The following is a 57,278-nucleotide window of genomic DNA, read 5'->3' as shown; positions in this document are numbered from 1 at the left end:
GGGCGAGGCATAGCATTATAAATATTGGGCGAAAGGTTGATTTTGAAGAACAAACCCAGCTAGGCTTCCTCCCTAAGCTCAAGCGCATCGTGCATCTTGGATATAAGTGGGAGAGCCAACAGCAAAGGTATTATGTTTGGCAACATTTTATCAAGCTACTTTATAGGCATTTGGTAGATGTGTATGAGGTTGATAGCTTTTATTTTGAGCTGCTTAATTCTGGTGCGAGTAAGCTCACCCTTCAAAATCCCAAACGCGTGGTGCTAGAGATGTATGCGACTTTGCTTCAACACGAGGGTAGGGCATTTGCAGTTTTAGAAAACCAAATGCAATGCTTTGTGTGTCAGCAAGGCTTAAAAGAGCGTGTAGCACTTGGCAGAGCATTTTTATTTGCCCACAGAGAATGTATAGGTGGTAGGATATTTGAGTTAGATAGAATTATTGCATTTTTGCAAACTCAAAGCACGATTTTGCTTGAAGATGATGAAGTGGATCATTTGTGGGAAATTTTGGGACTAGGGCTATAAAATTTAGCTTTAATTAAACTTAATTAAGAATATACAAGAATAATTGACTTATAATTGCAGAGCGTTTAACGCATATACTAATCTATAAGGAGTTACTTATGTCATACGCAAGTAATGTTCTCAACAAATTAAAAGAGCAATATCCTTCACAGACACTTTTTCATCAAGCTGTGGAGGAAGTTTTTGAGTCCCTTGAACCGGCACTTCAAAAGGATAAGAGGTATGAATCTTATGCCATACTTGAGCGTCTTACGATTCCTGATAGAGAGATTCATTTTCGTGTAAGTTGGGTTGATGATAAGGGCAAGATTCAAACAAATCGTGCCTACCGCATTGAGTTTAACTCCGCTATTGGACCATACAAAGGTGGGCTAAGATTCCATCCAAGCGTGAATGATGGTGTGATTAAGTTTTTGGGCTTTGAGCAGATTCTAAAAAACTCCCTTACAACACTTGCTATGGGCGGTGGTAAGGGTGGAAGCGACTTTGATCCAAAGGGTAAAAGCGAAGGCGAAATTATGCGGTTTTGTCAAAGCTTTATGAATGAGCTGTATCGCCATATCGGTGCGACTACTGATGTCCCAGCAGGTGATATTGGCGTAGGTGGGCGAGAGATAGGCTATCTCTTTGGGCAATATAGAAAACTCACAAACTGCTTTGAGGGTGTGCTTACAGGCAAGGCGATTCCGTGGGGTGGAAGTCTTGTAAGGACGGAGGCGACAGGCTATGGCTGTGTGTATTTTGCACAAGAAATGCTAAAAGCACGAGGCGAAAGCTTGGAGGGTAAAATTTGTAGCGTATCTGGTGCTGGAAATGTAGCCATTTACACGATTGAAAAGCTTTATCAACTTGGGGCAAAGCCTGTAACGGCAAGCGATTCTCAAGGTATGATTTATGATAAAGATGGCATTGATTTGGTGTTGTTAAAAGAGATTAAGGAAGTAAGAAGAACTTCTTTAAGCGAGTATGCCAAAGAGCGACCACAAGCGGTTTATACGCCAATTAGCCAGTATCCAAAAGATAGTAATCCGGTGTGGGCTGTGCCTTGCTTTGCGGCATTCCCAAGTGCGACGCAAAATGAGCTTAATGGCAATGACGCTAAGATTCTCCTTGCTAATGGCTGTAAATGTGTGAGTGAAGGGGCGAATATGCCTTCAACTATTGAGGCTGTGCATCAGTTTATCAACGCGAAAATCTGCTACGGACCGGGCAAGGCTGCAAATGCTGGTGGTGTGGCAGTGAGTGGGCTAGAAATGGCACAAAATGCAAGTATGAATCCGTGGAGCTTTGAAGTGGTGGATTCTCATTTGCATAAAATTATGGAAAGCATTTTTGCAAACTCAAGCGAGACAGCAAAAGAGTTTGGCGATCCTACAAACCTTGTGCTTGGTGCAAATATCGCAGGATTTAGAAAGGTTGCTGGAGCGATGATTGATCAAGGCGTGATTTAACCCCTGCTTGTAGATTCTAAGTAGATTCCAAATCGTTAGGTTTGGAATCTATCTCCGCTTTTTTAAGATTTTTAAGATAAGGAGTATTAAATGGCTTTTATTGAGACAATCAATCCTATCCATACTTTGTTCCTTATGCTTTGCTCACTTCTAGTGCTACTTATGACGCCATCTCTTGCGATGTTTTATGCTGGAATGGTGAAGTCCAAAAACACGCTTAATACTATTATGAATTGCTTCATTGGCTTTGGAGCGATTTCTCTGCAATGGATTGTTGTGGGGTATAGCTTGAGTTTTGGGACGGATAGCTGGTTTGGGATTGTGGGGAGCTTGGAACATTTGTTTGTCGCAAACACTACTAGTGTCAATGAAAATGGAATCCCAAATATTTTGTTTGTCATCTTTCAAATGATGTTTGCTCTCATCGCTACGGCAATTATCACAGGCTCACTTGTAGGGCGTATCAAGCTTGGTGTGCTTGTGGTGTTTTTGCTTCTGTGGAGCACTTTTGTGTATGATGTTTTGGCACATATGATTTGGAGTGAAAATGGCTTTTTACTTGCACGAGGTGGCTTAGACTTCGCTGGTGGCGGTGTGGTGCATATTAGCTCTGGTGTGGCTGGGCTTGTGGGAGTGCTGATTGTAGGTGCGAGAAAAGAGAATATCCCCTATACGCAAGGTGCGCATTCTGTGCCGTATGCGTTTTTGGGTGCGATACTGCTTTTCATCGGTTGGCTTGGGTTTAACTCTGGGAGTGCTGGAAAAGTAGATTCTATTGCTGTCAATGCTTTTGTTGTTAGCATTATCTCTGCTGCAAGTGGCTATTTTATGTGGGTGCTATTAGAGTGGGTCATACACAGACGCCCCACGATTCTAGGCTCACTTAGTGGGCTTGTAGCTGGGCTTGTGAGTATAACGCCCTGTTGCGGTTTTGTGAGTGTTGGCTCAAGTGTGCTTATCGGTGCTTTGGGTGCTTGTATCTGCTACTTTGGGCTAAGTTTTATCAAAGATAAGCTTAAGCTTGATGATTCGCTTGATGCCTTTAGTTTGCACGGCATTGGTGGGATTTGGGGCGGAATCGCCACAGGTCTTTTTGCAAATGGTGCGGTGAATCCAGCAGTAGTAGCACAAGGGGGGTTAGGTGAGGGCTTGTTTATAAGCGGGGAGTTTGAGCTGCTTATTGAGCAGCTTTATGCAATCGGGATTTGTATCGCTCTATCGGCTGTGGTAAGCTATGTGATTTTCAAAGCCATATCGTTTTTTACAGATTTGCGTGTAGATGAGGAAGTGGAGAAACACGGGCTGGATTCTAGGCTGCACGGCGAGAATGCGTATAATTCATAGGCGATAAACGCAAGGCAAATGCCCCGGTGGTGTGGCAGTAAGACGAGCTAGAAATGGCGCAAAATGCAAGTATGAATCCGTGGAGCTTTGAAGTGGTGGATTCTCATTATGCCACGCACATTTTAATTTTTAAGGCAAATCATATACAATCCATTTTTTTTGTATTCTTGCCCTTTTAAACTCAAAACAAAAGGGGCAAAAATGAATTGTATTAAACATAATGATGTGGTAGCTGTTGGTTCTTGTGGCAAATGCAATGTAGGGCTTTGCACGGAGTGCATAAATGATGCTATGCGAGATGATGACAATAAGCCGTGTCAAAAATGCACACTAGATGTGGTGATAGACCCGCACATTGCGTATTTGCAAACAGCATTAGGTCAAATCGCTCAAAAACGCATTATTTGGTCTGTCATACTTGTAATTGGATTGGCTTTAGGTATGCTTGGGTATTTTTCTGATTCTGTTATGTATATTATCATTGGTATCTTGGTGTGGAGTTGTGCTGGGTTTAGCGATAGAATGTTAACAAGAGCTAATCAATCCGCAGAAGACGCTCATTATAACGCATTGGCTCGTCATAGAATGGAGACTGATGGTAGCTACTTGTTAGGTTCTATGATAGGTAAAGTTATTGGCTGGTTGCTTAGAGGCATATTTTTCCCAATAGTGTATTTGATATTTATGCTAACAGGTGTCAAAAAGCTAGAAAAGGAGCTTACAGATATGCAGGAAGCTAGAGATATGCTCGTAAGCAAAATGTAAGAAAGCAATTAATCGCTTTTGTAGATTCTTATTCTACTTAGAATCTACACAAACTCCAATGCCTTTTTGCAGAGTGATGAAAGTGGTCTAGATTCTAGCTCTTTTTGTGAAAAGAAATATAGTTTTGTGTGTGGCAGGGATTGCGTTAATAGATTTAAGTGTTTAGAATCTAGTTTATATACATTTGCGGTGATAGCGTATTTTGTGTAGTGGTGCTTGAAACTGCCGCATTTATAGAATCTTTGCTTATTAGCAAGTGCTTCTAGCTTAAGTTGTGGGAGATTGTATAAGCCTTGATACAAGCCACCTTTATCCCCTTTTTCATACACAAAGGCAATCCTGCCTTTAGAATCTTTATATAACAAAAGATGCAGTGTAAGTGGGGTTGAAGAAGAAGTTTTTGGAGTTGGATAGAGCGTAGGATTTACCTTGCCATTGCAGAGATTTTGCATAGGGCAGATAAGGCAATTAGGCGATTTTGGCGTGCAAATCATCGCACCCAAATCAAGCAAGGCTTGATTATAATCAAAGCTGTGTTTTGTGTCTAAAAGCAAAAATGCAAGCCCATCTAAAAGCTTTTGGTTAGGTTCGCGTAATGCAAAGATTCTACACAAAACCCGTCTAATATTCCCATCTACAAAACTCACACTTTGATGAAAACCAAAGCATAAAATCGCCCCTGAAGTATATGCCCCAATTCCTGGCAGTTTAAGCAAATCTTTGCGTGTATTAGGCAAAGTAGCATTATATTTTTCACAGCAAAGAATCGCCGCTTTTTGCATATTTCTCGCACGAGTGTAATAGCCTAAGCCCTCCCATTGCTTGAGTATAGAATCTAGGCTTGCTTTTGCTAAGGATTCTAGTGTGGGAAAGGCGTTTAAAAATGGGGTGAAATAGTGTTCTTGCACCCTTTTTACTTGCGTTTGTTGTAACATTATCTCACTTACATACACGCCATAAGGGGCATTTTCACCTTTTAGGGTTCGCCAAGGAAGAGAAGTTCTGCCCTGTATCGCATACCATTCTAAGAGTTGAATCTGGTATTGTTTAGCAATGCCTTTTGCTTTGTGTGTGGAGCTTGTATTCATAGTCTTTGCTTTTTATTTGTGATTTTACACAATATGTGTAATAAAAGTCATTTTGGCTATTTGTTATCAGATTTTATTTTGTTTTCCTTGACAAGCATTTTTTTTTTTTTTTGTAGAATGCAGGTCTTTGCATATAAAATAGAAACAAGGAGAAACAATGGCAAAATGCGTTCAATGTGGATTTGACAATCCAAAAAAGGCTATATTTTGTGTGGGTTGTGGGAGTGTGGTAGATAGCTCTCAATTTAGCGATAAGGAGTTGGTACAAGAGAGTGAGACAAAAATTAAAGGTTTTTTAGAATCTATACAAGATAAAGCCAAAAAAGGTGCTGTGGAAACCAAGATACCACAGCTTCAACATCTATTTGATAATATCGCTCAAACAAAAGCATTTTTACAAATCTTTGCTGAGTATGACAAGCAAACAAATAAGCAAGAAAATGTGCGTATAGATGAGTTTATCTCGCAATGCGATAGTTTTTTATCGCGTGATGATAGCTTTCAAATTGCATTTTCTGGCACAATCAACGCAGGAAAAAGCACACTTATTAACGCTATGCTAAAAGATGAGTATGCTTCCACTTCTGTTACACCTGAAACAGCGGTTTTGACAAAATTTCGCTATGGACAAAAAGATGAGGTTACCATCTCTTTTTATAATCAAAATGAATGGAATGAATTTTGGAGCAGTGCAAGTAAGGTCGGGGTATTTCAAGAAGAATATGATAGAAGCAGCGCAGAATCTCATAAATCAAAATGGATAGGACATAGCCCCATTACAGAGGAGCTAAGCCCTGATACATTACGGCGATATACAAGTGCAAAGAGTGAAAGCCACTATTTTGCTAAGGAAGTTTGCATTACGCTTAAAGATTTTCCTTTTAAGAAAAATATCGTGTTTGTAGATACGCCCGGGCTTGATGATCCGGTAGATTATCGCTCAAAGGTTACACGAGATTATATCAATAGGGCAAATGCTGTGATTTTATGCGTAGAGGCTAGTGCGCTTACAGGCAATGAAATGCAGACGATTCAAAGGATTTTTGATAATACACGAGGCAGACCAGAAAAAGTTTATATCCTTGGCACAAAGTATGAGAATCTCAATAGTCCAGTAGAAGATTGGAAAAAACAAAAGGAAGAATGGGCTAAATACCTTACTTCTAGCAGGGGGACAGACATTACACGATTTACTCAAGCTCAAGCAAAGAGCAATATTATAGAAACATCAGGCTATATAAGCTTTTTGCTTGACTTGTATGAAAAAGATAAGATTAATGATGAGAGTAAAAACCAGCTACAACAATATTCACTTAAGTTCTTTAGAGATACAGATTTTACAAAGCATATCAAAGGGCTAAGAGAAGTGAGTAATGTGGATAAGGTTTTTATGCGGATTCAAGATGATATTTTGGATAAAGCAGAGCGGGAAGTTATAGAGGACGCAAAGGCGAATTATAAATTTCTCCATAGCCAGATAGAAACTTATTTTAAAGATTCTATACAAGGACTCCAAGAGAGCTTTGATGCTTCACAAGAGGGGATAGAAACCATTAACGCCAAGATTGCTAAGGAAGAGAAAAATCTAGCAGTGATTGAAAATGAGACAGCAGAGCTAGAAGATATGATGAAAAAGTTTGAAAATCAGGCGAATGAGTTTGTGAATAATCTTAGCGAAGAGATTGATAAGATTATTAAAAAGTTGGCATAAGGAGGGGGATATGGGATTTTTGGACGATTTATGGGACGCTGTAAAATCAGGTGCAGATAAGATGTGGGAGATGCGGGATGTGATCAAGGAAGTGGTCAGTGCCATTGACAGTCTTTTTAGCTTCAGTGATAAAGTCTCTAAAGAAGTCAGTAAGCACGAGCGATATGTTAGAGAGCTTGCATCAGCAGCACAAACTGCTAAGATTAATAACGCTCTAGCAGATTTTAAAAATGAATCTAGAGACCAAGCAAATAATTTAGAGATACAACTCAGTAAAGTGGCAGAAAAGATGTTTGAATCACTGCTAGATTCTGTGGAAAAAATCAATAATAAAAAGTTTGGTGGTATGCCATTGCATTTGCCTGTGCGTGAGATTAAAAGCACAAATAGAAAAAGTATGCGAAGCATAAGAGGCACACTCATAAGGGAGCTTACGCCAAAAATCAGCATTGATAATAAGGAGTGTTTGGAGATTTTAGAGCAAGATTCTGGTGAGGAAAAGAAAAAGGCGATGAAGCGTTTTATTGACACAAACTTAAAGCAATCCATTGCAACTCTGCAGGATAATATAAAGGAGAATGCCAAAGACTGCGTAGAAAATATTAAAGACAAGCTAGAATCTAGGCTGCAAGATATACAAAGAATCATAGCTAGAGAATTGGAGTATTTAGCAGATTTAAAAGCCACCGAGGGTAAGGACGTCACCAAAAAAGAACAAAAACAGCTTGTTATTTTACAAGAGCTGTGGTTTATGGAATACGCCAAAGCTCAAGCCAAGCAAAATAGAATCTAAGGAGAGAATATGATAACACCCCTTATCAAAATGGAACGGGTATTGAAAAAAATCAAAGAGTATGCACCCGTGGTTATAACTTTGATCAAGGACTTAAAATCACTTTTTTCTAGCGATAAAAAAATCTAGAATCTGCTACGCAAGAAGCCTACAACGAAGATGCACAGAATCCTAGCGAAAATGCCGAGGTACTCAATGCACTGAATGAGCTAAAAAATAACACAAAAGATAAGGCTCACTACCTAGAGGATACGCTCATTGCAATGCTAGATGAGTATGTTGATCCACTTATTGATATGCTGGAGCAAGAGCAAATCTCAACACGCAATATTGATCGTGCTATGAATGTGAGCCAAAAGGCAATAAGGCAGATTTTCACACGAAACATTACGCAAAATCTTAGTATTGACAATGCCAAATGTTTGAAGATTCTAAAACTTCCCGGGCAAGAGGCGAGAAAAGAGTCGTTAGGACACTTATGTAATGAAACGCTAAGTAAAGCCTTAAAAGAAATCACAAGTGAGCTTGAAAAGTCATTTGCTACGATGCGAGAGAACTTGAGTGAGATTTTGCAAGAGAAGATTGAGCTAAAACAAGCCTTTTTACAACGAGATATTGCTTTGCTTGAAGAGCTAAAAAATGCCACGACACAAGAGAAGCAAAAGACACAAATATTTATAGCAGAGCAGATAGCTTGTCAAAATATCTTGTCTCAAATGCTTTCAAAACTTGCTTAAAAAGGTGATATATGGGCTTTTGGAGTGAGATTATGCGACGAATAGAATCTGATCAAAATGCACCTAAATGGCTTAAGCAAATGCACTATTCCCTTAAAAACCTAGAGCAGAAAAAGCACTCAAAACGCCCGACCTATAAACTTGCTATTAAGCTTGTAGGCAAACATCAGCCTATCCCGCAAGAATATATCCACATTCATCAAGTAAGCCATATACCTTGGGAGAGATTAGATATGCTATATGCGTCGCATCTTGAGATAGGTGGGGTATTTTGCGTGAATCTAAGAGGGCTGATAAGGAGCTTTCTTATCGCCTTAGCACCACATTTGCGTGAGAATGAAAGGCTGATGGCAATCTATGATTCTTTTATGCACCTACCTGAACCTTATATTCACAAAGACAAAGATAGAGCAGAATTTATATGTAAAAAACACATAATGCTAAAATCCTATATGCTAGAGAATCTTAACGCACTCCAAAACTCACTATCCCAGATACTCTTAGAATACAAACACACATTAGAACAAGCACGGATTCAACAAGGTGTGAAAGAGTATTTTAAGCATTACTATAATGCACAATTGCAAATGTGAGCTTACAGCATAGCTAAAAGCATAAAATGAGTAAAAACGCAAAAAATAAATTATTATTTTACTTTTTGCTGTTGAAAGTGGGGGGATTTTAGGACAAAAGCGATAGCATTGCAGTTCTAGTTTGTGTTTTTAGCTTTAGATTCTAGGATTTAGCGGATTGCAGATTCTAAAACAACTTCAAGCGGAGGTGAAAAAATGGCAGAACATAAGGCTTCTGTAAAAGCTCCAAAGATTCTTATTCTTGGCGGTGGGTATGGGGGTTTGCGTGCGGCTATCACATTGCAAGAGCAACTTAAAAAAGAGGCTGATATTACACTTATTAGCAAACACGACTATCACTACCAAACTACGCTTTTGCATAAAGTCGCCATTGGCACATTAAGTGCGAGAAAAGCAAGAATCTATTTCCGCAAGATTCTAAATCTAAAAAAAGTGCATTTTGCCAAAGATAAGATTCTCTCTTTTGACCCAGAAAATCAACGCGTTTTTGGTAATGGTGGGGCGTATGAGTATGATTATTTGGTTATTGCACTTGGCTTTAAGCCTGATGATTTTGGTATTAAAGGTGTGGCGGAATACACTCACAAGCTATCATCACTCAATGCTGCTTTAAAACTTGATAAACTCATAGAATATAGATTCAAGGAATATTGCCATACGAAAAATGATGAAGATTTGAGCGTGATTGTATGTGGCACGGGCTTTACGGGCATTGAGTTTGCTGCTGAGCTTGGCTCTAGGCTTGATGAGCTGTGCTTGATTGGTGGGATTCCACGAGAAGTGCCAAAGGTTACTTGCATTGGGCGGAGTGATAGAATCCTGCCGATGTTTAGCAAAAAAGCAAGTGCGTTAGCAAAGAAAAAGCTTGAAGCTTTCGGTGTTGATGTCATTTGTAATGGTGAGGTTGTGGAATGCAGAGAAGATGGTGTTGTGATTAAGCAAAATGGGAAAGAGCAACATATAAAAGGCAATACGATTTTGTGGAGTGCAGGAGTGAAAGGCAATGATAGCCTTGAGCATTCAAGCTTTGAGACGACAAAGGGGCGGATTAGGGTTGATGAATTTTTGCGATGTCCGCAGTATAGGAATGTCTATGTGGTGGGGGATTGCGCCTTGTATGCTTTTAGAGATGCTATCCACGCACCAACCGCACAGCTTGCCGCACAAATGGGGGACTATGTGGGGAAAAGCTTAATTAAGATTCTAAATGGCACAACGCAAAAGAAGCCTTTTAAATTTAAGCATAGAGGCACGGTGTGTTCTATAGGACATACTGATGGCGTGGGGATTATTTATAAAAGGAGCATTGGCGGGGAGTTTGCGGCGTTTTTGAAAAACTTTATTGAAAATAAATGGCTTTATGGCATTGGTGGAGCAAAGCTTGTCTTTAAAAATGGGCAGTTCCGCTACCGCACGAGCAATTAGCAGAAGAGATTTTGGACTTTAAAAAAAGCAGAATCTGCTAGTTTGAAATCTAGAGATTCTAAGATTGTAAGTGAAAAATGTGGGGATTTGGAAAAATCACAAGGGGCTTAGGCTTAACGCAAATCAATGCATGGCTTAGCCCTAAGCCAAAATACTAAAAAAGACAATACCCAAAGAGCATTATCTTACCGCCGCACATTGAATGGAGGAGCCTTCTTGGGCGGTGCAGGAAAAGCTTTGCCCATTGCAAGTGGCGATATAATGTTGCCCTCCCATAAAATCAAGATTGCTATTTTTGATAGTTATATTTTGTGGTTGGCAGCCTATAACGCTTGCGGTGCGTTTTTTAAGTGTGCTGTGTGTCATACAGCCACATAAAAGCAATTGCTATTGTGATAATGGAAAGCCTCATTGTTTGCCTCCTTAAATTTATGTATAGCTCACATTGTATCAAAAAAAAAATGAAATTTTCAAGTAGCACCCAAAATGCACGAGCGGATAAAATATTATTTTGAATATGTTAGAATCCGCCACTTTACAAGCTAGGCAAAATGAATTTGGCAAAAGGAAATATAATGATAAGCTATAAAGATTCTGGCGTTGATATTGATGAGGGCAATGCACTTGTAGATGGGCTAAAGCCTTTGGTGAAATCAACCTTTGATAGCAATGTGATTGGTGGGATTGGCTCATTTGCTGGGGCTTATGCCCTGCCGAGTGGCTATAAGAATCCTGTGATTTTAGGCGCAACTGATGGGGTTGGCACAAAGCTTCGTCTTGCTATTGATGCCAAAAGGCTGCAAGGTGTGGGGATTGACCTTGTGGCGATGTGTGTGAATGATTTGATTTGCAACTTTGCTACGCCTATGTTTTTTTTGGACTACTACGCCACAGGCAAACTTAATAAGACAAATGCCCTAGAAGTGATTGGTGGTATTGCTAAGGGCTGCAAAATCGCACAATGTGCTTTAATCGGTGGGGAGAGTGCGGAAATGCCCGGAATGTATAGCAAAGATGACTTTGATTTAGCTGGATTTGCTGTGGGGATAGCCGAGCGTGAAGAAGTGGAATCTCAAAAGGTGCAAAAGGGCGATGTGCTGATTGCTTTGCCAAGTAGCGGGATTCATAGTAATGGCTATTCTCTAGTAAGGAAAGTGTTGTTTGATAAATTAGGTATGTCTTTTGATGAAGAGTTTGAAGGTAGAGCGTTAATTGACACACTTTTAGAGCCTACAAGGATTTATGTTCCGCTTTTTAAAGAGATATATGCTTCCTCTCTGCGTCCTTCTTTGCACGGCTTGGCTCATATTACAGGAGGTGGGATTGTGGAAAATCTCCCTAGAATCTTCCCGCAGAATCTAGGAGCAAAAATCTCTCTCAATGCCATTAAGAGCCATCCCGTGTTTGATTTGCTTAGTCGGTATGTGGAGAAAGAAGAGATGTATCGCACTTTCAATATGGGAGTTGGAATGATTCTTGCTGTAGAGCAAAGCAAAGCAGATGAAATCCTGCGTTTCGCTCAAGCTTTTGAGGCTTACATCATTGGTGAAGTTTGCGAGGGTAGCGGGGTTAAGCTTATTTAAAAATATACATTAAAGGTTTATATTGAATACACGGACTTTTTTTAAACTTTACTCACTTCCTTTTTTGATTATTGTGCTTGGTGTGGGTCTATATGTGGCTGTGGTTATGCTTATGGATAAGAAGAATTTGATTATCAGCAAACGCCCCCAAACTCATACTTCCCACATTGCTGGAGCAGATTCTCAACTCACATCACAAGGTGTAATACAAGTAGCCCAAAGCACTGAATCTGGCAAAGAAAATAGCAATGAGGGCAAAAGCGATGAAGGCAAACAAGTAGAGGCAGATTCTCTACTGCATAAGACTTCACCACAAGAGACGCAGGACATAGCTGCAACAACTCCTTTAGGTGTAGAATCTCTTTCACAAGCCACAAGCCCAAACTCCGCAGCTAACCAGGATTCTAACAATACCCAAGATTCAAGCACTCAAGATTCAGGCAATGGCATAGATATTGCCCAAAATGCAACTATTCCATCTACGCCATCAAACTTAGTAGATACAAAGCCTAGCACAGCTCCTGCAGTGTCAATTCAAGATTCAAAACAAAAATATGGCTATGCAAAATATCGCATTAATATCCGTCAAGCCCCAAATTCTGAATCTACCATCATCTCTCGTGTAGCGGTGGGTGAGGCGTTGGAGATTCTAAGTGATGAGCAAGATGGTTGGAGCAAGGTAAAAAGTCGCTTTGGTGTTGAGGGCTATGTCGCCTCTAGGCTTTTAACTCAGAATCTAGATTCGCAAAATGGTGAGCCTTATGTTGTTGTGGCTAATGCTCTTAATGTGCGTTCAAAAGCAGATTCTCAAGGGGCGGTTATAGGCAGACTAAGCCATAATATGCGAATTTATGTGCTTGAGACACAAGGGGAGTGGGCAAAGATTCAGCTCCCAAATAAGCAGTATGGCTACATCTCGCTTAATCACATCAGCAAAAGTGTGCGGTAATGTTGCGTTTTTTTGCTGTTTATGGCAATCCTATCGCACATTCTAAATCCCCACTTTTGCATAATCACACTTTTTCACGCTGTGCTATAAATGCTTTTTATGGGCGTTTGCTTTTAGAAAATGGCAAAGATTTGCGTGAAAGTTTTAGGGCATATAATTTAAGTGGAGCAAATATCACGATTCCTTTCAAAGAAGAGGCGTATAGGCAATGTGATGAGGTATGTGGTATAGCTAAAGAGATTGGGGCGTGTAATACTTGGGTGCGTGAAAATGGAAAAATCATTGGCTACAATACAGATGCACAGGGTTTTTATGAATCTGTGAAAGATTTTAAGATGTCAAATGCGTTAATTTTAGGTGCTGGTGGCTCAGCTAAGGCAGTAGCGATGATTCTAAAAACGCATAATATTCCTACGACAATCATCAATCGCTCACAAGAAAAGCTAGAATTTTTTGCTAACAAGGGCTTTGAATGCTTTGTGAGTGATGAATTTAGGGCGGATGGGGCATATGATATTGTGATTAACACCACAAGTGCTGGGCTAAATGATGAATCTTTGCCCCTTGTAAAGCAGAAGCTACAAGAGATTTTTACACACTCTTGTTATGCCTTTGATTTGATTTATGGGAAGCAAACGCCATTTTTGGCTCTAGCCTCTCAATGTGGCTTAGAGTGCAAAGATGGCAGGGAAATGCTTATTTATCAAGCGGCACTGGCATTTGCCCTTTTTGTTAAGGAATACTCTCTTGTTCCAAGTGAGATTGCAAAGATAATGAGCGAGGTTTTATAACGACTATATTTATGCTATAATCGCCGAATTTTTTGATAAAGGATTGAAAATGACTATTGATGATACACTTCTAAATAAATTAGAGCGATTGAGTATGCTAAAGCTAGATGAGAATAAGCGTGAATCTACCAAGGAGCAGTTGAGTGAGATTCTAGGATTTGTTGAAAATATTGCTTCTGTTGAAGTGGCAGATGACTGCTTTGTAGAAGAGCTTAAAACTCCACTAAGAGCTGATGAAGTGCGTGATAGTGGCATTGCCAAAGATGTGCTAAATCACGCACCAAAAACACAAGATAACTTTTTTATCGTCCCAAAAATTATTGAATGAGTATAGAGCTGGATAAAGTAAAGATTCCACAGGATTGGAAAAATCTCCTTAAAGATGAGCTTTTAAGCCCATATTTTGCCGAGATTAAAAGGCAATATATGGAGGCTTTGGGACATAATGAGCTTATCTATCCCTTGCCAAAAGATATTTTTGCCGCCTTTTGTCTCACACCCCTTGATAGCCTAAAGGTTATTATACTTGGGCAAGACCCCTATCACGGCTATGCTATGGTGAATGGAGCGTGTATTCCACAAGCTATGGGCTTAAGCTTTAGTGTGCCCCATGGAGTGCCTATCCCACCTTCGCTTAAAAATATTTATAAAGAACTCGCACAGACTTTGCATATCACGCCACCCTTGCACGGGGATTTAAGTGCTTGGGCAAAGCAAGGTGTTTTATTGCTTAATAGCATTTTGAGTGTCAAGGCACATTCTCCGGCTTCACATAAGCATTTTGGTTGGGAAGATTTTACCGATGGTGTGATTAGGGTATTATCGCAAAACAAACAAAATCTCGTTTTTATGCTGTGGGGGAATTATGCTAGGAAAAAAGCAGCATTGATTGATAGCATAAAGCATAAGATTATTACCGCTCCGCATCCAAGCCCACTAGCACGAGGCTTTGTAGGGAGCAATGTATTTGTAAATGCTAATGCGTATTTGCAAGAGGTTGGCAAAAGCCCCATTGATTGGGGCAAGTTTGATTAGATATGTTTGATAAGCTTGATTAAAGAGCTAGGCTTGTGCCATAACACTACACAAGTAGATGAGTTTTACTCTGGCTTGTATTGCATATCTTCTTCTACTGCTTGTAGGGCTAAATCACTTAGAATCTTAGCCACTTCCCTGCGTTCCTGCACCACAGCATACGCCCCTTGCGATTGAATTTGCAGGGCAAAAGCGGAATTTTTGGTTTTAAGAATAATCTTACACAAAGGTGAGAGAGAGTGAATATCTTGGTATGCCCTCTGTGCAGTTTCAATAGAATCTATGGCAATAATCACCGCCGCACACTGGCTAATCCCAAGCTCCTCTAAAATCTTTCTATGTGTAATGTCCCCATAGATAACAGGCTCATCTTTTTTCATTCCTTCTTCTACTTTTTTGTAGTTTTTATCCACAGCGACATAACGCACATTGCAGCCCTTGAAATATTCCAAAATCGCCTTGCCAAGCTCCCCATAGCCACATACAACAATATGCCCCTCAATATCTGCTTTCCTCCCTTCCCCTTCTTCTTGTGAATCTTGCTGACTTTCTATGATTTTTTTCTGTAAAAAGCTAAAAGGTCGCATATATCGTAAGAAAAAGTCCGTAACCTTATCAAGTCTATCAAGGATAAAAGGTGTGGCAATCATTGAGAAAATCACCATAAGTGTTAGGAATTGATAAATTTCTTGTGGAGTAATACCTGCAAAAAACTCCTCGCCAAAGATAGCACCCAAGATTCCACCATTAAGCGTGAGATTGAGAATCTTGTGCTGACTTGCAAGGAGAAAAATCGCAAAGCTAAATTCCCCAATTTGTGCTAATGAAAGGGCTACACGCATACCCACACGCTCACCCCTAAAAAACCATAAAAAGAGATACATTAATAGCGTTTTTGCTCCCATCATCAGTGCGACTAAAATAATAATTACAATAAAATATTCAAACAAAAAGAATAAATCTACCTGCATTCCCACCGTGATAAAAAACACGCCCAAAAGTATATCGCGAAAATGCACCAAAACCGAAGAGACTTGATATTTATAAGGCGTATTTGAGATAATCATACCAGCTAGGAATGCTCCAAGTGTGAGCGAGAATCCAAATGCCTTGCTGATATATGCCGCTCCTAGTACGATTAAAAATACCGCTCCTACAAAGATTTCATCGGTTTTCATCGTTGCTGAAAAGCGTAAAAATACTTTAGCTAAGATTCTACCGGGCAAAACAAGCACGATAAGCACGATAATGGCTGAAAAAAGTGTCGTTAAAAGCAAGGCAACAACCTCTGAATCTTTATCGCTTAGAAGTTTAATCATTAGCAAAATAGGAATAACTGCAATATCTTGAAAGATAAGAATCCCCACAGAAGACATTCCATAAGGTGTTTTTGTTTGTGAGCTTTCATTGAGAAACTTCAGCACAATCGCCGTTGAACTCAGGCTCACCGCACTTGCTACGATAATGGAAGTGGAAAAATTAAAACTTAGAAAATAAAAGCACACGACAAAAAAGAAGGCAATGGAGATTCCAATCTGCAAACCACCAAACACAAGCACTTCTTGCTTCATTGCTGTAATGCTTTTAAAGCTAAAATCAAGCCCAATCATAAACATCAAAAAGACAATACCAAATTCAGCAATGCTATTAAGACTTTCAGAATCTTCAAGCCTAAAGCCAAAAATATATGCCGTTAGCACACCTGTAATGATATAGCCGATGATTGTTGGAATTTTGAGCCAGCTTAGCACAATGCCCGAAATAACCGCCATTGCCAAAACACAAAGTGTAACAAAATAGGGATCTATAATACACCTCACTTGATGAAAATCAAATAACTATTTTTAATTATATATAATGAAAGTAGTTTAAGTATAACATTGATGTTAATTAGTTGTAATATATAATAATTTTTTGTATTTTGCGTTGCGTATAGTGATAGATTCTATATTAGTCATAGATTGAGTGTGGGGATAGAATGATTTTAGTTTTTGTGGGTGTTGTGTTTGTTGTTCTCAATGCGATGAAAGTGTATGTGTATATGCGATTTTTTCGCCATAGTGTGCTTTTGCCAAAATGGGCGGGGATTGGGATTTTAGTGGCTTTGGCTTTGGGCGAGATAGCCTTGCTTGTGCTAAAAGATGTGCGTTTTAGCCATTGGCAATATCTTATGATTAGCTCGTGCTTGGTTTTGACACTCACACTTTTTATGGCGTGTGTGGCGGTGGATATGATAAGGCTAGGGGTGAATCTATATGGAAAGATTCAAAGTGTAGATTCTAAAAAAACTAGCCCTGTAAGCTTAGAGCAAAATGACATAAACACAAATAGACGCACATTTTTGAGTAAATGCAAAGACTATGGCGTGGCAGGATTATTTTTACTCTTTAGTTTCACAGGCTTTTATGCTGCACTTGCTTTACCACCTATTAGGGAAGTTCGCGTGAAGATTCCACATCTAAAAACTAAAAAAAGCATTGCAATGATAAGTGATGTGCATATCGGCAAGAATCTAGGCAGGGCATTTTTAGAAGGGATTGTGGAAAAGATAAATGCGTTGGAAGCGGATATTGTGGTGATTGTGGGGGATTTGGCTGATGATAAGATTGAATATATTAAAGATGATTTAGAGCCTTTGAAATGGCTAAAGAGCAAGGATGGCGTGTATTATGTCGCTGGGAATCACGAGTATTACCACGGGCTAGATTCTATTGTAGAGCATTTGCACACACTTAATCTCAACATTTTGCATAATGCCAATATTGAGCTTGAAGAGCTTAATATTGCTGGAGTGAGTGATTTGGCAGGGGTTAGATTTAAGCACTTAGAGCCAGATTTAGAATCTGCCAAAAAAGGCTTAAATCCAAATAAGCCAAGCATTTTACTCTCCCATCAGCCAAAGTTTGTATATGAAAATGATGTGAGTGATTTTGATTTGGTTTTGTGTGGGCATACACACGCTGGGCAGGTATTCCCACTCTCTTTGCTTGTGTGGCTAGATCAACATTATGTCTATGGGCTATATGATATTACACATAAAGATATAGAATCTAAGAAAGTTATTAAGGATTCTATGCGTTTCAAGCCTCGCCAAACGCAACTCTATGTCAGTAGCGGTGTGGGTTTTTGGGGACCGGCTATCCGTTTTTTAGCTCCTAGTGAAATTGTGCTATTTAGGCTGGAGTAAGGCTTTATATGCAAATTTTAAATAAGGATTCATAAATGGAAGTGGAATTAAGTGTGTGGTTTTTGGTGATTTTAGGCATTGTGAGTGGGGCGGCGGCTGGGTTTTTTGGCATAGGGGGCGGGGTGATTATCGTGCCTGTGCTTTTGCTTTGTGGTGTGGATATGGAATCTGCCATTGGCATATCCATTATGCAAATGATATTCTCTTCAAGTGTAGGTTCAATGATTAATATCTATCACAAAAAGCTAGATGTGCGAGATGGCGTATTTGTGGGCTTAGGTGGGCTTATGGGTGCGGCATTTAGCGGGATAATCGTGGCTTCCCTCTCTTCTTTTGCCTTGCTTTTGGCTTTTTTACTGCTTTCTTTAATGAGTTTTTACAAATATGTCTTTGATGTGAAAACAAATGCCAATCCCACGCCACCTATCACAGATCCTACAAAACAAAAGGCTGTGATGATTCTAGCTGGGCTTGTTACGGGGATTTTCGCGGTGAGCTTGGGCGTGGGCGGTGGGCTGATACTCGCACCGATTTTGGCATATTATTTGGGGTTTAACTCAAAAAAAGTCGTGCCTATCTCACTTTTTTTCATTATCTTTGCTTCAATTTCAGGGAGCATCTCGCTTGGCTCACCCGGGCTGATTGACTTTCACTCTGGGCTTATCGTGGGGCTAAGCTCAAGTGTTGGTGTGGGATTTGGAATCTACCTTATAAGCAAGGTTACTTTGAGTAATCATCGCTACGCACTCATTGGAATCTATGCTTTTTCTATTTTGCTGACACTATGGAAAGTTTTTGAAAATCTAGGGCTTGTGTAGGGCATTTTGGCAAATACTTTAAAAATGTTTCAATGTGTTTGTTGAGTGTGGGGCGGTAAGATTCTAGAATCTATATTGAATCTACTAAAATAATAATGGTTATTAATTTGTATTTAAGCTTTTGTATATTAAAATGAGACTTGTTTTTAAAATTGCTAACAAAATCATAGTTTGGTTTTAGAATCTTAACGATGTGTCTTAGGCATAAAGTGTTTGCAAGGGATTTAAAAAAATACCGATAAGAACACTGCGGAAGTATTTTTAGGTGATTTTAGTGGCTTTCAAGCGAAAGGCGAATGGAGTTTGCTAAACGCAAATGACCGAGTCTTGAGCGAAGATGCAGTTGCAAAGCAACAAATCCACACTTGCAAATCCGCTAAAAGCACCAAAGAGACAACGCAGATTCAGAATCTAGCGTGATTTGGTAGGGCTGGGTGGGTTAGCAAAGCATCTTTTCCTTCCTTATTTGTTGTTTGATTGCATAAATAGGCTATCTTATCTCCTTAAGGTAGCCTCTATGCAACCCTCTTTAGTTTATTATCAAAGGAGTTTTTATGAGTTTTGAAAGTATTTTAGCCCATATGAATGAGCATCATCAAAGCGAACTTATTGCGTTGTGTAAAAAATATGGCAATCCACAAGCTGAAGTGCAAAATGCCAAGCTTGTAGGCGTGGATTTTGTGGGGTTAGATATTGTGTATAACGAGAATCTGTCCTTGCGTGTGGAGTTTCCACAAAAGGCAGATGAAAAGAGCATTAAAGATTCTATTATTTCCTTGTGTCAGGCGGCTAAAGCCCCCGATGTCAGCGGTATAGCCGATGAGATAGAATCTTTTAAAAAGGAGTTTGGCTCAATCATCATCGCAAGTATTGATAAGCAGGGCAATGCCATATCTTCATATTCTCCGCTTATGCAGGTTGATGGGCAGCTTTATATTTATATTAGCGAAGTGGCAGAGCATTTTGAAAGCATATCGGCAAATCCAAGCAAGATAGAGGTAATGTTTTTAGAAGATGAGAGCAAGGCAAAGTCTGTGATTTTGCGTAAGCGGCTTAAATATCGTGTCAATGCGGTGTTTATTGAGCGAGATTCTAGCGAGTTTGAAAAGGCACTGGATAGTTTAGAATCTGCTATGGGCGGAGCTGGTGGCATAAAGACCATACGCAAAATGAGTGATTTTCATCTCATCAGGCTAGAGCTTGGGCTTGGGCGATTTGTCAAGGGCTTTGGTGCGGCGTATGATATTTTGCCAAATGGTGAGATTAAGCATATTGGCGGGTGTGGGAATCCACATCAGGTAAATCCGCATAATCCGCACGGGCAGGGCAACCCACACGCTATGAATCCCCATAGCCCACACAATCCCCACAAAGCTTAGACTTTAAGCTAAGATTCTGTTTTTGCAGGGTGGCTTCACACCTTGTTTATGTGCTACTATCTCCTAGATTACTTTATGTAACATTTTAGTAAATCTGGGTTACTTTTCTCACCGTATTAATATTTTAAAAAAATTTTTACATTACCTTATTTCTTTCCCTATTTCTATACTTACAAAGGTGTTCAAATGGAATTTTTCTTAGCATTTGTTGGATTTGGTTCGCTCATTCTCATTGTGTATTTACTGCTAACAGAAAAGACAAATCCTGCCGTGGCGTTCATAATCGTATCAGGTTGTAGTGCTATTGGACTTACCTTGCTGGATATAAACTTGCAGCTGGGCATTGGAGGCTTGTTAAAGGATAAATTTGAAATTGCTTATTTCGCAAAAATAGAAAATCCCATTTTTGACTTTAAGGCGTTGAGTTTTTTCATCAAACAAGGGATTAGCAGCGTTAGCTCCACGGCAGTGTTATTTATCTTTGCTATCTTATTTTTTGGATTGTTGAATGAAGCAGGGGTATTTAACAAAATCATCAATCATCTATTAAAATTTAGCAAAAACAATGTGTATGGTATCTGCTTTTTAACCGTGCTTATCTCGATTATTGCACATTTAGACGGTTCTGGGGCTTCTAGCTTCTTAATAGTAATTCCGGCAATGTTGCCTATTTATGAAAAATTGGGAATGCGTAAAACAACCTTAATGACGATTATGGCGATTTCTTTGGGTGTTATGAATCTTCTTCCTTGGGGTGGTCCTACACTCAGGGCTGCTACGATTATTGGTGCAGAGGCAAATGACATTTGGTATAACCTTATCCCCATTCAAGCAATCGGGCTGCTTTGTGCATTTGGAGTTGCCTTTATCTTGGCACGAAGGGAAATAGCACTAGGAGCTGGGAAGATTGAGATAAGCATAAGCCATCACGAGCTAGAAAAAGGGGAATATACAAGAGATAAGTCCTTCTTCTTAAATCTCATTGTGCTTTTGGGGATTTTGGTGCTACTCATTGTAAATGTCCTGCCTAGCTATTTTTTATTTATGTTAGGGTTCTGTCTTATCTTGTTTATTAATTATCCCAAGTTGGAGATAGCTCAAAAACTTATAGACAAATACTCTAAAAGTGCTATTATGATGGCCACTACACTTTTTGCCGCTGGAATCTTGATTGGGGTATTTGACAAATCTGGGATTATGAAAGTTATGGCAAGTGTAATTTTGGAGATTCTACCCCATTGGGCATTGGTTTTAATCCCTTTAATCGTTGGCCTGAGTGCTGTGCCTATGGCATTAATTTTTTGCACGGATTCTTACTTCTTTGGCATTATGCCCATCGTGGTTGGAATTACCCAAAGTTTAGGCATAGATCCTATGAGTATTGCAATCATTATGGTTGTCGCACGAAATTGTGCCACTTTTATTTCTCCTGTTGTCCCAGCAACACTGCTAGGGTGCGGACTTAGCGGTGTTAGTATTAAAGAACACATCAGCAAAAGTTTCTTTTGGGTTTGGGGAGTTTCATTGATATGTTTAAGCTGTGGTGCTTCTTTGGGGATTATTCACTTCTTTTGATTATTTGTTAGTTTCAAAGCAAGAAAACAAGCGAAGTTTTTAGCAAAACTCTCGCTTCTTGAGCCAAAAATTGTTTGCAATGTTAGCTGTATGCTGGAGCCTTAGAGATTAATTTAATCAGCGTTTTTTTTGTAAGATCCTTTGAGTCTTAGGTTGGGCATTAGCCTATTAGACTATAAATAGGGAGTTTTGGTATTAGCTGAGATTGCTCAGCTTTAGGAAGCACTCGTTTTCATAAGTGAGTGCAATTTGTGTGTTTGTTTCAATAAAGTCTTAAGCTTTAGAGGAGCAAGTAGAAAATCTCACAAAAGAGATTCAAAATCAAAATAAGGAGTGAAAAATGGATATGCAAGAGCTTGTCAAACAATATGTCAAAATCGTGAGCGATACACACTTTGAAAGCGGTGTTAATAGCATTAAGGAGCGACTAAATATCAGTGTGGAAGAGGCAGAGGCACTCTCACAAAGCGATGAGTTTAAGGAGATTGGAGCTTTGAAAAGAAAGTTTGACGATAAAAAACGAGTCAATGTTGAAAGTGATATAGTTAAGATTTTATTTAAAGACTTTGAGGACTTTTATCATTGGTATAAGTCTTAGGCAAAAGCTTAAAATCTCTACGCTATAATGCGGGGCTTTAGTAATTTGCCTTAAGGTTTGTCTATGCCCCCATTTTTATCGCCTTTAGCACTTCGCTTGAAAGAAAATCTTTTGCCCTTGATGGATTCTAAGAATCTGCTTGGCTTTTCAGGCGGGGTGGATTCTACGGCATTATTTTTTTTGCTTGTGGAGTGTGAGATTCCCTTTGACATAGCCATTGTGCATTATCACACACGCAAGGAAGCCGATGATGAGCTATCTCACGCACAGCATCTAGCTAAGATTTACAATAAACACTGCTTCATCTCCCACGCACCGCACTTTTCTCAAAACTTTGAATCTCAAGCAAGAGCATTTAGATTCTCCTTTTTTGATGAGATTATACAAACGCATAAATACACAACCTTGCTTTTAGCCCATCAGCTTAATGACTGCTTTGAATGGTTGCTTATGCAGCTCACGCGTGGCTCCGGGCTTTCAAATCTTCTTGGTTTTGAATCTGCTCGCAAGGGCTATACTATTGTGCGACCTTTAGAATCTATAAGTAAAGATAAGGTTTATGCCTATTGCAAAGAGCGGGGGCTAAAGTATTTTGAAGATTCTAGTAATGCGGATTTGGCTTTTAAGAGGAATGCTTTTCGGGTGAGATTTGCTAATGAGCTTGTAAGGGAGTATGGCAGGGGGATTGCTAAAAGCCTAGAGTATCTTAAGCAGGACAAACAACGCCTAAATACGCTAAGTGTAAAACAGCTAAGGCTAGAGTGTTTGGCGGAGCTTACGCAAGATTCTAAGGATTGTATATGTAGTCAGGGCGGAGTGATTTTTAAACTAGAATCTGCTTTTGCGTGTGAAAGCGTGGAGATGGAACAAAATAGGCTTTTACAAGGCTGTGATAAGATAGCAAAGCTGTGTGGCTATGTGCTAAGCCTTGCTCAACGCAAAGAGATTCTTAAGAGTGGATTTTGCTGCAAGATTCATTATTTGATGGTTACACATAGCGAATCGGCTCTCTTTGTGGCAGTGGATATATTTGATATGTATAAAAATGTAACGATTCCACCGATGACAAGGGATTTTAAAACTTTTTGTCAAAAATCAAAAATTCCACCAAGGCTTAGAAAACTGCTCTTTGCGGAGCTTTGTCTATTAGAATCTCATCAAAAAGCAGATGATGAAAAAAATCCTAATCTATCAAAAAATAAAGAAAAACAAGCCGATTTTAAGCAATTTATGAAAAAAATCAGCCACTTTTTTGCCATTTGAAAGCGTTTTGTTATTTTTATATTAACTTTTTAAGGTAGCTATAACTTCAAAGGCATTAGAATAAACCTCGTATTTTTCAAAACACGAACAAGGAGATTGCATGCAGACAAATACGCTCGAGTATGATTACTCAATTGCTAAGTTATTTGTTTTTTCTGCGATGGCATTTGGCTTTGTGGGGCTACTCATCGGGGTAGTTATCGCATTTCAAATGGCATTCCCAGATTTAAACTATCTAGCTTCGGAATACGGGACTTTTGGGCGACTTAGACCGCTTCACACTAATGGTATTATCTATGGTTTTACTCTTAGTGGGATTTGGGCTTCGTGGTATTATTTGGGACAAAGAGTGCTAAAGATTACTTATAAAGAGCATCCATTTTTGCGTACGATTGGTTTAGCACATTTTTGGATTTATATCGTGCTTATGGCTCTTGCTGTTATCTCGCTTTTTGCTGGTTTAACACAATCAAAAGAATACTCTGAACTTATTTGGCCTCTTGATATTATCGTGGTTGTTGTGTGGGTATTGTGGGGCGTTAGCCTTTTTGGAAGTATGGGTGTAAGGCGTGAGCAAACGATTTACATCTCATTGTGGTATTTTATAGCCACATTTGTGGGTATTTCCGCACTTTATATTTTCAACAATCTTGCTGTTCCTACTTATTTTGTAGCAGGTGTGGGGAGTGTGCTACATTCAATATCATTCTATGCGGGAACAAATGACGCGATGGTGCAATGGTGGTGGGGGCATAATGCCGTTGCATTCGTCTTTACTTCGGGTATTATCGGGTTAATCTATTACTTCCTTCCTAAAGAATCTGGGCAGCCTATATTCTCTTATAAGCTTACGCTCTTCTCATTCTGGGGACTTATGTTTATTTATATTTGGGCGGGTGGGCATCACCTTATTTACTCAACTACGCCTGATTGGATTCAAACTCTTGGATCTGTTTTCTCTGTTATTCTTATTTTGCCTTCTTGGGGAACAGCGATTAATATGCTTCTTACAATGCGAGGGCAATGGCATCAAATCAAAGAATCGCCAATGATTAAATTCCTAATCCTTGCTTCTACTTGGTATATGCTCACCACACTAGAAGGACCCATTCAGTCTATCCGCTCGGTAAATGGCTTGGCACACTTTACAGATTGGATTATTGGGCATGTGCATGATGCGGCTCTTGGTTGGGTAGGATTTATGGTTATTGCTGCGTGCTTCCATATGGTGCCTAGAATCTTTAAGCGTGAGATTTACTCTAAAAAGCTTATGGACGCGCAATTTTGGATTATGACGACAGGGATTATCTTGTATTTCTCAAGTATGTGGATTGCAGGTATTACCCAAGGTATGATGTGGAGAGATGTAGATGAGAATGGAAGCCTTGTGTATAGTTTTATTGATACGGTTACTGCACTATTCCCTTATTATCTTATTCGTGCAATTGGTGGCTTGATGTATTTGACAGGTTTCATTATGTTTATTTATAACATTATGATGACAATCTCATCAGGCAGAGTGCTTGATAAAGAGCCACAAAATGCCACACCAATGGCAGCATAAAGGAGTGAAAGATGTTTAGTTTTTTAGAAAAAAATCCATTCTTTTTCACGGTTGCATTTTTGCTCGTGTTTTCCATTGCTGGGCTTGTTGAGATTCTGCCCGGCTTTGCTAAAAAGGCTCAACCTATTGAGGGGTTAAAGCCTTATTCATTGCTTGAAACAGCTGGGCGACAAGTGTATATTGCTGAGGGTTGTTATAACTGCCACTCGCAGCTTATCCGCCCATTCAAAGCAGAGACAGATAGATATGGTGCATATAGCTTAAGCGGGGAGTATGCCTATGATAGACCTTTCTTGTGGGGTTCAAAACGCACAGGACCAGATTTGCATAGGGTTGGCGATAGCCGTAATGCAGCTGATTGGCACGATGGACATATGAGAGAGCCAAAATCTCGTGTACCCGGTTCAATTATGCCAGCGTATGAGCATCTTTATACAAAGAATGCCGATTTTGAAACCGCATTTGCTGAAGCCTATACACAAAAGGTTGTGTTTGGTGTGCCTTATGATGTTGAGGGTGGTGTGCAGATCGGTGCTGAGGGCTACCAAAAGGGCAATGCAGAATCTTTAGCAAAAGCAAAAGAAATCTTTATGCAAGAAGCAAAAGCTGTTGTTGATGATATGATAAGCCAAGATGTGAAAGATGCTTTTGAAAAGGGTGAGGTCAAGCAGATTGTAGCACTTATTGCTTATATGAATAGTCTTGGGCAATCTCGCCGAGCAGCGACACAGGTATCACAGGCAGGGCAGTAATGATACCAGAGGCTCTTATGCGTTTTATCATTGAGTATCAAAAAGAGATTTATCTCATTGTTACGCTTTTGCTTGTAGCGTTTTTATATGGGTATGTGTATCACTTGTATTCTTCACAACGCAAGGGAGTGAAAGACTATGAGAAATATGCCAATCTCGCATTGAAAGATAATCTTGATGATGAGCTTGTTGAGCCAAGGGAAGTTATCCATAAACAACAAAATCAATAAAGGGGAAAGCAATGAATTGGTCAGATAATATAACGACACTCGGGCTACTAGGTGCTTTTGTTATCTTGATACTCACTATTTTTGTGATGGGTGTGTATCTTAAAAAAATTAAAGATAGCAAAGCTGATGGAGAACTTACACACGAGAGCTGGGACGGCATAGGTGAGCAGACAAATAATCTCCCTATCGGCTGGGCAGCTTGCTTTTTAGGCGTGATTATTTGGGGCTTTTGGTATTTGTTCTTAGGCTATCCATTAAACGCGTATTCGCAAATTGGGGAATATAATCAAGAAGTGCAAAGCTATAATCAAAAATATGAAGCCACTTGGGATAAGCTTGTAGAGGAGGCTAATGAAGGAAAAATTGAGGGGCTTGCAAAAATGGGGCAGGGAATCTTCTTGGTGCAATGCTCTCAATGCCACGGCGTTACCGCTGAAGGTATGAGCGGTAAGGCAAAAGACCTTACAAAATGGGGCAAGGAAGAGGGCATTATTGAAGTGATTAAAGAAGGGAGCAAAGGCTTAGAGTATATGGCAGGTGAAATGGCACCTGTTGAGCTAAGTGATGAAGAGGCAGAAGCGGTAGCAGCTTACATTATGCAAGATATTTCAAGTGTGAAAAACACAAAATATCCAGCTTATGTGGCTAAGGGTAAGGAAATATTTGCAATGCAATGTGCAGCTTGCCACGGCGATGAGGGCAAGGGTAATGGTGGTGGTCTTGATGGCTTTGCACCAGATTTAAGCAAATATGGGACAACAGAGTTTTTAACAGAAGTGTTGCAAAAGGGTAAAAAAGGAATGATTGGTGTAATGCCTTCATTTAATTATGCAAACTTTGCAACAAGCCAAAAAGAAGCATTGAATGTGTTTATCCGTTCTTTGGAATCTCAAGCGGACTAAGGAGTAGCGTATGAATGGTTTATTTGGTATTAATGGTTTGACAGGATATTTTGTTGCGGTTGTGCTTTTGCTTAGTGTTGTTGGTGTGCTTGGCACTTGTGCTATTCTTACGCAAAAGGAAGTAGCGACAACTTATTACAAAATTGAAGATGCAAGTGCGATTAAGCAAATTAGCACAGATAACGCCAAACATCGTATAAATGCACAATAAGGAGAATCTATGAAACTCACACCCATTGAAAAGCTCCTTGGAGCGTTGATTGTAATCACTATTGTTATGACGATAGTCATTCCTTTTGTCCCTAATTTATTCCTGCACTTGGTTTAAAATGCCTTTTTTTCTAAAGAAGTTAGTGTATTCTAGCTTCTTATGGGCTTTAATGCTTTATGCAGATATGCCAACTGCGTTAGAAAATCGCAATTCTTATGTGCTTGATAATCCTCATCAGCTTTTGATACCAAAGAGTGTCGCATTTGTCCAAACTCTCTCACAAGAATTGCAACTAAAAACAGGTTATCATCTTTATGTCGCTGTTGTAGATTCTGTGCCTATGGAAGATGTATCTTTAGAATCTTTGCAGGATTCTACTTTGCAAATCACTCAAAAGCAAAGGCGTTTAGCTTACAAAAATATGCTTTTGCAGAATCTCCCCAAGCCCTACACGCTTATTGTTTTTATGAAAGAAGATGAGAAAATTGACATTGTTAGTTCCGAGCCTAAAAAATATTTTGATGAAGAAAAAGTGTATTATGAATATATGGTGCCACTTTTGCCAAAGCAAAAAGATGAAGTTCTAACCCCACAGCTCATTTCAGCGATTGTGCTTAATGGCTATGCTCAAGCTGCGGATATGATAGCTCATCATTTTGATGTGAGTTTGGAAAATAATATGCCTGTTGATGAAAGCGGTGAGCGGGAGTTTGTGCGGTTTAGTATGTATGCAATGTTGCTTGTGATGTTTGGTATTATTGGTGTGATTTATCTCACACGCAAAAGATAGGAAGGAGAATCTATGCAAGAGAAAAACTATTGGCCCCTAGGTATTATTGGTGTGTTGTTGTTTGGTGTCTTTATGGTGAGCGTATCTATCACCATCGCGTTAAAAAATCCCATTCAAGATGAAAGCACTTATTTTGACACAAAACGCAATGTTGATGAGCGTATTAATGAGATTATTGCAAATCAAAATCTTTTCAACACTCTTTTTTCTTACACAATATGGCTCAATGCTGATAAGATTCACAACCTTGACTTCACTTTCCCTTATCACGCGCCCTCTCATCGCCCTGATATTCAAAGGGGTGAGATTCCTAAAATCCTAGCAAATAATGTCCGCCTAACTTTTAAACTAGATAAGCCATCAACGGATTTAAAAAGCATTACCCTCTTTTTAGATTCTCCCATTCAAGCAGGAAAGCTGCTTAATTTAGGCGAGTTTAGCACAAGCGATTCTCACATATTTGTTAGCCAAGAGTTAAATAATCTCCCAAATGGGCGTTGGAAGTTTATCCTTGAATTGAGTTTTACTTCAGATTCTCAAGACACGCCAAAGAAGGCTTATTTAGAATCTGAAGTATTTATTGGCGATATAGCCAAAGATACAAGCTCCCAAGATTCTAGCTCACATCTCAAAAATAGATAAAAGCTAATGTCCCAACCTCTCAAGGCTAAAGTCAGCACACATCGTGCATTTTTGTTGCTTGATGCGGTAATGGGGATTTTTATCTGTGCGTGTGGTTTTGCTCTTGCCTTTGGGTTTTTATCTACTCAAAATCTCCCCAAGCCTAGCATTTACACAAGCTATAAGACACTCCTTTTGTCCCCAAACATATCTAGTGCCACACTCCGCACACACTCAAATCCAGAGTTTATTTATGATGGCAAAATCCATAGCACCACAGAATCTAATTTGACATTTTTTTGTGCCAACTCACATTCGCTAATGCTTAAAACTTCTAAACATTCCGCCTTTTCGCTTTTTGAAGTGAGCGTGAGCATTGTGATTTTGGGTGCGATTGGGCTTGTTTGTAGCTCTATGCTTTTAGACATAAGCAAACACATCGCCTACACACAAGCCAAAAATGACACAACATCTCGCATTGCTTTATTAAAGATTGAAAATCTTTTGGAAAATGCCATTATAGAATCTTTGCAAGATTCAAAAGGACAAGCCCTAAAAGGCATAAGCACGGGACTTTCTTTTTATAGTATAGATGAGAGTTTGCTCCTTGGTGGGGGCAACAAAAATGCTTCTACTTCTTTGCAGGGTGATACTTTGCTTCCCCATATATCTTTAGAGGTTTTGCACTCTCATAATGACACACTTTATTTTTCTACACTGAGAGGGTGGCAAAGTGGAATGAACGCATATCTTATCACAAAGCCACAGAGTGATTTTACCCCTTATGTTATCAAGGATAGAGCAAATAATATACTCACGCTTAGTAAGCCACCAGCTCAACCCCCTAGTCTTATATTGCCTATCACTCATCATAGTTTAAGGTTTGATAATGGGATATTGTGGTTAGATTCTGTACCAATTATTGATAATGTGCTTTCATTTGAGGTTTTGCCCATAAGCCTAAATCAAGGCATTTTGCTTGAACTAAAGCTTTGTGTAAAAACGCCTAGCAAGGCTCATTGTGAAAAAAGTGGCATTTGGCTAGATTCTATCGTGGAATTTTTGTAAAGGCAGGGCGATGAAACATAGCGGATTTTATATGCTTTATGCGGTGCTGTTTATCATCTCTGTTGGTCTGGCTTGTGCGTTTTATCTTCAGCAAAATTATCATACTTCACAAACAATCTCGCGTGTATATGCTAAGACACAGCTAAGGCTTCACGCTCAAAGTGCAAAGCAAATGGCTCTAATGTGTTTAAGGCAAAAAGATATGACACAATGTGCTAATCAAGAGTTTGAATTTTCCCCCTATCACTTCCGCACACATCTTACACGCCTTGATAATGGCAACATTTTGCTTGACATTCACGGCAAAGTTATCCACCCAGCAAGCAATAATCTCGTGCGTATCACAAGGCGTCATATCCTTGTGCCTTAGTGGCTAGGAACTTCATTTGAATCTTGTGTGTATTTAAAGTTTTAAAAGCATTTAAGAAAAAAGGATATTAATCAGCTAAAATTTTCATTATTTCACAAAAGGCGTTTGTATGAATACTCTTAGTGTTATTGATACTTTTGGATTTTTCTTTCGTAGTTTCTATGCCCTCCCTCCGCTTAAAAATTCACAAGGATTCCCCACAGGGCTACTTGTAGGCTTTTGCAACCTTTTGCAGTCATTATATAAAGACCCCTCTTGCACTCATATTGTTTTTGCTTTAGAAGGTGGGGGCAAAAACAAAAGGAGAGATATTTATAGTGAGTATAAAGCCAATCGCCAATCGCCTCCAGAAGAATTGCGTTTGCAGCTCCCCATTGCAATTAAATGGATTGAAAAAATGGGGTTTTTAAATATCAGTATTGAAGGCTATGAAGCCGATGATGTCATCGCCTCAATCAACAAAGTCGCCAACACACAAAATATCGCAGTAAGAATCATAAGCCACGATAAAGATTTATATCAGCTTATTGATGAAAATACTTATATCTATGATCCTATCGGCAAAAAAGACATTAGACAAGCTCAATGCCTTCAAAAATATGGCGTTTATCCCAAAAATTTTATTGATTATCAAAGCCTTGTGGGCGATAGCAGTGATAATGTAATGGGCGTAAAAGGCATAGGGGCAAAATCCGCTCAAAAGCTTATCCAATGCTTTGACAGTATAGAATCGCTGTATGCACGAGCTGATGAGATAGAATCTGTAACCACACCAAGAATTGCCAAGCTCATTAAAGAGGGCAAAGACAATGCTTTTTTAAGCAAAAAACTTGTAACGCTCTATGATGATTTGCTTGATAATATTGACCTAAGCAAATGCCTAATGCCAGAATCTAACCCTATGCTTAAGATTCTTGATGAGCTAAAAGAATATGAGCTTAAAAACATTATCTCTAAGATTCAATCCCCATACGAACGCTATACGCAAAAAAAATCAGCCCAACGCTCCATTGGCTCACTGCAAGTCCCCATAAAAGATAGCCAAGCCTTTAGCTTTACCCCGCATTTGCTTGATACTTTGGCATCTGTAGAATCTGTGCTAGATTCTATTCCACAGGGGGCAAGAATGGGCTTTGACTGTGAGAGCGATAACCTTGATTTGCAAGAGGCACAACTTGTGGGCTTTTCATTTTGCTTTGATGGGAACAATGCCTATTATGTGCCTGTGGGGCATAGATATTTGGGCGTGGGTAATCAACTAAATTTGCAAGAAGCCAAAAGTGCCATTAGCAGAATCTTTACTCACCCACTTATCGGGCATAATCTCAAATTTGACCTAAGCCTTATTTACCGCACACTTTCCTTAGAGCATATGGGCAAGATTTATGATAGTATGATTTTGAGCTGGCTCTATGATAGTATCGCACCTGTGGGACTTGATAAGCAAATGCTTAAGTGGTTTAATCACGCAATGATTAGCTTTGATAGTGTTGTGCCAAAGGGGGAGAATTTCTCACAAGTGAATATCGCCACCGCTACACAATACGCTGCTGAAGATGCTGCTGCGACTTTCAAGCTTTATCATCGCTTGGAAGATGAGTTTTACAAGCGAGAATGGGGCGGGATACTCAATCTTGCAGAGAATCTTGAATATCCTTTCATCAAAGTGCTTATGGATATGGAACTAGAGGGGATTCAAGTAGATATAGAGTTTTTGGAGATTCTCAAAGAAAAATCAAGTGAGCATATTGCCGAGCTTACTCAAAAAATCTATGATTTATGCGGAGAGACCTTTAATCTTAACTCCCCTCAACAACTCGCCCATATCTTATTTGACAAGCTTGGCTTAAAGCCCGGGCGAAGTGTGAAAGGGGGCTTAAGCACTGATGAGAAAACGCTTCTAGCCATTATTGATAGCCACCCCGTGATTGAGCTGATTTTAGATTATAGAGAGAGCAATAAGCTAAAAAGCACCTATATTGAGCCACTTTTGCGACTTGGCAAGGCAAATGCACAGCGTAGAATCCACACTTCATTTTTACAAAATGGCACTGCCACAGGACGCCTTAGCTCCAAATCTCCAAATCTCCAAAATATCCCTGTGCGCACAGAAGAAGGGCGTAAAATCCGCCAAGCATTCATCAGCAAAGAAGGACATAGCCTTATTAGCATTGATTATTCACAAATTGAACTGCGACTTTTGGCACATTTTTGCAAAGACCCCTCGCTTGTAGAATCTTTTATGCAGGATAAGGATATTCACTTTGAAACTGCTGCTAGACTTTTTGGGGAGCAGGAAGCCACGCAAAAACGCTTTATTGCTAAGAGCATTAACTTTGGGCTTATCTATGGTATGGGAAGTAAAAAGCTCTCTCAAACCCTGCAGATTCCACTCAAACAGGCTAAGGAATACATTCAAAGCTATTTTGCACTCTTCCCCACGATTAAGGACTTTTTGAACGCACAGGAGGAATTTTTGCTTGAAAATGGCTATTCTCAAACGCTTTTGGGGCATAGACGCTATTTTGATTTTAAAAGGGCTACTGATTTTATGAGGGCAAACTTCTTGCGTGAGGGGATAAACTCTATCTTTCAAGGCAGTGCGGCGGACTTAATCAAGCTTTCAATGTGCGAGATTCACAAGCAATATGCAAAGAGTGATTTAAAAATGCTTTTGCAGGTGCATGATGAGCTGATTTTTGAAGCTCCAAGTGAGAAGGCAGAAAGCTATGCTAATGAAGTGGCACATATTATGAATACCATTTATAAGCTTGAAGTGCCGCTCAAATGCGGTATCGCCATTGGCACAAACTGGGCAGAGCTAAAGTAACCGCTTTGTATATAAAATATGTATCAAGCTTTAAGCAAATAGCAAAATGTCTATCATTAAAGGCAGAGCTTAAGTTAAAGCCTTTTGCCTTGCTTACATATTTTTGCTTGCACTCACAGAATCCACAAGATAGAGTAGATTTTGCCAAATAATATGTGTCTTGTCATTTAGTCCTATCTCACAAGTGCTAGAGCTTGAAAAGCCAAGTCGTAGTTTTTGTTTTTTACCCCTTTGTCCTTGTGCGTGGTTTGGAGCAATGTTTTGCGTGGCGGATCGTTTTTTAGATTCTAAGTTAGAATCTATTTTTTCACTTTCCATTTGGGATTCTAAGATTGTGGAGCTAGAATCGTGGTTTTCTAAAGAAACATCGGCTAACGCCGAGCGGTATTCCTTGTTTTGCGAATCTCGCAAGGCAGATAAGACTAGAGGTCTATCAACGCCGCGAGATGAAGCAATCCGCGATTCTAGCCCGCAAGCTGAATCCCCTCTAGAATCCCTTTTTTGTTTGTTTGCGTAAAACTCACTTAACTCCCGCAATGCTGAAGCATTAAGCTCACTGCAGATAAAGCCCTTATTCCCTGCAAAGCCACAGCATTGTGTTTTAGAATGCATAATGACTTCGCCATTTGTGCAAGTTTTGGCAATGGATTCTAGGGATTTGTCCCATTTGCCTTTTCTTGTCGCACACATCGCATAAAGCGCAATATCCTCATCTAAAGGCGTGATAGTAAGCCTTGGCAAAAGAGTGGATTCTATAAATTCGGGCATATCTAAAATAGTGAGAGTAGAATCTAGCTCTTGTAATCCGCTTTTTAGCTCATAGCTACACGCGCTATGATCGCACACGATATGGATTTGCTTTGCACCCTTGCTCCGTAGCTTTTCCACACTAGAATCTAATGCCCTATACACTTCTTTGCGTTTAAGCTCCGCACTTTGCGGATAGTCTTTATACGCCTTGCCGCAGCAAAGATTCTTGAGATTATGCGGATATTCCACGCTTACACTAGCCTTTTTACATAAAGATTCAAAGACTTCTTGCAAAGCTCTTGTATCTTGCAGATGTGATTGTGGAGCAAAGGAACGATTGATACAGGTGCTAAAATATATGACAGATATTTGGCTAGATTGTGTATCGCTTGTAGAATCTAGTTTAGATTCTAGCTTGTAGGCATTTGCCCTAGGTAGTGAGCGTGGGATATAGGGTAAAAATCTCATCTTTTTGCTTAGGGTATTTAGCGTGTTTTTGCCAAAGATTGTAAAGCCAAAGTTTGCGATATGTAAGCCCCCTTTAGCAAGGCTAAGTGTGGGGCTAAAGTGCTTGGCACTTTGAGTTGCTATGAAGAAAGAGACTGCACCCTTTGTGCTAGGGCTTAGCTTTTGTGCGATTTTAGCACTATCAATTTCTAGCGGACAGGAGAGGGAGCACATAGAGCAGGTGGCACAGGTGTCGATGCCAAAGTATTGATAGCCCTGTTTTAACTCTTTTAGTATTGCTTTTATATGCGTTGGCTTTTGCGTGTTTTTGGCAGATTCTGCGGTGTCGGCTCGGTCATTTGCCTTTAGCAAACTCCCTTCGCCTCCACCTTGAAAACTCCCAAAATCATCGCAAAATCCTTCCGCATTTGTAGTGATTGATTTTTGTGGCTTGGCTCTTAAATCAGCGATTGCTTCGCCTCGTGTCTCCGCACTAGATTCTATAACGCTTTTAGAAACCATAGAATCCGCCCCACTAAGCAAAGCCTCTAGCCTTGCGATTTCTTTTCGCACGGCTATTCTCTGTCTTGGTGTCAAAGTTAGCTCTCTGCTAGGGCAAACCTTTTCGCAAAATCCACATTCCATACATTGATTGATAAAGTCTTCTACTTCGCTGCTTTGCTTGAGATTTTGCGTGTGGATTTGGGGATTATCGCTGATGATAACATCGGGGTTTATAAGAGAGTTTGGGTCAAAAATCTCTTTTATCCTGCGATTTATACTATACGCTTTAGCTCCCCACTCTTTTTCTACAAATGGCGCTATCATTCGCCCTGTGCCGTGCTCTGCCTTTGTGCTACCCTGCAAGGCAATGACAGAATCTACCATCGCTTCCATAAACGCCCCAAATGCTTGACTCTCCTTTTCATCATTGAGATTTGGCGTGATGATAAAATGCACATTCCCACTCAATGCGTGTCCAAAGATAATGCCTTGAAAATGAAACTTTTCAAAAAGCTTGATAATAGAATCTATGCCTTGTGCGAAAGTGTGGATAGGGAAGCAAATATCTTCAGTGATGACGATACTCCCACTTGGGCGAGTCCCAGCCGCTAAGGGCAAAAGGGCTTTGCGGATTTTCCACCAAGATGCCATAGTTTTTTCATCACTGCTAAAATGCACGCCAAAAAGGCTTGGCACAGATTCTAGCTCGTGGCTTATATGAGCGATTTTAGAATCTAGCTCTTTTTGTGTGCTAGATTCTAATTGCACCAAAATCGCACAAGCCCCATTTTGTATTTTCTCTAGCTCACTAGGGGCGTTTTCTAAACTTTTAGCAGAATCCAAACACGCATAGTCCATAATCTCCGCTGCACTCACAAGGCTTTCATTCCTTGCTAGAATCTCCACTGCCTTTGCCCCAAGAGCTAAATTTTCATAAAAAAGCAACGCACACGCTTTGTAAGCATAATCTTCCACGCATTCATACTCTACTTGAGAGACAAAGCCCAAAGTCCCCTCCGCACCGATAAAAAGATGATTAATGATGTCTTTAATTTCATCAAAATCTAGCAGGGCATTGATACTATAACCGGTTGTATTTTTGATAGCAAACTTTCGCTTAATGAGTTTGCAAAGCTCTGTGTCTTTCAGAATCTCTTCACGCAATGCTAGAAGTGCATCTGCCTTATCTTTATGCTTTTGTAAAAAGGATTCTATGTTTTCACTAGGCTTGGCATTCTTACTTGTATCAAGGATCGTGCCATTATGCAGGATAAATCGTGCGGATTTTATGGTGTTGTAGCTATTTTGCTTCACCCCACAACACATACCGCTAGAGTTGTTTGAAAAGATTCCACCAATCATTGCGTTATTAATAGTCGCTGGATCTGGTCCTATCTTTTTGCCATAAGGTTTCAGGGCTTCATTTGCTTCTACGCCAATCACCCCACAGCTACATTTTATGCTCTCCGCATTGCCTATAATCTCAATATCCTGCCAAAACGCATTGGCTAAGACAAGCACAGAATCACTACACGCCTGTCCGCTTAAACTCGTCCCTGCGGCTCTAAAGGTAAGCGGGGTATTGTGCTTTTGACTTAATGCAAAAAGCGTGATGATCTCACTCTCATTTACCGCTCTAATCACTACGCGCGGCACATACGCATAGCAAGAGGCATCAATCCCATAAGCAAATCGGCGGAGATAATCTGTATAGATTCTATCCTTAAAATGCTCTTTTGCCTCTGCTATAAAGCCTTCAAAGTCTCTATATCGCATTGTCATTTACACTCCTTTTGGTTGTTTTAGCCTCGCACATCAAGCAAACTTTCCTTAAACTCATACAAAGGCTTAAGGCTAGAATCTAGCGTGATTTTACTTAACTTAAAGCCTTTAAGGAGTGAAAGATTTTTTTCCAGCAAAGCCTTTGTGCTTTCATACATCACTTTAAGGCTTAAGGCATTACCACCTTTTGTAATGCTAATCTCACCTTCAATAATCCCAAGGGAAGGCATTATCGCACTAAAACGCATCGTATTTGCCCCTAATCTTTTCATTTGTAAAATCTCATTCTTTTCAGTGATAGTAAGATTTAATACCCCACTTTTTAGCCCAAGCAGGAGATTACTTAAAAATAAAAACTCTTCCTTGCTTTGAGAAGTAGCTAATTTTTGACTTAAAAAGTCTTTAAATCCTTCAAATATATCCTTTTGCTCCCCTAATTCCTGTAAATCCTGCAAACTAAACTGCAAGGGAGCTTTGCTAAAAGATTCTAAAATATGAGGCTGCAAAATAAGATTCTTTAAAGTGATATGCCCTAGAGAGCTTTTGCCCATTTCACCCCAATACTTCTGCCCGATAACAAGCTCTTTATGGCTTTTACTTTGAATCTGCTTAGATCCTACCTGCAAGAGATAGGTATCTCCTTTTGTTTGAGCTAAAACTTTAATCAGCATAGGCAAGGTAGCATTGTATGTCGTGGGGCTAGAGGCTTTTAGGGCTTTTGTGAGATTGGCAATTTTTTGTATCATTAGCTCATCTTTGGCGGTATTTTGAGACTTTCACAAGCTTTAGCTATGCCAAAGGCGACTTCAAGTTTTGAACCATTGAGACTTTGAGTAAAATCGTGTGTAAAAATGTTTATCGTGTTGTTATCTGCACCAAAAGGGTTGTGTGTGCCTATGACATTAAGGCACACCATATCGCATTGTTTAGAATCTAGCATAGCTTTTGCGTAATGCTTGGCATTGCTCTCATCAATTTCTGCTTTAAAGCCTATTTTATATGCAGATTCTGGTGGAATTGAGGCAAGAACATCTTGTGTTTTGAAACATTGCAATGTGAGTATATCGCCCACCTGCTCTTTTTTAAGTTTATTTTTTTGTGGCTTTGGCGCATAATCTGCCAAGGCTGCAGTCATAAAAACAAAGGGTTTGGATTCTGCATTGTGTATCAGCTCGTGAATCTTATGGTTAAAATCTGTAACACTTTGTGCTTTAATCTGTGTAATATGCTTTGGCAAAGTGGTAGGAAAAACGCTTGAAAGCAAACTCACCTTTGCCCCAAGCGTATAGAGTGCAATAGCTAATGCACTTGCTTGTTTGCCACTGCTATGATTTGAGATAAATCGCACTTCATCAATACTCTCTTTTGATCCACCACCTGTAATGACAACCTCCCTATCCTGCCAAAATACATTTGTATGTAGCCCACGAGCTAACCTAAAAATAATCTCATCAATCTCCGCTAATGCCCCATCTCCCACTTCCCCACACGCTAAGAGGCTTGAGTGAGATTCTATACACTCAAAGCCAAGATTTTTAAGTGTTGTAATGTTGCGTTGGGTTTGTGGAGAGCAAAGCATAGTCGTATTCATCGCAGGAGCAATAAATTTTTTGGCACTTGTGGCTAAAAGTGTTGTGAGTAAGACATTATCCGCTATACCACAAGCGATTTTAGCAATGGTATTTGCACTCGCAGGTGCTACAAGGACAATATCCGCCCATTTTGCATAAGTAATGTGATTTGCTCCATTTGTAGCACTTGATTGATTATACCACGATTGATTATGTTCGGTTAAGACAAGATTCCCGCTCATTGCTTCAAAGCTTAAAGGCGTAACAAATTTGCAAGATTCTTCACTCATTACAACCTTGATATTAGCATTGTATTTTTTAAGCTGTGAGATACACTCAAGCATTTTATACACGGCGATTGAGCCACTTATAAGAATAAGAATATTTTTGTTGTGGAAAATATGTTGCATTCACTCTCCTTTGTGTGCTAGAGAATCTAGCACAAGAGAGCTTATTTTTTAGTTATTTTGAGAGTTCTTTGATAAATCTATCTGCAAGGTAAGGACCATCGCCATTTGAACCAATGAGCTTAATCTTATCAACAATACCTCTAAAGAGTGCTTCTTCCTCGTGCTGCTCGCTCACATACCATTGCAAGAAGTTGAAAGTCGCATAGTCCTTGCTTTGCAAAGTAAAATCCACAAGCTCATTAATGGACTGCGTAATTTTTTGCTCGTGTGCGTAAGTTTTTTCAAACACATCAAGCAATCCGCTAAAGCTAGATTCAGGAGCGGTGATTTGAGCAATACTCACTTTAGAATCTGTTTCATTTAAATAAGTGATAAGTCTTTTGGCGTGTCCGCTTTCTTCATCAGCGTGTTGGAAAAGGAATAGCCCCGCACCATCAAAGCTGTTTTCATAGCACCAAGAACTCATACTTAAATACAAGTTTGCCGCATACATTTCTTTTGCGATTTGCTCATTGAGCATTTTTACAATTTCTGTCTTAATCATTTTGACTCCTTTAATGAGAATTTAAAAACACGAAATTGTATTTTGTATTTTCTAATAAATTGCTTAAAATTTTATCATTTTTGAATAATTTTGAGAATTTCATCATTGTCAAGCCACCAAGAATTACTCTCGCTGCTATACTCAAAGCCAGATTCTACCTCTTTGCCCTTCTCGCCTTTGCGTGTTGTGTGATAATCAATAGGGGTTTGAAAATTAATCGTTGGCGCGATGATAAAAAATTTATCAAATTCAATGCACAAATGAGAATCATCTTTTGGCACCATTACTTCGTGGAGCTTTTCTCCGGGGCGTATGCCGATGATTTTATGTGTTAGATTTGGTGCTATGGCGTGGGCTAATTGTGTAATTTTCACACTTGGAATCTTAGGGATAAAAATCTCTCCTCCGTGCATTCGCTCTAAACTTTGTAGCACAAACTCCACGCCCGATTCTAGTGTGATAAAAAACCTACTCATACGCTCATCAGTGATAGGCAGCTCTTTTGCCCCTTCACGCATAAGCTTTCGAAAAAATGGCACAACAGAGCCACGAGAGCCTATCACATTGCCATAACGCACAACGCTAAATTTAGAATCTTTGCTCCCCTTGATATTGTTTGCGGTTACAAAAAGCTTATCCGAACACAGCTTTGTCGCACCATAGAGATTAATGGGATTTGCCGCCTTATCCGTGCTTAAAGCGATGATGTGTTTGACATTATTGCTTAGGCACGCACTTATCACATTACTTGCTCCATCAATATTGGTTTTAATGCACTCCATAGGATTGTATTCGGCAATTGGCACGTGTTTTAAGGCAGCAGCGTGGATACAAATATCCACACCATTTAACGCCACTTCAAGGCGGCTTTTATCCCGCACATCGCCGATAAAATACCGCATTCTTTTATCGTTAAAAATCTGTGCCATTTCATATTGCTTCAATTCATCGCGACTATATACAATAATCTTTTTGGGATTATGCTCTTTTAAGACTTTTTCAACAAATTTTTTTCCAAAGCTCCCCGTGCCTCCGGTGATTAAAATAACTTTATTCTCTAGCATAGATTCTCCTTTTTTACCTACTTTATTATCTACCTTATTTAACATAGCCCAACTCTTTAAGCTTGTTGGCAATTTTTACAAGCAATGGTCCTCCATTCCCCCCACTTCCGCCGTGTTCAATAAGAATTGTTACCGCATATTGTGGATTCTCATAAGGCAAAAACGCAGTAATCCACGAATGAGAGCGGTGAAAATACTCCATATCTGCTTCTCTTGCACGCTTTTGAATATCTTGTGGAATCCCGACAACTTGAGCGGTTCCGGTTTTACACGCAAGTTTTACTTTTGTCCCTTGTGTGCGAAAATACGCCGTTCCACCCGGGATAGAGCAGACTTGATACATTCCCTTTCTTATCACATCAAGTTTGGATTTTTGAAATTCACTTAAGACATCTTTAGATTCAAAGACGGCAGGTTTAGCATTAAAATCTTTTGCAAAATGTGGTGTTACAAGCTTGCCTGAAGCAATAAGGGCGGTGTATCTTGCGATTTGCATAGGGGTTGAGAGAAAATAACCCTGCCCAATAGAAGTGATAATCGTATCGCCACCATACCATTGCTCCCCATATCGGCGGAGCTTCCACTCTGGGCTAGGCAGAATCCCTGCAACTTCATTTGGAATATCAATACCGGTGAGTTCGCCTATACCCATTTGGTTTAGCACACTTACCATATTTTCAATACCTGCTTTTTGAGAAAGCGTGTAAAAATACACATCAACAGATTCTCTAATCGCCTTTATTGCATCAGAGCTTCCGTGTCCTGAAGCCTTCCAGTCGCGGAATTTACGATTACCAAACTCTATGTAGGGCGGTGTTTGAATGACACTATGCTCTGTAATCCCAGCAAACTCTAAGAATGCCAAAACCATACCCATTTTAATAACCGAGCCGGGTGGATAGCGTCCATAAACAAGCTTGTTGATGAGAGGTTTATGTATATTTTCTGTAAGCTCTTGCCAATTTTTATGACTAATCCCATCAACAAAGAGATTGATATTATACTCCGGATAGCTCCCAGCAGCTAGAATCTCGCCATTATGGACATTCATCACAATCACCGCTCCAGAGTGAAAGCTAAAATCTCTATCAATGCTTTCTTGCAGTTTTAAATCAAGCGAGAGGCGCAAATCATTGCGTTTTAGCACATCATCTTCTTGCAAAAGCTGCACTTGCTTATACAAAGAGTTGATTTGTGATTTTCTATATCCTGCTTCACCTTGCAAATATGTATTGTAGGTTTTTTCAATGCCATCTTTGCCTATGACTTTGCTGTATTGTGAAAGAGGATTTTTTTGTATATCATTATCATTTGCCTTTGCCACATAGCCAATCACATGTGAAGCCGCACTTTCATTAGGATAAAGACGCTTGCTATTAGCTTTGATAATGATAGCTGAAGAGCGTTTCAAATACGCATAGACATTAAGCATTTGAGCATACGGCACAAAGCTTACTAGCTCAACTGGAGCGTGATTATAGGCGTGATTATTTTTTTTGTATGTTTCTATGAGTTCTTCTTTGTTAAGATTTGGGAGAAAAGAGACAATTTTATCTACCGCAGATTCTATGACTTGCTTATTGCGAATCTTGGGAATAAGTGAGATGGAAAAGCCTATTTCATTAATCGCCAAAGGCTCGTTGTTTCTATCAAGGATAAGCCCTCGCATAGGCAGCAATACTTCCGTGCGTATGGCATTTTTTTCAGCAAATTTTTCATAATACTCGTGATTAATGATATTAATCACAAATAAACGCATACAGATAACAAGCCACACAATAACAAAAAAGATGATAAGAAATTTATAACGCAAACTCATCATAGAAACATCACTATTACAATTTCAATCGCTACATAATACAGCATAATAAAAAAAGGTGGTGTAATGCTGCTCCCTGTGGCTATATCAAGAATCATAGCCACGATATATAATCCCAAATAAGCTAGAGCAACATAGCTTGCTTTGGCAAATTTTGGTGTATTAAGAAATGTTTGAATACTTGGGACAACCAAAAGCGCAAGGAATACAAATAGTCCTAAAAGCATACCCATAGGTAGATTGTTTTCAGATTCTATAAGAGCTACACCAAAGAGTAATGCCATAAAAGAATAGAATCTATCCTCTTTATCAAATTTCATAAATAGCCCCAAACACACGCCAATAAGCGGTGGAAGCCATATTGTCATACTTGCTAGGCTCTCATAAGCATATAGCCCAATAAAAAGAGCAACGCCTAAGAGAGTTTGTTTATAAGAGCCACTTCGTCGCATATTGGAAAATGTTTGCATTTGATACAATCCGCCCATATTTTGTGATTTGGTAAAAGTGATTTTTCTATTATAGCAAAACCTAGCTTTTGGAACAACTTCGCTTTATATGTCAAAACAAGCACTTCTTGAATCCCAAGTTCTTTTCCCTCTTGCAACGCTCTTGTTACTAGCTCACTCCCAAGCCCAAAGCCACGAAAAGAATCTTTAACCACCAAAGACCGCACTTCAGCCAAACTCACTGAATATACATATAACGCACAAAATCCCGCAATCTCCCCACTTTGCTTATCTTTTGCTACGATGTAGGAGCGGATTGTGTTTGCCATTTCATCTTCGCTTCTTTCCAGAATCACACCATTTTTTACCTCTTGGCTTACAACTTCACGCATTTCTTTAATGTCAGCTAGTGTAGGCTTTATAAATTCAAACTCCATTTTCTACCCCCAAAGTAAAGTCTAAGATTCTCTCACGCAGAGCGGGAATTGAAGTCATCTTATGACTTTGAGCAGTGATGCTACACACATAGCTTTGCGTTTTTGAATCTGTGAGATTTTTTTGATTGAGTTTGTGTTGCAAGGAGCTTAGAGCATTTTGCTTGAGCTTATCAGCTTTTGTATAGATTCTTAAAATTCCTTGATCGCCCTTGCAAATCTCTTGTAAGAATTCCCCCACACTTCTGTCAATATCCAAATCTATATGGCGAGAATCTACCAAATGCAAAAACAGCTTGATAGATTGCCGTGAAAGCAAAAAATCAAGCAGATTCTTCTCCCATTCTTTTTTAATGCTTTTACTCACTTTTGCATAGCCAAATCCGGGTAAATCCACAAAACTTAGCGGTATTTTTTGATTTTCTTTTAGCCATAGTGAAGAGAAAAAATTAATAAGTTGCGTTTTTCCCGGAGTTGAAGAGCTTTTGGCTAATGGGGCATTAAGCAGGGCATTAATAAGTGAGCTTTTGCCTACATTGCTGCGTCCTAGAAATACAATTTCAGAAGTATAGGGCGAGGGAGCATTTTTAGGGTGTGTGGCACTTGTGATAAAAGTAGATTCTAGAATCTGTATTCCATTTTGCGTAAGATGTTTAGGTGAATCTTGCCTCCTTGCTTCCCTTAGATTCTGTGTCATTATTCTTGCTTTTTGTCTTCAATGATAAAGGTAATCACACCGGGCTTTTGATTTGATCCTTTGATTGAGGCTTCTTGGGTTTTTGGATTAAACACAATGACATTGCCTTTGATGGTGTTTTTTTTACCTATTTCTTCAATCATTGCATTATCAATGAGCTGATATTCATCTTTACCTACATCATAAATTGCTTTTTTTGCTTTGCCTTTCATCTCTTTGTCAGGCATTTTGGTATGGAATCTTACATTGCCTATGGCTGTATATTTTTGTGGGCGATTTTTCTTATCCGTTTCTATAATAACTTTATCTGCCCATAGCGTATCCCCGCCCTTTGTTACGACAACTTCGCCATTAAGCTCTGTAATGCCTTTTTTCATATCACTTTGGAAGTTTTTTGCACTCACTTGCAAAAGCTCCTCTTCCCCCCACGCATACACGCACAAAAACAGCATAAGTATAAATTTTAATATATATCTACTCATAATTTATTCCCTATGATAATATCTGCTTTGAAAGTATCTGCCTTAACTTCCTCTGTAACAGAATCATAAAAAATATTCTGCCCTGTGGCTGTTGTGGTGTTATTACGCAGGATAAAGTCCTCCTTGCCTTGAAAAATGCGTTTATTGTAATCATACACACCCCATTTACTCCAAAAGCTTAGCCCATCTAGCCGTAGATAATCCGCCCCTTGAGAAAAGGTATAGATTCTATTTTTGCTTAGCACATAAGGAGCATAGAGGTATTCATTGAGTTTATTATTCCTTTGATGGATAAATAGCTCATATAATTCCTCTCTATTTTCAAACCGCATTGCCAAAGTTCCTTCCGATATGGCTTGACAATACTTAGGAGTAAGCATATAGAGTGTAAAATTTGTCATCTCAAGATTTGGCACTTCCTTGCCAATGGCTTTGTGCAAGTCGTTATCTTGTGTAAAAAACACCATACTGCTTAAGCTAAAGCATAAAAGTGCGAAAAAAAATCCATAGATTCTATAAGAAATATTTTTCAAGCTTTTTGTCCCCATTAAGCTTTAATACATCTTCTATCATCTCACGCACAGCCCCATCGCCACCGCGAGATTTTAAAACTTTATAGGCATATTTTTTTAATGCCTTTGCTCCATTTTTTGGCATATAGGCTTTTTGGCAGATTCTAAACATACTCAAATCATTCAAATCATCACCTATACACGCCACTTCACTTGCTTGAAGATTAAGCTTAGCAAGAAGTTCCATAAGCACCTCGCCCTTGTTTTCTATCCCCATAAAAATATGTTCAATCCCTAGCTCGTGTGCTCGTTTTCTCACCATTTGAGATTCTCGCCCTGTGATAATGGCGCTTTGATAATTTAAGCGTCTATTCCACACATTAATGGCTAATCCATCGCGTATATCAAAGCTTTTTAGCTGTTCACCTGATTGTGAATAATAGACCTTGCCATCACTTAGTGTGCCATCAACATCAAATACAAGCAGCTTTATCATAATGTCCCCTTTGTTGAAGGTATGGAGATTCTAGGATTTGTATTCATAGCGCGTCTAAAGCTCACTGCAAAAGCCTTAAACATCGCCTCTATGATATGATGCAGGTTTTTCCCTCGCTTTAGCACGATATGCACACTTAGTCCAGCATTCAAGCATAATGCCCTAAAAAACTCTTCTGTGAGTTCCACATCAAAGCCCCCAACCATTCCTTTAAATGGCAATTTATACGCGTGAGTATCAAAAAGCAAGAATCCGCGATTGCTTACATCAATATCGCACTCCACACACGCTTCGTCCATTACCACACTTGCATTGCCAAATCGCTCAATACCCACCGCCGGATAAATCGCTTGATTTAAAGCCTTGCCTAAGAGTATGCCACAATCCTCTATGCTATGATGTCCATCAACATCTAAATCGCCCTTGCAAGTAAGCTTTATATCCATAAGGCTATGTTTGCCTAAAGATTCAAGCATATGATTAAAAAAGCCTATGCCACTTTGAATCTCCACATTCCCGCTACCATAAAGATTCAAAGATAAAGTAATATCTGTCTCTTTTGTCTTTCGTGCCAATTCTACACATTGTGTTTGCATCTCCATAGCCCCTGCTCCTTTTAAAGTATCAATACACTAGATTCTAATCACGGATAAAAAATCCCCCTTGAATCTGTGTATTTTTCTTTAAAAAATCTCTCGCTTCCTGTTCGCTTTGAAAGCCTCTTAAAAATACACGATAAATAGGTGCGCCATCTAGCTCAAATTCCTGAATCGTGCTTTGATAAGGTGGCATATGTGAAAATCGCTCTTGGGTAACTTGTGCGCCCTCTTTGCGTCTAAATGCTCCCACTTGGATAGCAAATGCCCCACCACTTACCGATTTTGGTGTGTTATCTACCTTAAACTCATTGCTTAGTACATCATCACTTTGCACATTTTGTGCTTCTTGTTTATTGTCTTTGTTAATCACACCACCAAAGCCGATGACCTCTAATCTCACCTTTGCTGTGCCAACTTTTACCATATCAATATCGTGAGCTGCAGCATTGCTTAAATCAATAATCCGTCCTTCCACAAAAGGACCTCTATCATTAATTCGCACAATCGTGCTTTTGCCGTTTTCAACATTAAGCACTTTTACAACCGTATTCATAGGGAAAGTCTTGTGTGCGGCGGTGTGAGCGTGCATATTGTAAGTTTCACCATTAGAAGTTTTTTTCGCGTGAAAGTCCGGACCATACCAGCTTGCATATCCATCAAATTTATCACCAAGGCTCACTTTCTCGGGGTAATACCACTTCCCAGCAACTTGATAAGGACGCATTGTCGCTTCTTGAATGGCTGGAGATTCTCGCATAGAGTTGCCGCCGATATTTGGTGTTATGCCTTGATTAAAAGCATCTAAATCATCAAAGCTATCATTAAAGCCTTTAGCTTTTGTGCCACTTTCACTCCACTCTGCATTTTTCTCCACACAGCCTAAAAGACACAATCCAGCAAAGATATAAACCCATACAACATAAGAAAATTTCATACTTCTCCTTTTATTTATCATTGGCTACCTTATCGCCCAGCTATTTATCTTTTGCAGCAATTGTAGCAGTTTTGCCCTTAAGCTTAGGGATAGTCAGCTCTTGATTAATGCTTATATGTGAGCCCTTGATATTATTGAGTGCTTTAAGCTCACTTAGTGGAATCTTGTAGTTTCTTGCAATGGTACTAAGGCTCTCGCCCTTTTGCACAATATGTGTAACAAACACAGATTCAGCGTGATGCTTTTCATTAAAATTTTGCTTAAATGTGCGGAGACTATCATAGGGAAGATAGACATTATAGCGTTTGTTGCCCGGCGGGAGAAAAGAGCGTGTAAAGTGGCGATTATACTTTTGCAACTCACTTAATGGAATCTTTGCACTCTTAGCAATAGCACTTAGCGATATGCCACCTTTAACATCAACATTTGCAATGCTATCTGTCGCACCACGATTAAGCAAGTAATCCGCATTTTGAGCTTTTAAAAAATCCACATCGTTAAAAAGTAGGCTCATCGCTAGAATTGTGCGGATATAGTTACGCGTCTCAGCAGGGATATATTGTGCCTCATCATCAAGCAGTGTTTCAATGCTTGTATCACCACCAGCTTCTTCAATGCCCCTTTTTAACCGCCCCAAACCGCAGTTATACGCCATTGCCGCAAGATACCATTCCCCTGTGGATTCATAGAGATATTTAAGGTATTTTGTCGCTGCTTGCGTGCTTTTAATAGGATCTTTACGCTCATCAATGTATTCATTTATCTCTAGCCCCAAGCCCCTTGCTGTGGCTGGCATAATCTGCCAAATCCCTATGGCTTTTTTTGAGCTTTTGGCATTGAGCGTAAATTCAGATTCAGCCATAGCTAAAAAAAGAAACTCCTGTGGAATCTGCTCTTTGGCAATCATATTTCTAAGTGTTGGGATAAACTCATAGCTTTGAGCAAATCTCTGCACAAAATACTGCCATCTATCTCTAATCCTTTGAGCCTTTTCATCATCGGCAATGGCTGTCATAAAGCTTGTATGCACACCAAATGAATTTAAAATATTTGTATTTTTATTATAAGTCATTGTATAAAAGTCATCTTCTGTGGCACAGGCTACATAAGGGAGCATTGCACACAAAATAAGAATCTTTACAAATCGCATTTATACTCCTTTAGTTCTCTAAAAAGATTCTCCGCATTACTCGTGCTTGTGGCAATCACTTCATCTTGGCTCATCTCAAGCACATTTGCGAGTTTTGCCATAATCAGCGGAATATAATAAGGCTCATTGCGTTCCCCACGATGTGGGTGTGGGGTAAGGTAGGGTGCGTCAGTCTCAAGCACAATGCGTTCCTTTGGGATAAGTGGCAGGGCTTCAATCAGTCGCCTTGCATTCTTAAAAGTGCAAACCCCACCAATGCCATAATAGAATCTTTGGCTTAAGCCAAGCAAGATTCTATCTGCATTATAGCAATGCAACACACCTCTAGCGTTTTTATAGCTTTGCAAAATCTCAAAGCTATCATTACTTGCCTCCCTGATATGCACGACAAGTGGTTTATCTAAGCTCAAGGCAAGTTCTATTTGAGCGATAAAGACTTCTTTTTGCCTTAGCTTTATCTCCTCAATGCTCCCTTCACTATTTTCTTGTTTGGCTTCAACAGATTCTGCCAAGCGGTAATAATCCAGCCCACATTCCCCAATAGCGATACACTTTTTATCTTTGACATATTCTTGCAATGTAGGCAGATCAAAATCAGCAATATCATTTGGATGCACCCCAGCGGCAAAATACACACCCTCATATTTATGAGCTATTTCTCTAGCTTTTGGCAAGGTGTGAATATCCGCTCCGGGAATAATGATTTTTTTAACATTGTGCGAAAATGCCCTTTGAATCACAGAATCTAAATCTGCATCAAAGCTTGTAGAATCTAAATGGCAATGCGTGTCTATCATATATGGAATACTCATTATAACCCTTTATCCGCAATCCTTTAATTTGTTTATTTGTGCTAGATTTATGTTAGAATAAAAGGCGAGATTCTAGCATAAATATCTTTACAAACAATAAGGAGCTTAATGTTTAGCGGACTAGTGCGTGAAATTGCAAGGGTAAAAAGCTTTGCTAACAATACGCTTGAAATCTATACTGACTATCAAGCAAAGCTTGGGGATTCTATTGCGATTAATGGGGCGTGTCTAACGGCTATTGCATTTTTTCAAGGGGGGGTTACAATGGAGCTAAGTAAGCATACGCAAGAGCATATCGCTATTGAACATTTTACCCCAAATGCTAAAGTGCATTTAGAACCAGCTCTAAGCCTTGGGGATAGATTTGATGGACATATTGTGCAAGGGCATATTGATGGCATAGGCACAATTAGTCACATTACACACAATGCAGATTCAAGTGATTTTTTTATCCAAGCAGATTCTGCGATGCTTGAGCTTATGATACCTAAAGGATCGGTATGTGTTGATGGTATAAGCCTAACGATTGTAGATTCAAATCAAAAGGGCTTTAAGCTTACTATTATCCCGCATACGCTGAAAAATACACTTTTTGGGGAATATAAAGTCGGTAGAAAAGTCAATATAGAATCTGATGTCATTACGCGTAGTGTTGTTAGCACCCTGCGGAATATAATGAGAAAAAAAGGTAAAAATACTACTCTTTCTTGGCGTGATATTGATATGATGAATCTTAATTATTAGGAATGCAAGTGAGAGATAAAAAAGCCGTAGCCCTAGCCTATAATTCAGAATCTAATAATGCTCCGCGTGTGGTGGCAAAAGGGCAAAATGACCTTGCCTTAAAGATTATCGCTAAAGCAAAAGAATTTGATGTGCCATTATTTTGCAACCCTATGCTTGTGCAATCACTACTACAAATCCCGCTAGATTCACATATTCCGCCTGAAATGTATAATGCCGTGGTGGAAGTGTTTGTATGGCTTTTGCAATGTGAGAAAAACGCTCAATTAAGCAAGGATATATCATAATGAAGTATCTCACACCATTTTTAAACTTCTTTAAGCGGGAATTTTACGGCTTTTTAAATGATAGATTTTCACTCTTTCTTTGCACCCTTGCACCCTTGCTTTTGGGGCTTTTTGTATGGGCGGTGTTTTCTCAAAGCTTTGTGCGTTCTGCTCCCATTGGCGTGGTGGATTTAGACAAAACGCCTTTAAGCCAAGAGCTTACACGCAATCTCTCTGCTATTCCTGCTATTAGCGTTACACGGAGCTACTCTAGCTTAAGTGAAGCCAAAGATGATATGAGTAGCACACAGATTTATGCGATTGTTGTTTTTCCAAAAGGCTTACAATCTCATAGCAAAAAGGGTATTTTGACTGAAATTCCCATCTATTATAACGCCCAGCTTATGCTTGTGGCAAAGTCTATTGAAGGGGCTTTTAAGCAGCTTATTTTAACAAGCAATGTCAAAGCAAAGCTTGGCAAAAACCTTATCCAAACGCATAATATTGATGCGGCTTTAGCAAAAAGCTCTCCTATCCTTATGCAAATCACCCCACTTTATAACATTAATAACAGCTACGCACAATTCCTGCTCACAGGGATTCTGCCTTGCTCACTTATTATGCTTGTGATTTTATGCGTGATTAACTCTTTGGCTAGAGATGAAGCTAATGTGGGCTTTGTCAAAGGCAAAAAATCCCAAATGCCAGATGGAATCCACGCACGATTATATATCCTTACCAAAGTTTTTGCCTATGCGGGAATCTTTTCATTTTGGTGGGGCGTGATGATGCTATTTTTTCACTTCCTTGATTTTAGTTTTCACGGGAGTTATATCACACTCTACATCGGGGCTTTGCTAACAATTTTGGCTTATTCTAGTGTAGGCGTTTTTGCTTATGCGCTCTTGCGAGACCATACACGGGCTTTGGCAGTAGCGGCGATTTATTGTGCGCCTAGCTTTGCGTTTGCGGGGCTTACTTTTCCGGTAAATTCTATGGGGAATTTTGCAAGTTTTTGGCACATCATTTTGCCTATTAGCCATTATTTGAAGCTCTATGTGCAGATAGCAAACTATGATGTGAGTTTTCTAAATGCGTTTAAAACAATGTGTGAATTACTGCCCTTTTTACTTTTCCTAAGCCTTGGAATCCTCATCTACCGCAAAAGAGAGATGCGTGTGGATTGATATAAAACAAACTCAATTGCCTATTCTATCGCTTTACATTTCTCTGCATCATTTTCTTTGGGTTGTGATGATGTTTTATAATATATTAAAATATATTATAGGGATTTGAGATTCCAATTTAAGACATACCACATATTCTATCCCACGATTTTGCATTCAGTATTATCAGCTTTGCAAATAATACTTGTATGTTTTGCGTAAGTTACTTGTGCATTTTGAGAGAGTTTCACAAATCGTCTTTTGGTGTAATCCACTACAAAATCCCCAACCCCCTTGCGCGCAGCATATAGCCCCACTAAAATTTCAGCACTTTTATGCAAAATAGCAATTGGTGGCATTTTCTTGCCACAATGGATAATCAAATGTGCACTTGGCACATCTTTTATGTGAAACCACAAATCCTCCGCCCTAGCAGATTCTAAAAGCTTTTGATTTTCTTTTGCATTGCGTCCTATGCTGATTTTATACCCATCAATAAAAAAGCTCTCAAACTCCGCTTTTTCCGCCTTTTGCTTCGCTCCAGCATTTTTTAGCTTAGGATTCTTAGAAAACAGCTCAACTTCCCCAAATCGCTCCACAAACGCCATCTCATCGCATATAAAATTGATTTTATATTCTAAATTCTCTTGCTGTAAATGCAAATGTTTAGCCTTTTTATTAAGCTTTTTACTCTGTGTGTAATAAAAATTCCCCGCTTCTGTGAAATCCCGCACATTTTGTGGCAGCGGCACAAGCACATTTTTGCCATTAAAATCTTTTACTTCAACTTCTGCATTTTGGCATTTATAAGGTGGCAAGGTATGTAAATGTGTAAAAAGCAGTTCCCCATATTTCGCATACAATACCGCAGATTCTATTAAGCTTTCATATTGTGGCAAATCCGCTAAAACCTGCTCTAGCTTTGCTTTTTTCGCTTTTAGGCTCATAATGGCATTGTGCTTTTTCTGCTCTTGTTTTAGAAGATAATGCTTTTGATAGGCTGCAATAAGCTCTTCTTGCGTCTCACTCTCGCTTAAAGATTCTATTTTCTCCCCCGCCCTTTGCGGCAGAGATTCTAACAATGCACCGACTTTCACTTCACGCCACGACTTACTTTGTGGGATATGCCGCAAAGCCTCAATCACAATGAGCTTTTCATCGCAAATAATCATATTAGTATGTTTGCCTGTAAATTCACACATCAGCCAAAAATGTCGCTTTTTATACTTGTCTTTTTGGGTGAGTAAAAACTGCAAGATTCTATTCTCCCCATCAACACGCACCTTTTGAATCTCCGCATTTGTGGTGCATTGCGTGAGCTTAGTATCAAAAGGGGCGTTAAACTCACGCGTTTGCAAAATCTCTTTTGGAGCGATGAAAATATGACTTTGAGCCTTACTCGTATCAAAATACAAACTCTGCCTTGCCCCGCTTGTATCCCTAAATACAAATATAAAAAGATTAGAATCTTTGCGTTTAGCCATAACCACACTTTGCATACCCTGCAAATACCGCTCTACACCTTTGAGTAATGCTAGATTCAAAGCTAGTCCTTCAATGCGTTCAGATGCTTCCTTGCAAACTCCATAGCCTCATTTGTGATATTTGCTCCACTTATCATACGCGCAATTTCTTTTACCCTGCCTTCAAAATCAAGCTTTGTAATCACACTAGAATCTTGAGCCTTTTCCACAAGGTAGTGCGTATCCGCAAGGGAGGGCATATGGGTTTGATGAGAAATCGCAAAGATTTGATAATCTTTTGAAAGCATTTTTAGAATCTTAGCCACCCCCTCGCTCTCTTCCCCGCTTAAATTCGCATCAATCTCATCAAGCACCAAAATCCCACTTCTGGGTGTAAGCTCGGTATCAATACACATTATCGCTAAACGCAAACGATTATACTCCCCAGAAGAGAGCACAGACACATCGGCATCGCCTAGTTTTAATATAAGCTCACAATTCCCACTTTTTTGCATTGCCACTTCTTGAAGCTTCAATACACTAGCCTTAAGCCGCAGTCTCTCACAAAGCTCTGTGATTTTAGTATTCAACGCTTCAAGGGACTTGGAGCGGTTATCAAAAAGCTTTTTTGCCATATTTTCACAAGATTTACTTAAAATTGTAATTTGCTTTTCTAGCTCCTGCTTATTAAAATCTAAATTTTCATATTCTTTGAGTTTTTGCTTTTGCTCCTCCATATATGCTAATGATTCTTTTACCCCGCCAAATCGGCGGTTTAGCTCGGCATAAGCAGCAATTTTATCAAGCATAGATTCAGGATTTAGCCCCTCTATCTCGCTTAAACGCTCTTCTTGTGTCTCAATGATGGCTTCAAACTCACTTAGCCCTTCAAGCAAGGTGGGGCATTTCTCATCAATAAGGCTTAAAAACTCTTCAAAATGCTGTGTCGCATTTAACGCTTCTCGCACCTTATACATCTGCTCTTTAATCCGCTCTTGTTTGGATAGCATTTTTTTTAGGGCTAAAAGCTCTTCATACTCGCCCTCTTTTGGCTGGAGTAATTGTATTTTTTGTATTTCAAAAGTGGCAAATTCCTTGAGTGTGGCGATATTTGCCTCCTTAGATTCTAGTTCTTTGAGCTGTTTTTGAGCCTCTTGCAGTGCTAAAAAATCTCCCTCATAGTTTGTAAGCAACTCTAAATGTGCCTTATGCGTTTTGGCAATAAAATGATCTAAAATCCTTAAAAGATTTTGCGGGCTTAGCTCATCGCCGCTTTTGGTACTGATATGTTTAGCAAAGCCGCAAACAAGCTCATTAAGGCGTTTTTTTGAGCTTGAAGTGTGATTAAGAAAGTAGCGTGTTTTATCCTTTTTTACAATGCTTAGCACAATCTCATTTTCTAAATCATTAGGAATGCCATAATTATCCCAATCAAATGCAATGTGCGATACATCAATATTTGCCTCTATCAAGTCCGCATTGCTCTCTTTAATCCCAAAAATAGCAGTCAAAGATTCCATAAAGACAGACTTTCCGCTACCACTTGCCCCACTAAAGACATTAAAGCCCCCTTGCAGATATAGCTCTACATCTTTAAACGCAGGGGAGTTGTGGATTAAGATTCTACTCATCATTCTATTTCCTTTTGTGTGCTTGGGCTAAGAATCTAACACTCTTTTGATGATCTTGCTAAATTAATGCTCCTGCCCCCAGCTAAACTTTTCTTTCAAAACGCTAAAGTAATCCCTATTTGGCGGATAAATTAGCATAGCACTTTGGGGCAAAGCACGAATCTGCACCTTGTAATGTGGCAAAATATCTAGCATTTCTTGCCCATCAATAATCAGCTTTGCTCTCTGCTTGACATAAAATTCTAACACAAATTCATCACTTAACACCAAAGGGCGTTGCGTTAAGGAATGCGGAGCTATGGGAGTAAGCAGAATATTGCGACAATATGGATAGATGACAGAACCTCCCGCACTGATATTATACGCCGTAGAGCCTGTGGGTGTGCCGATAATCAAGCCATCACAACGATAGGAGTTAAAATACATCTCATCAATATGTGCGTCAATTTGCACCATACCGCTTAACTCGTGCTTGTTAATAAGAAACTCATTAATCGCTAGAATGCTGTGCAGTGGCGTTGTAGAATCTTTGCTTTCAAACACAAGGGCTTGCAACACAAGATGAGATTCTAAAGCGTAGCTGCCATTTTGCAAATGCGGGATAAATGCTTGTAATTGATCTGGCATAAAAGCGGTTAAAAAGCCTAGCCGTCCTGTATTTATCCCCATACAAGGCAGATTATAAGCAAAAGCTCGTCTTAGCATTGAAATGAGCGTCCCATCGCCCCCAAGGCTCATAAAGCCATCGCATTGCGAGGCGATTTTGGCAAAATCTCGCCCTAAAAGCTCTATCATTCCTCCGCTTATGCTTTCAAGCATTACTTCAATGCCTGAATCTTCAAGCATTTCACGCGTTTGTAAAAATACGCCTTTAAGCTCGGGGCTACTTGGTCGTAGCACAATGCCGACTTTGCGTATGGGCTTGTTTGTATTCATTGCACTTCCTCATTATTGGGCGTTGAGATTGTGCCTATTGTAGCAAATACGCACTTAATTTTCTACATAAAATGCACGGACGACAAAGCCCCTTTGATTTGGTTTTTGCTGACTTAAACCCTCAAATGCTGCTACACTTGGCATTTGTTGAGTAGCCACCATAATCGCCTCTTTTGCACGAAAGCTCGCCAACCCCTCTTGCTTTAGCTCTGGGCTAAGTCCCGCATAAGGACGCGTATCCACAATGCCTGAAATCTCAAACGCCACAATCGTATTATCTTGCTTAATTATCTCATTTATGCCACTTTTTAGCGATTCGGTGCAGTTTTTAGGCATAGCATAGCGTCCTATTTTCATATTCACACAATGGGCTACAATCTTATCCTTTGGCTTAATGGAGTAGCGTAGCTTCATCGGTGCGTTATCCTGCTGTTTTTGTAGGCTCTCTTTTTGAGCCTTTAAAAGCTTGATTTGTGAACTTGCAGAATCTAGCTGGGATTGCTTAGCGATATTATCCTGCTCTAAAAGTTTAGATTCTATATTTTGGGTTACTTCTTCTAAAGAATGCGTTGAGAACTCCACCATATAGTAATACACCCCGCCAAGTGTAGCAAGAAGCAAGAGCGCAAAACCCATAAGATAAAACTTCGCCTTTGATGACTTCCTTTCCATTGCGATACTCCCTTATCAAACACGCACATTCCGTGCTTTGAAGTAGGATCTAGCAAAAAGCATTCCTTTCATCGCCCTTGTTGTATTTGCCCTTTTTCATCTTCAAGGCGACTTTACTTATTCCTGCTAGAATCTGCTAAAAATCATAAGAAGTAAAAATGTCAAAACCCAAGTTCCAAGCCCTTTTTAGCCATAGTGTTATTGCTGTGCTTTTTGCTATTTTTGCCTATGGTTGTGCGAATGTTAGCCCAGAATCTATAAGCTTTTCTCAAAGCAAACAGCAGCTCAAACAAGCCTATAAGCAGCACAATTTCCACACGGAGTTTTATTGCGGAGTGGAGTTTGATATAGACAGGCTAAAGATTCTAGAATCTCCGCAATACACCCAAAGGAAGCCTTTTACAAGCAAAGGCAAAGAAAATGTGAGAGCAAAACGCATTGAGTTTGAACACATTATGCCAGCCCATCGTTTTGGTGGGAAGCTTGAATGTTGGCAAAAGGGCGGTAGAAAAGCGTGTGCTAATGATGAAAATTTTAAAAAAATGGAAGCAGAAAAAAGAAATCTCGTCCCTGCCATAGGCGAGATAAATGCCGATAGAAGCAACTTTGCCTATGCTGAATCTAAACAAGTCCCACAAGGGCAGTATGGCAAATGCCAAGCCTACACGGACTTTAAAAACAAAAGATTCTATCCACGCGATGAGGTGAAAGGCATAATCGCTAGAATCTATTTGTATATGGCAAAGCAGTATAAAATCTCTCTTACGCAAGAAGAGCTAGATTTGATGAAAGCTTGGGATAAAGCCTATCCGCCAACAGAGTATGAGATAAGACTGCTTCAAACACAGGGTTTTTAGGAAGTTAAAGCGATTTAATAACTTAGACTATAATTTTGCTTTTCATCAACAAAGGATTTCACTATGGATAATTACGCATTTATGCTCGCTCAACAATGGGCAAATAAGATTCCAGCAGAGACAGCCTTCTCACTTCAACAGCAGCTTGATAAGTTTCCAAATGATAAGATTTCTTCCCTTGGCTTTTTACCGCTGAAAGATCCTGTGATTGGCTTGGTGCTAGGCTTGTTTTTTGGACATTTTGGAGCGGATAGATTCTATAAAGGCGATATTGGGCTTGGAATCTTAAAGATAATTCTTGGGATTTTAGGCTTTGTTTTCTTTGCAGTGTTTATTGTAGTTGGGGCAAGTATCGGTAGGACTGGTGGAGATGAGTATTTTTTCATAGGATTTTTTTTGGGGTTGTTAGCCTTACTTGTGCCATTTATCTGGGTAATTGCGGATTGGTTTTTTGTGTGGAAGGGCATTAAGCAGGACAATTTTAATAAAATCACAAAATGTCTGTCTATGTTAGAAGCTGGGGATTCTAGCGGGATAAGGTAACTACATATCACAAAATTTAGGAGGCTTTGAGATAGGTTTTAATCTTTTCATACGCTTCTTGAATCTTCCTAAACCTATCATTATAGCTCTCTACAATCCGTGAATCTTGCCCAAAGACATTATCAGGGTGATATTCTTTAGCAAGTTTGAGATAGTTTTTCTTTACCAAGGCAAAGTCATCTTGGTAATGACACTCTAGCGTCATATAGCAACCACGCAGGATTCTCTCTTCATCTGTTAAAAATGAACTCTCAAAGCTTCCTAAGCCCCCGCGATTTTTAAAGCTATCATAATCAAAGTCTAAAATGACATTATGTATCACTTTGAAACTAATAAGATTCATTATGCTTTCCCAAAAATAGGGCTTTGTAGAATCTAGATAAATCTCATCTCTATCGCAGCCCACATAATATTCCTCAAACATTTGTGCGATATACCGCCTTGCTACGGAATTTGCCTTATCCATTTTAAGCATTACGCGTTTTGTATTCAGCAATCGCAGAGAGATTTTCACCCGCTCAATCAGCGAGTTTTTTCCTACAATCTTAATGCGTATAGGGAGATAGGTAAAATCAAGCAGATACTTTAAATCCT

At 39.4% G+C, this 57,278-nt stretch carries 60 protein-coding genes (2 of these 60 running past the window's edge); 36 read left to right on the top strand and 24 right to left on the bottom strand.

The genetic code is table 11. The features are described from left to right. The 5 genes from recO to EBF12_RS02005 form a co-directional block, all read left to right on the top strand. Positions 1-527: the 3' portion of a recombination protein RecO gene (gene recO, locus EBF12_RS02020; RefSeq protein WP_121726178.1), read on the top strand. 100 nt of this gene lie to the left of the window's left edge; 527 of the gene's 627 nt are visible here — the last part of the coding sequence; the start codon falls outside the window, past its left edge; its stop codon occupies positions 525-527. Between the two features lie 98 nt (positions 528-625). Next, positions 626-1,978: an NADP-specific glutamate dehydrogenase gene (gene gdhA / locus EBF12_RS02015; protein WP_121726177.1), complete on the top strand. Its 1,353-nt coding sequence runs from the start codon at positions 626-628 to the stop codon at positions 1,976-1,978. A 108-nt stretch (positions 1,979-2,086) separates the two neighbouring features. After that, entirely contained in the window at positions 2,087-3,322 is a 1,236-nt protein-coding gene (locus EBF12_RS02010) for an ammonium transporter (protein ID WP_208630936.1), read from the top strand. 53 nt (positions 3,323-3,375) lie between these two features. Beyond that, complete coding sequence (locus EBF12_RS12135) at positions 3,376-3,501, top strand: hypothetical protein (RefSeq protein WP_279629413.1); 126 nt, start codon at positions 3,376-3,378, stop codon at positions 3,499-3,501. A gap of 22 nt (positions 3,502-3,523) precedes the next feature. Further along, a complete protein-coding gene (locus EBF12_RS02005; protein WP_121726175.1) occupies positions 3,524-4,087 on the top strand; it encodes a hypothetical protein in 564 nt (187 codons plus the stop codon). A 44-nt stretch (positions 4,088-4,131) separates the two neighbouring features. Here the strand turns inward: EBF12_RS02005 and mutY are convergent, their stop codons facing one another. Then, positions 4,132-5,175, bottom strand: coding sequence for an A/G-specific adenine glycosylase (mutY, locus tag EBF12_RS02000; protein ID WP_121726174.1), 1,044 nt, complete (start codon positions 5,173-5,175; stop codon positions 4,132-4,134). Positions 5,176-5,332: 157 nt separating this feature from the next. Here mutY and EBF12_RS01995 point away from each other — a divergent pair, with 157 nt between their 5' ends. The 5 genes from EBF12_RS01995 (at position 5,333) to EBF12_RS01975 (ending at position 10,434) form a co-directional block, all read left to right on the top strand. Then, positions 5,333-6,886: a dynamin family protein gene (locus tag EBF12_RS01995; protein ID WP_121726173.1), complete on the top strand. Its 1,554-nt coding sequence runs from the start codon at positions 5,333-5,335 to the stop codon at positions 6,884-6,886. 10 nt (positions 6,887-6,896) lie between these two features. Then, positions 6,897-7,679, top strand: coding sequence for a hypothetical protein (locus EBF12_RS01990; protein ID WP_121726172.1), 783 nt, complete (start codon positions 6,897-6,899; stop codon positions 7,677-7,679). Between the two features lie 263 nt (positions 7,680-7,942). Further along, positions 7,943-8,416, top strand: coding sequence for a hypothetical protein (locus EBF12_RS01985; protein ID WP_121726171.1), 474 nt, complete (start codon positions 7,943-7,945; stop codon positions 8,414-8,416). A gap of 11 nt (positions 8,417-8,427) precedes the next feature. Next, positions 8,428-9,009, top strand: coding sequence for a hypothetical protein (locus tag EBF12_RS01980; protein ID WP_121726170.1), 582 nt, complete (start codon positions 8,428-8,430; stop codon positions 9,007-9,009). Positions 9,010-9,204: 195 nt separating this feature from the next. Further along, positions 9,205-10,434 carry an NAD(P)/FAD-dependent oxidoreductase gene (locus EBF12_RS01975; RefSeq protein WP_121726169.1) on the top strand — a complete coding sequence of 410 codons (1,230 nt, stop codon included), beginning with the start codon at positions 9,205-9,207 and terminating at the stop codon, positions 10,432-10,434. 180 nt (positions 10,435-10,614) lie between these two features. On the opposite strand, the gene EBF12_RS11375 is transcribed toward EBF12_RS01975, so the two are convergent. Next, positions 10,615-10,800, bottom strand: coding sequence for a hypothetical protein (locus EBF12_RS11375; protein WP_157979031.1), 186 nt, complete (start codon positions 10,798-10,800; stop codon positions 10,615-10,617). 206 nt (positions 10,801-11,006) lie between these two features. On the opposite strand from EBF12_RS11375, the gene purM reads away from it, so the two are divergent. From purM to ung, 5 genes are read left to right on the top strand one after another with little or no spacing between them, the layout of a single operon-like run. Then, entirely contained in the window at positions 11,007-12,017 is a 1,011-nt protein-coding gene (gene purM / locus EBF12_RS01965; RefSeq protein ID WP_208630935.1) for a phosphoribosylformylglycinamidine cyclo-ligase, read from the top strand. A 22-nt stretch (positions 12,018-12,039) separates the two neighbouring features. Next, a complete protein-coding gene (locus EBF12_RS01960; RefSeq protein ID WP_121726166.1) occupies positions 12,040-12,966 on the top strand; it encodes an SH3 domain-containing protein in 927 nt (308 codons plus the stop codon). Next, positions 12,966-13,757, top strand: a complete 792-nt coding sequence (locus EBF12_RS01955; RefSeq protein WP_121726165.1) for a shikimate dehydrogenase — start codon at positions 12,966-12,968, stop codon at positions 13,755-13,757. The genes EBF12_RS01960 and EBF12_RS01955 overlap by 1 nt, the downstream gene beginning before the upstream one ends. Before the next feature lie 49 nt (positions 13,758-13,806). Continuing rightward, positions 13,807-14,085, top strand: a complete 279-nt coding sequence (gene gatC / locus EBF12_RS01950) for an Asp-tRNA(Asn)/Glu-tRNA(Gln) amidotransferase subunit GatC (protein ID WP_121726164.1) — start codon at positions 13,807-13,809, stop codon at positions 14,083-14,085. Continuing rightward, the gene (gene ung, locus EBF12_RS01945; protein ID WP_121726163.1) at positions 14,082-14,792 is read left to right on the top strand and encodes a uracil-DNA glycosylase; all 711 of its coding nucleotides are present in this window, start codon (positions 14,082-14,084) and stop codon (positions 14,790-14,792) included. Before gatC ends, ung begins: the two co-directional genes overlap by 4 nt. Positions 14,793-14,857: 65 nt before the next feature. Here the strand turns inward: ung and EBF12_RS01940 are convergent, their stop codons facing one another. Further along, entirely contained in the window at positions 14,858-16,564 is a 1,707-nt protein-coding gene (locus tag EBF12_RS01940; protein WP_121726162.1) for a cation:proton antiporter, read from the bottom strand. Positions 16,565-16,770: 206 nt separating this feature from the next. On the opposite strand from EBF12_RS01940, the gene EBF12_RS01935 reads away from it, so the two are divergent. From EBF12_RS01935 to polA, 16 genes are all read left to right on the top strand, one after another. Next, on the top strand, positions 16,771-17,979 hold the full coding sequence (locus tag EBF12_RS01935) for a metallophosphoesterase (protein WP_121726161.1): 1,209 nt from the start codon (positions 16,771-16,773) through the stop codon (positions 17,977-17,979). A gap of 35 nt (positions 17,980-18,014) precedes the next feature. Beyond that, positions 18,015-18,797: a sulfite exporter TauE/SafE family protein gene (locus EBF12_RS01930; RefSeq protein ID WP_121726160.1), complete on the top strand. Its 783-nt coding sequence runs from the start codon at positions 18,015-18,017 to the stop codon at positions 18,795-18,797. A gap of 554 nt (positions 18,798-19,351) precedes the next feature. Continuing rightward, complete coding sequence (locus EBF12_RS01925; RefSeq protein ID WP_121726159.1) at positions 19,352-20,176, top strand: HugZ family heme oxygenase; 825 nt, start codon at positions 19,352-19,354, stop codon at positions 20,174-20,176. 186 nt (positions 20,177-20,362) lie between these two features. Continuing rightward, the gene (locus EBF12_RS01920) at positions 20,363-21,751 is read left to right on the top strand and encodes a CitMHS family transporter (RefSeq protein WP_121726158.1); all 1,389 of its coding nucleotides are present in this window, start codon (positions 20,363-20,365) and stop codon (positions 21,749-21,751) included. A 340-nt stretch (positions 21,752-22,091) separates the two neighbouring features. Continuing rightward, a complete protein-coding gene (locus tag EBF12_RS01915; protein ID WP_121726157.1) occupies positions 22,092-22,349 on the top strand; it encodes a hypothetical protein in 258 nt (85 codons plus the stop codon). A gap of 63 nt (positions 22,350-22,412) precedes the next feature. Then, entirely contained in the window at positions 22,413-23,612 is a 1,200-nt protein-coding gene (gene tilS, locus EBF12_RS01910) for a tRNA lysidine(34) synthetase TilS (protein WP_121726156.1), read from the top strand. Between the two features lie 100 nt (positions 23,613-23,712). Next, positions 23,713-25,176 carry a cytochrome-c oxidase, cbb3-type subunit I gene (gene ccoN, locus EBF12_RS01905; RefSeq protein ID WP_121726155.1) on the top strand — a complete coding sequence of 488 codons (1,464 nt, stop codon included), beginning with the start codon at positions 23,713-23,715 and terminating at the stop codon, positions 25,174-25,176. Between the two features lie 11 nt (positions 25,177-25,187). Then, positions 25,188-25,928, top strand: a complete 741-nt coding sequence (gene ccoO / locus EBF12_RS01900; protein ID WP_121726154.1) for a cytochrome-c oxidase, cbb3-type subunit II — start codon at positions 25,188-25,190, stop codon at positions 25,926-25,928. Next, positions 25,928-26,158, top strand: coding sequence for a cytochrome c oxidase, cbb3-type, CcoQ subunit (locus EBF12_RS01895; protein ID WP_121726153.1), 231 nt, complete (start codon positions 25,928-25,930; stop codon positions 26,156-26,158). The genes ccoO and EBF12_RS01895 overlap by 1 nt, the downstream gene beginning before the upstream one ends. A gap of 11 nt (positions 26,159-26,169) precedes the next feature. After that, entirely contained in the window at positions 26,170-27,060 is an 891-nt protein-coding gene (ccoP, locus tag EBF12_RS01890) for a cytochrome-c oxidase, cbb3-type subunit III (RefSeq protein WP_121726152.1), read from the top strand. A gap of 10 nt (positions 27,061-27,070) precedes the next feature. Continuing rightward, complete coding sequence (locus EBF12_RS01885; RefSeq protein WP_121726151.1) at positions 27,071-27,271, top strand: DUF4006 family protein; 201 nt, start codon at positions 27,071-27,073, stop codon at positions 27,269-27,271. A gap of 169 nt (positions 27,272-27,440) precedes the next feature. Further along, positions 27,441-28,061, top strand: coding sequence for a hypothetical protein (locus tag EBF12_RS01880; RefSeq protein ID WP_244196308.1), 621 nt, complete (start codon positions 27,441-27,443; stop codon positions 28,059-28,061). A 12-nt stretch (positions 28,062-28,073) separates the two neighbouring features. Further along, entirely contained in the window at positions 28,074-28,703 is a 630-nt protein-coding gene (locus EBF12_RS01875; protein WP_121726150.1) for a hypothetical protein, read from the top strand. A gap of 6 nt (positions 28,704-28,709) precedes the next feature. After that, a complete protein-coding gene (locus tag EBF12_RS01870) occupies positions 28,710-29,750 on the top strand; it encodes a hypothetical protein (RefSeq protein WP_244196307.1) in 1,041 nt (346 codons plus the stop codon). Between the two features lie 10 nt (positions 29,751-29,760). After that, positions 29,761-30,120, top strand: coding sequence for a hypothetical protein (locus EBF12_RS01865; protein ID WP_121726149.1), 360 nt, complete (start codon positions 29,761-29,763; stop codon positions 30,118-30,120). 109 nt (positions 30,121-30,229) lie between these two features. Continuing rightward, positions 30,230-32,950, top strand: coding sequence for a DNA polymerase I (gene polA, locus EBF12_RS01860; RefSeq protein ID WP_121726148.1), 2,721 nt, complete (start codon positions 30,230-30,232; stop codon positions 32,948-32,950). A gap of 93 nt (positions 32,951-33,043) precedes the next feature. On the opposite strand, the gene EBF12_RS01855 is transcribed toward polA, so the two are convergent. The 16 genes from EBF12_RS01855 to EBF12_RS01780 form a co-directional block, all read right to left on the bottom strand. Beyond that, positions 33,044-36,433, bottom strand: a complete 3,390-nt coding sequence (locus EBF12_RS01855; RefSeq protein ID WP_244196306.1) for an FAD-binding and (Fe-S)-binding domain-containing protein — start codon at positions 36,431-36,433, stop codon at positions 33,044-33,046. Positions 36,434-36,453: 20 nt separating this feature from the next. Then, positions 36,454-37,179, bottom strand: coding sequence for a hypothetical protein (locus tag EBF12_RS01850; protein WP_121726147.1), 726 nt, complete (start codon positions 37,177-37,179; stop codon positions 36,454-36,456). Next, positions 37,179-38,414, bottom strand: a complete 1,236-nt coding sequence (gene coaBC, locus EBF12_RS01845; RefSeq protein WP_121726146.1) for a bifunctional phosphopantothenoylcysteine decarboxylase/phosphopantothenate--cysteine ligase CoaBC — start codon at positions 38,412-38,414, stop codon at positions 37,179-37,181. The genes EBF12_RS01850 and coaBC overlap by 1 nt, the downstream gene beginning before the upstream one ends. A gap of 52 nt (positions 38,415-38,466) precedes the next feature. After that, complete coding sequence (gene ftnA / locus EBF12_RS01840; protein ID WP_002955919.1) at positions 38,467-38,958, bottom strand: non-heme ferritin; 492 nt, start codon at positions 38,956-38,958, stop codon at positions 38,467-38,469. 74 nt (positions 38,959-39,032) lie between these two features. Further along, a complete protein-coding gene (gene pseB / locus EBF12_RS01835; RefSeq protein WP_121726215.1) occupies positions 39,033-40,022 on the bottom strand; it encodes a UDP-N-acetylglucosamine 4,6-dehydratase (inverting) in 990 nt (329 codons plus the stop codon). A gap of 34 nt (positions 40,023-40,056) precedes the next feature. Beyond that, positions 40,057-41,844 carry a penicillin-binding protein 2 gene (gene mrdA / locus EBF12_RS01830; protein ID WP_121726145.1) on the bottom strand — a complete coding sequence of 596 codons (1,788 nt, stop codon included), beginning with the start codon at positions 41,842-41,844 and terminating at the stop codon, positions 40,057-40,059. Beyond that, positions 41,841-42,311, bottom strand: coding sequence for a hypothetical protein (locus EBF12_RS01825; RefSeq protein WP_244196305.1), 471 nt, complete (start codon positions 42,309-42,311; stop codon positions 41,841-41,843). Before EBF12_RS01825 ends, mrdA begins: the two co-directional genes overlap by 4 nt. Further along, positions 42,257-42,727, bottom strand: coding sequence for an N-acetyltransferase (locus EBF12_RS01820; RefSeq protein ID WP_121726143.1), 471 nt, complete (start codon positions 42,725-42,727; stop codon positions 42,257-42,259). Before EBF12_RS01820 ends, EBF12_RS01825 begins: the two co-directional genes overlap by 55 nt. Further along, positions 42,717-43,421 (bottom strand): ribosome biogenesis GTP-binding protein YihA/YsxC, encoded by a 705-nt coding sequence (gene yihA / locus EBF12_RS01815; protein ID WP_121726142.1) that lies wholly within the window; start codon positions 43,419-43,421, stop codon positions 42,717-42,719. The genes EBF12_RS01820 and yihA overlap by 11 nt, the downstream gene beginning before the upstream one ends. After that, positions 43,421-43,903, bottom strand: a complete 483-nt coding sequence (gene lptA / locus EBF12_RS01810) for a lipopolysaccharide transport periplasmic protein LptA (RefSeq protein ID WP_121726141.1) — start codon at positions 43,901-43,903, stop codon at positions 43,421-43,423. The genes yihA and lptA overlap by 1 nt, the downstream gene beginning before the upstream one ends. Then, positions 43,900-44,436 (bottom strand): hypothetical protein, encoded by a 537-nt coding sequence (locus tag EBF12_RS01805; RefSeq protein WP_121726140.1) that lies wholly within the window; start codon positions 44,434-44,436, stop codon positions 43,900-43,902. Before EBF12_RS01805 ends, lptA begins: the two co-directional genes overlap by 4 nt. After that, positions 44,417-44,911 carry a KdsC family phosphatase gene (locus EBF12_RS01800; protein WP_121726139.1) on the bottom strand — a complete coding sequence of 165 codons (495 nt, stop codon included), beginning with the start codon at positions 44,909-44,911 and terminating at the stop codon, positions 44,417-44,419. The genes EBF12_RS01805 and EBF12_RS01800 overlap by 20 nt, the downstream gene beginning before the upstream one ends. Continuing rightward, positions 44,908-45,507 carry an imidazoleglycerol-phosphate dehydratase HisB gene (gene hisB / locus EBF12_RS01795; protein WP_121726214.1) on the bottom strand — a complete coding sequence of 200 codons (600 nt, stop codon included), beginning with the start codon at positions 45,505-45,507 and terminating at the stop codon, positions 44,908-44,910. The genes EBF12_RS01800 and hisB overlap by 4 nt, the downstream gene beginning before the upstream one ends. 43 nt (positions 45,508-45,550) lie before the next feature. Next, entirely contained in the window at positions 45,551-46,414 is an 864-nt protein-coding gene (locus tag EBF12_RS01790) for a septal ring lytic transglycosylase RlpA family protein (RefSeq protein WP_415579799.1), read from the bottom strand. 70 nt (positions 46,415-46,484) lie between these two features. Beyond that, the gene (locus EBF12_RS01785) at positions 46,485-47,594 is read right to left on the bottom strand and encodes a lytic transglycosylase domain-containing protein (protein WP_121726137.1); all 1,110 of its coding nucleotides are present in this window, start codon (positions 47,592-47,594) and stop codon (positions 46,485-46,487) included. Then, positions 47,582-48,391, bottom strand: coding sequence for a TatD family hydrolase (locus EBF12_RS01780; protein WP_121726213.1), 810 nt, complete (start codon positions 48,389-48,391; stop codon positions 47,582-47,584). Before EBF12_RS01780 ends, EBF12_RS01785 begins: the two co-directional genes overlap by 13 nt. Before the next feature lie 123 nt (positions 48,392-48,514). On the opposite strand from EBF12_RS01780, the gene ribE reads away from it, so the two are divergent. Genes ribE through EBF12_RS01765 form a run of 3 tightly spaced genes read left to right on the top strand, consistent with a single transcriptional unit; the run spans position 48,515 to position 50,603 of the window. Beyond that, positions 48,515-49,150, top strand: coding sequence for a riboflavin synthase (gene ribE, locus EBF12_RS01775; protein ID WP_121726136.1), 636 nt, complete (start codon positions 48,515-48,517; stop codon positions 49,148-49,150). Positions 49,151-49,158: 8 nt separating this feature from the next. After that, entirely contained in the window at positions 49,159-49,437 is a 279-nt protein-coding gene (locus tag EBF12_RS01770; protein WP_121726135.1) for an EscU/YscU/HrcU family type III secretion system export apparatus switch protein, read from the top strand. Continuing rightward, positions 49,437-50,603 (top strand): ABC transporter permease, encoded by a 1,167-nt coding sequence (locus tag EBF12_RS01765; RefSeq protein WP_244196304.1) that lies wholly within the window; start codon positions 49,437-49,439, stop codon positions 50,601-50,603. The genes EBF12_RS01770 and EBF12_RS01765 overlap by 1 nt, the downstream gene beginning before the upstream one ends. Positions 50,604-50,740: 137 nt before the next feature. Here EBF12_RS01765 and EBF12_RS01760 read toward each other — a convergent pair whose 3' ends face one another. Genes EBF12_RS01760 through EBF12_RS01745 form a run of 4 tightly spaced genes read right to left on the bottom strand, consistent with a single transcriptional unit; the run spans position 50,741 to position 55,284 of the window. Further along, positions 50,741-52,126 (bottom strand): NFACT family protein, encoded by a 1,386-nt coding sequence (locus EBF12_RS01760; RefSeq protein WP_121726133.1) that lies wholly within the window; start codon positions 52,124-52,126, stop codon positions 50,741-50,743. Between the two features lie 2 nt (positions 52,127-52,128). Next, positions 52,129-53,679, bottom strand: coding sequence for an AAA family ATPase (locus EBF12_RS01755; protein WP_121726132.1), 1,551 nt, complete (start codon positions 53,677-53,679; stop codon positions 52,129-52,131). Positions 53,680-53,739: 60 nt separating this feature from the next. Next, positions 53,740-54,612, bottom strand: coding sequence for an NAD(+)/NADH kinase (locus EBF12_RS01750; RefSeq protein ID WP_015453862.1), 873 nt, complete (start codon positions 54,610-54,612; stop codon positions 53,740-53,742). A gap of 54 nt (positions 54,613-54,666) precedes the next feature. Next, on the bottom strand, positions 54,667-55,284 hold the full coding sequence (locus tag EBF12_RS01745) for a hypothetical protein (protein WP_121726131.1): 618 nt from the start codon (positions 55,282-55,284) through the stop codon (positions 54,667-54,669). Between the two features lie 158 nt (positions 55,285-55,442). Between EBF12_RS01745 and EBF12_RS01740 the strand changes: the two genes are divergently transcribed. After that, entirely contained in the window at positions 55,443-56,141 is a 699-nt protein-coding gene (locus tag EBF12_RS01740) for an endonuclease (protein WP_121726130.1), read from the top strand. 63 nt (positions 56,142-56,204) lie between these two features. Further along, positions 56,205-56,684 carry an NINE protein gene (locus EBF12_RS01735; protein ID WP_121726129.1) on the top strand — a complete coding sequence of 160 codons (480 nt, stop codon included), beginning with the start codon at positions 56,205-56,207 and terminating at the stop codon, positions 56,682-56,684. A 16-nt stretch (positions 56,685-56,700) separates the two neighbouring features. Here EBF12_RS01735 and EBF12_RS01730 read toward each other — a convergent pair whose 3' ends face one another. Then, a protein-coding gene (locus tag EBF12_RS01730) for a J domain-containing protein (protein WP_121726128.1) crosses the window boundary here: on the bottom strand, positions 56,701-57,278 show its 3' portion. It continues 331 nt past the right edge of the window; the window shows 578 of its 909 coding nt (coding positions 332-909); its start codon lies beyond the right edge, outside the window; its stop codon occupies positions 56,701-56,703.

Origin of the sequence: Helicobacter labetoulli (assembly GCF_003670275.1) — a bacterium.
Taxonomy (GTDB): Bacteria; Campylobacterota; Campylobacteria; order Campylobacterales; family Helicobacteraceae; genus Helicobacter_C; species Helicobacter_C labetoulli.
The sequence above is the reverse complement of the archived record's forward strand: the minus strand, read 5'-3'. Positions and strand labels throughout refer to the sequence as shown.

What these genes read in the sequence shown, in the direction of transcription:
- gdhA (WP_121726177.1), top strand. Translation starts at nt 626, where the DNA reads ATGTCATACGCAAGTAATGTTCTCAACAAATTAAAAGAGCAATATCCT.
- EBF12_RS12135 (WP_279629413.1), top strand. Translation starts at nt 3,376, where the DNA reads ATGGCGCAAAATGCAAGTATGAATCCGTGGAGCTTTGAAGTGGTGGAT.
- EBF12_RS02005 (WP_121726175.1), top strand. Translation starts at nt 3,524, where the DNA reads ATGAATTGTATTAAACATAATGATGTGGTAGCTGTTGGTTCTTGTGGC.
- mutY (WP_121726174.1), bottom strand. Translation starts at nt 5,175, where the DNA reads ATGAATACAAGCTCCACACACAAAGCAAAAGGCATTGCTAAACAATAC.
- EBF12_RS01995 (WP_121726173.1), top strand. Translation starts at nt 5,333, where the DNA reads ATGGCAAAATGCGTTCAATGTGGATTTGACAATCCAAAAAAGGCTATA.
- EBF12_RS01990 (WP_121726172.1), top strand. Translation starts at nt 6,897, where the DNA reads ATGGGATTTTTGGACGATTTATGGGACGCTGTAAAATCAGGTGCAGAT.
- EBF12_RS01985 (WP_121726171.1), top strand. Translation starts at nt 7,943, where the DNA reads ATGCTAGATGAGTATGTTGATCCACTTATTGATATGCTGGAGCAAGAG.
- EBF12_RS01980 (WP_121726170.1), top strand. Translation starts at nt 8,428, where the DNA reads ATGGGCTTTTGGAGTGAGATTATGCGACGAATAGAATCTGATCAAAAT.
- EBF12_RS01975 (WP_121726169.1), top strand. Translation starts at nt 9,205, where the DNA reads ATGGCAGAACATAAGGCTTCTGTAAAAGCTCCAAAGATTCTTATTCTT.
- EBF12_RS11375 (WP_157979031.1), bottom strand. Translation starts at nt 10,800, where the DNA reads ATGACACACAGCACACTTAAAAAACGCACCGCAAGCGTTATAGGCTGC.
- EBF12_RS01955 (WP_121726165.1), top strand. Translation starts at nt 12,966, where the DNA reads ATGTTGCGTTTTTTTGCTGTTTATGGCAATCCTATCGCACATTCTAAA.
- gatC (WP_121726164.1), top strand. Translation starts at nt 13,807, where the DNA reads ATGACTATTGATGATACACTTCTAAATAAATTAGAGCGATTGAGTATG.
- ung (WP_121726163.1), top strand. Translation starts at nt 14,082, where the DNA reads ATGAGTATAGAGCTGGATAAAGTAAAGATTCCACAGGATTGGAAAAAT.
- EBF12_RS01940 (WP_121726162.1), bottom strand. Translation starts at nt 16,564, where the DNA reads ATGGCGGTTATTTCGGGCATTGTGCTAAGCTGGCTCAAAATTCCAACA.
- EBF12_RS01935 (WP_121726161.1), top strand. Translation starts at nt 16,771, where the DNA reads ATGATTTTAGTTTTTGTGGGTGTTGTGTTTGTTGTTCTCAATGCGATG.
- EBF12_RS01930 (WP_121726160.1), top strand. Translation starts at nt 18,015, where the DNA reads ATGGAAGTGGAATTAAGTGTGTGGTTTTTGGTGATTTTAGGCATTGTG.
- EBF12_RS01925 (WP_121726159.1), top strand. Translation starts at nt 19,352, where the DNA reads ATGAGTTTTGAAAGTATTTTAGCCCATATGAATGAGCATCATCAAAGC.
- EBF12_RS01920 (WP_121726158.1), top strand. Translation starts at nt 20,363, where the DNA reads ATGGAATTTTTCTTAGCATTTGTTGGATTTGGTTCGCTCATTCTCATT.
- EBF12_RS01915 (WP_121726157.1), top strand. Translation starts at nt 22,092, where the DNA reads ATGGATATGCAAGAGCTTGTCAAACAATATGTCAAAATCGTGAGCGAT.
- tilS (WP_121726156.1), top strand. Translation starts at nt 22,413, where the DNA reads ATGCCCCCATTTTTATCGCCTTTAGCACTTCGCTTGAAAGAAAATCTT.
- ccoN (WP_121726155.1), top strand. Translation starts at nt 23,713, where the DNA reads ATGCAGACAAATACGCTCGAGTATGATTACTCAATTGCTAAGTTATTT.
- ccoO (WP_121726154.1), top strand. Translation starts at nt 25,188, where the DNA reads ATGTTTAGTTTTTTAGAAAAAAATCCATTCTTTTTCACGGTTGCATTT.
- EBF12_RS01895 (WP_121726153.1), top strand. Translation starts at nt 25,928, where the DNA reads ATGATACCAGAGGCTCTTATGCGTTTTATCATTGAGTATCAAAAAGAG.
- ccoP (WP_121726152.1), top strand. Translation starts at nt 26,170, where the DNA reads ATGAATTGGTCAGATAATATAACGACACTCGGGCTACTAGGTGCTTTT.
- EBF12_RS01885 (WP_121726151.1), top strand. Translation starts at nt 27,071, where the DNA reads ATGAATGGTTTATTTGGTATTAATGGTTTGACAGGATATTTTGTTGCG.
- EBF12_RS01880 (WP_244196308.1), top strand. Translation starts at nt 27,441, where the DNA reads ATGCTTTATGCAGATATGCCAACTGCGTTAGAAAATCGCAATTCTTAT.
- EBF12_RS01875 (WP_121726150.1), top strand. Translation starts at nt 28,074, where the DNA reads ATGCAAGAGAAAAACTATTGGCCCCTAGGTATTATTGGTGTGTTGTTG.
- EBF12_RS01870 (WP_244196307.1), top strand. Translation starts at nt 28,710, where the DNA reads ATGTCCCAACCTCTCAAGGCTAAAGTCAGCACACATCGTGCATTTTTG.
- EBF12_RS01865 (WP_121726149.1), top strand. Translation starts at nt 29,761, where the DNA reads ATGAAACATAGCGGATTTTATATGCTTTATGCGGTGCTGTTTATCATC.
- polA (WP_121726148.1), top strand. Translation starts at nt 30,230, where the DNA reads ATGAATACTCTTAGTGTTATTGATACTTTTGGATTTTTCTTTCGTAGT.
- EBF12_RS01855 (WP_244196306.1), bottom strand. Translation starts at nt 36,433, where the DNA reads ATGACAATGCGATATAGAGACTTTGAAGGCTTTATAGCAGAGGCAAAA.
- EBF12_RS01850 (WP_121726147.1), bottom strand. Translation starts at nt 37,179, where the DNA reads ATGATACAAAAAATTGCCAATCTCACAAAAGCCCTAAAAGCCTCTAGC.
- coaBC (WP_121726146.1), bottom strand. Translation starts at nt 38,414, where the DNA reads ATGCAACATATTTTCCACAACAAAAATATTCTTATTCTTATAAGTGGC.
- ftnA (WP_002955919.1), bottom strand. Translation starts at nt 38,958, where the DNA reads ATGATTAAGACAGAAATTGTAAAAATGCTCAATGAGCAAATCGCAAAA.
- pseB (WP_121726215.1), bottom strand. Translation starts at nt 40,022, where the DNA reads ATGCTAGAGAATAAAGTTATTTTAATCACCGGAGGCACGGGGAGCTTT.
- mrdA (WP_121726145.1), bottom strand. Translation starts at nt 41,844, where the DNA reads ATGATGAGTTTGCGTTATAAATTTCTTATCATCTTTTTTGTTATTGTG.
- EBF12_RS01825 (WP_244196305.1), bottom strand. Translation starts at nt 42,311, where the DNA reads ATGCAAACATTTTCCAATATGCGACGAAGTGGCTCTTATAAACAAACT.
- EBF12_RS01820 (WP_121726143.1), bottom strand. Translation starts at nt 42,727, where the DNA reads ATGGAGTTTGAATTTATAAAGCCTACACTAGCTGACATTAAAGAAATG.
- yihA (WP_121726142.1), bottom strand. Translation starts at nt 43,421, where the DNA reads ATGACACAGAATCTAAGGGAAGCAAGGAGGCAAGATTCACCTAAACAT.
- lptA (WP_121726141.1), bottom strand. Translation starts at nt 43,903, where the DNA reads ATGAGTAGATATATATTAAAATTTATACTTATGCTGTTTTTGTGCGTG.
- EBF12_RS01800 (WP_121726139.1), bottom strand. Translation starts at nt 44,911, where the DNA reads ATGATAAAGCTGCTTGTATTTGATGTTGATGGCACACTAAGTGATGGC.
- hisB (WP_121726214.1), bottom strand. Translation starts at nt 45,507, where the DNA reads ATGCAAACACAATGTGTAGAATTGGCACGAAAGACAAAAGAGACAGAT.
- EBF12_RS01785 (WP_121726137.1), bottom strand. Translation starts at nt 47,594, where the DNA reads ATGCGATTTGTAAAGATTCTTATTTTGTGTGCAATGCTCCCTTATGTA.
- EBF12_RS01780 (WP_121726213.1), bottom strand. Translation starts at nt 48,391, where the DNA reads ATGATAGACACGCATTGCCATTTAGATTCTACAAGCTTTGATGCAGAT.
- ribE (WP_121726136.1), top strand. Translation starts at nt 48,515, where the DNA reads ATGTTTAGCGGACTAGTGCGTGAAATTGCAAGGGTAAAAAGCTTTGCT.
- EBF12_RS01765 (WP_244196304.1), top strand. Translation starts at nt 49,437, where the DNA reads ATGAAGTATCTCACACCATTTTTAAACTTCTTTAAGCGGGAATTTTAC.
- EBF12_RS01755 (WP_121726132.1), bottom strand. Translation starts at nt 53,679, where the DNA reads ATGATGAGTAGAATCTTAATCCACAACTCCCCTGCGTTTAAAGATGTA.
- EBF12_RS01750 (WP_015453862.1), bottom strand. Translation starts at nt 54,612, where the DNA reads ATGAATACAAACAAGCCCATACGCAAAGTCGGCATTGTGCTACGACCA.
- EBF12_RS01745 (WP_121726131.1), bottom strand. Translation starts at nt 55,284, where the DNA reads ATGGAAAGGAAGTCATCAAAGGCGAAGTTTTATCTTATGGGTTTTGCG.
- EBF12_RS01740 (WP_121726130.1), top strand. Translation starts at nt 55,443, where the DNA reads ATGTCAAAACCCAAGTTCCAAGCCCTTTTTAGCCATAGTGTTATTGCT.
- EBF12_RS01735 (WP_121726129.1), top strand. Translation starts at nt 56,205, where the DNA reads ATGGATAATTACGCATTTATGCTCGCTCAACAATGGGCAAATAAGATT.